General features: G+C 48.0%; 56 protein-coding genes. 18 read left to right on the forward strand and 38 right to left on the reverse strand.

All coding sequences use genetic code 11. The annotated features are described in order from the left end of the window. Window positions 1–209: 209 nt before the first annotated feature. Window positions 210–1,484 (reverse strand): cation:dicarboxylate symporter family transporter, encoded by a 1,275-nt coding sequence (locus tag ACQ5DJ_RS22755; protein WP_429844441.1) that lies wholly within the window; start codon window positions 1,482–1,484, stop codon window positions 210–212. Between the two features lie 262 nt (window positions 1,485–1,746). On the opposite strand from ACQ5DJ_RS22755, the gene ytvI reads away from it, so the two are divergent. Further along, the gene (gene ytvI, locus ACQ5DJ_RS22760) at window positions 1,747–2,778 is read left to right on the forward strand and encodes a sporulation integral membrane protein YtvI (protein WP_429844442.1); all 1,032 of its coding nucleotides are present in this window, start codon (window positions 1,747–1,749) and stop codon (window positions 2,776–2,778) included. A gap of 93 nt (window positions 2,779–2,871) precedes the next feature. After that, window positions 2,872–4,116 (forward strand): pyridoxal-phosphate-dependent aminotransferase family protein, encoded by a 1,245-nt coding sequence (locus ACQ5DJ_RS22765; protein ID WP_429844443.1) that lies wholly within the window; start codon window positions 2,872–2,874, stop codon window positions 4,114–4,116. A gap of 36 nt (window positions 4,117–4,152) precedes the next feature. On the opposite strand, the gene ACQ5DJ_RS22770 is transcribed toward ACQ5DJ_RS22765, so the two are convergent. From ACQ5DJ_RS22770 to ACQ5DJ_RS22830, 13 genes are all read right to left on the reverse strand, one after another. Then, entirely contained in the window at window positions 4,153–5,472 is a 1,320-nt protein-coding gene (locus ACQ5DJ_RS22770) for a (Fe-S)-binding protein (RefSeq protein ID WP_429844444.1), read from the reverse strand. After that, window positions 5,465–6,880, reverse strand: a complete 1,416-nt coding sequence (locus ACQ5DJ_RS22775) for an FAD-binding oxidoreductase (protein ID WP_429844445.1) — start codon at window positions 6,878–6,880, stop codon at window positions 5,465–5,467. The genes ACQ5DJ_RS22770 and ACQ5DJ_RS22775 overlap by 8 nt, the downstream gene beginning before the upstream one ends. A gap of 27 nt (window positions 6,881–6,907) precedes the next feature. Further along, window positions 6,908–7,816: an N-acetylmuramic acid 6-phosphate etherase gene (gene murQ / locus ACQ5DJ_RS22780; protein ID WP_429844446.1), complete on the reverse strand. Its 909-nt coding sequence runs from the start codon at window positions 7,814–7,816 to the stop codon at window positions 6,908–6,910. 44 nt (window positions 7,817–7,860) lie between these two features. Beyond that, complete coding sequence (locus tag ACQ5DJ_RS22785) at window positions 7,861–8,829, reverse strand: ABC transporter ATP-binding protein (RefSeq protein WP_429844447.1); 969 nt, start codon at window positions 8,827–8,829, stop codon at window positions 7,861–7,863. Then, window positions 8,826–9,800: an ABC transporter ATP-binding protein gene (locus ACQ5DJ_RS22790; protein ID WP_429844448.1), complete on the reverse strand. Its 975-nt coding sequence runs from the start codon at window positions 9,798–9,800 to the stop codon at window positions 8,826–8,828. Before ACQ5DJ_RS22790 ends, ACQ5DJ_RS22785 begins: the two co-directional genes overlap by 4 nt. Before the next feature lie 18 nt (window positions 9,801–9,818). Next, window positions 9,819–11,039 carry a serine hydrolase domain-containing protein gene (locus ACQ5DJ_RS22795; protein WP_429844449.1) on the reverse strand — a complete coding sequence of 407 codons (1,221 nt, stop codon included), beginning with the start codon at window positions 11,037–11,039 and terminating at the stop codon, window positions 9,819–9,821. Window positions 11,040–11,064: 25 nt separating this feature from the next. Next, window positions 11,065–11,898 (reverse strand): ABC transporter permease, encoded by an 834-nt coding sequence (locus ACQ5DJ_RS22800; RefSeq protein ID WP_429844450.1) that lies wholly within the window; start codon window positions 11,896–11,898, stop codon window positions 11,065–11,067. 15 nt (window positions 11,899–11,913) lie between these two features. Continuing rightward, window positions 11,914–12,855, reverse strand: coding sequence for an ABC transporter permease (locus ACQ5DJ_RS22805; RefSeq protein ID WP_429844451.1), 942 nt, complete (start codon window positions 12,853–12,855; stop codon window positions 11,914–11,916). A gap of 72 nt (window positions 12,856–12,927) precedes the next feature. Continuing rightward, complete coding sequence (locus ACQ5DJ_RS22810; protein WP_429844452.1) at window positions 12,928–14,463, reverse strand: ABC transporter substrate-binding protein; 1,536 nt, start codon at window positions 14,461–14,463, stop codon at window positions 12,928–12,930. A gap of 27 nt (window positions 14,464–14,490) precedes the next feature. Continuing rightward, complete coding sequence (locus tag ACQ5DJ_RS22815; protein ID WP_429844453.1) at window positions 14,491–15,711, reverse strand: anhydro-N-acetylmuramic acid kinase; 1,221 nt, start codon at window positions 15,709–15,711, stop codon at window positions 14,491–14,493. Window positions 15,712–16,026: 315 nt separating this feature from the next. Further along, window positions 16,027–16,404, reverse strand: coding sequence for a VOC family protein (locus tag ACQ5DJ_RS22820; RefSeq protein ID WP_429844454.1), 378 nt, complete (start codon window positions 16,402–16,404; stop codon window positions 16,027–16,029). A gap of 5 nt (window positions 16,405–16,409) precedes the next feature. Then, window positions 16,410–16,775: an MmcQ/YjbR family DNA-binding protein gene (locus ACQ5DJ_RS22825; RefSeq protein WP_429844455.1), complete on the reverse strand. Its 366-nt coding sequence runs from the start codon at window positions 16,773–16,775 to the stop codon at window positions 16,410–16,412. Between the two features lie 76 nt (window positions 16,776–16,851). Then, on the reverse strand, window positions 16,852–17,688 hold the full coding sequence (locus ACQ5DJ_RS22830; protein WP_429844456.1) for an AraC family transcriptional regulator: 837 nt from the start codon (window positions 17,686–17,688) through the stop codon (window positions 16,852–16,854). Window positions 17,689–17,855: 167 nt separating this feature from the next. On the opposite strand from ACQ5DJ_RS22830, the gene ACQ5DJ_RS22835 reads away from it, so the two are divergent. Then, window positions 17,856–18,629: a YheC/YheD family protein gene (locus tag ACQ5DJ_RS22835; protein ID WP_429844503.1), complete on the forward strand. Its 774-nt coding sequence runs from the start codon at window positions 17,856–17,858 to the stop codon at window positions 18,627–18,629. A 37-nt stretch (window positions 18,630–18,666) separates the two neighbouring features. Here ACQ5DJ_RS22835 and mscL read toward each other — a convergent pair whose 3' ends face one another. Genes mscL through ACQ5DJ_RS22850 form a run of 3 tightly spaced genes read right to left on the reverse strand, consistent with a single transcriptional unit; the run spans window position 18,667 to window position 20,900 of the window. Continuing rightward, window positions 18,667–19,128, reverse strand: a complete 462-nt coding sequence (mscL, locus tag ACQ5DJ_RS22840; RefSeq protein WP_429844457.1) for a large conductance mechanosensitive channel protein MscL — start codon at window positions 19,126–19,128, stop codon at window positions 18,667–18,669. Between the two features lie 13 nt (window positions 19,129–19,141). Beyond that, complete coding sequence (locus ACQ5DJ_RS22845) at window positions 19,142–20,065, reverse strand: nucleoside hydrolase (RefSeq protein ID WP_429844458.1); 924 nt, start codon at window positions 20,063–20,065, stop codon at window positions 19,142–19,144. 4 nt (window positions 20,066–20,069) lie between these two features. After that, the gene (locus tag ACQ5DJ_RS22850) at window positions 20,070–20,900 is read right to left on the reverse strand and encodes a nucleoside hydrolase (RefSeq protein ID WP_429844459.1); all 831 of its coding nucleotides are present in this window, start codon (window positions 20,898–20,900) and stop codon (window positions 20,070–20,072) included. Window positions 20,901–21,133: 233 nt separating this feature from the next. Here ACQ5DJ_RS22850 and ACQ5DJ_RS22855 point away from each other — a divergent pair, with 233 nt between their 5' ends. After that, window positions 21,134–21,460 (forward strand): hypothetical protein, encoded by a 327-nt coding sequence (locus ACQ5DJ_RS22855; protein ID WP_429844460.1) that lies wholly within the window; start codon window positions 21,134–21,136, stop codon window positions 21,458–21,460. Window positions 21,461–21,809: 349 nt separating this feature from the next. On the opposite strand, the gene ACQ5DJ_RS22860 is transcribed toward ACQ5DJ_RS22855, so the two are convergent. From ACQ5DJ_RS22860 to ACQ5DJ_RS22875, 4 genes are read right to left on the reverse strand one after another with little or no spacing between them, the layout of a single operon-like run. After that, window positions 21,810–22,025 (reverse strand): hypothetical protein, encoded by a 216-nt coding sequence (locus ACQ5DJ_RS22860; RefSeq protein WP_429844461.1) that lies wholly within the window; start codon window positions 22,023–22,025, stop codon window positions 21,810–21,812. A 52-nt stretch (window positions 22,026–22,077) separates the two neighbouring features. Next, window positions 22,078–23,289 (reverse strand): ABC transporter permease, encoded by a 1,212-nt coding sequence (locus ACQ5DJ_RS22865; protein ID WP_429844462.1) that lies wholly within the window; start codon window positions 23,287–23,289, stop codon window positions 22,078–22,080. Beyond that, the gene (locus ACQ5DJ_RS22870) at window positions 23,276–24,007 is read right to left on the reverse strand and encodes an ABC transporter ATP-binding protein (RefSeq protein WP_429844463.1); all 732 of its coding nucleotides are present in this window, start codon (window positions 24,005–24,007) and stop codon (window positions 23,276–23,278) included. Before ACQ5DJ_RS22870 ends, ACQ5DJ_RS22865 begins: the two co-directional genes overlap by 14 nt. Window positions 24,008–24,011: 4 nt before the next feature. Further along, window positions 24,012–25,607: an efflux RND transporter periplasmic adaptor subunit gene (locus ACQ5DJ_RS22875; RefSeq protein WP_429844464.1), complete on the reverse strand. Its 1,596-nt coding sequence runs from the start codon at window positions 25,605–25,607 to the stop codon at window positions 24,012–24,014. Between the two features lie 232 nt (window positions 25,608–25,839). On the opposite strand from ACQ5DJ_RS22875, the gene ACQ5DJ_RS22880 reads away from it, so the two are divergent. Next, window positions 25,840–26,814: an ABC transporter substrate-binding protein gene (locus ACQ5DJ_RS22880; protein WP_429844465.1), complete on the forward strand. Its 975-nt coding sequence runs from the start codon at window positions 25,840–25,842 to the stop codon at window positions 26,812–26,814. An 88-nt stretch (window positions 26,815–26,902) separates the two neighbouring features. On the opposite strand, the gene ACQ5DJ_RS22885 is transcribed toward ACQ5DJ_RS22880, so the two are convergent. Both ACQ5DJ_RS22885 and ACQ5DJ_RS22890 read right to left on the reverse strand, forming a co-directional pair. After that, window positions 26,903–28,309: a HAMP domain-containing sensor histidine kinase gene (locus ACQ5DJ_RS22885; protein ID WP_429844466.1), complete on the reverse strand. Its 1,407-nt coding sequence runs from the start codon at window positions 28,307–28,309 to the stop codon at window positions 26,903–26,905. Continuing rightward, window positions 28,302–28,985, reverse strand: a complete 684-nt coding sequence (locus tag ACQ5DJ_RS22890; protein WP_429844467.1) for a response regulator transcription factor — start codon at window positions 28,983–28,985, stop codon at window positions 28,302–28,304. The genes ACQ5DJ_RS22885 and ACQ5DJ_RS22890 overlap by 8 nt, the downstream gene beginning before the upstream one ends. A gap of 137 nt (window positions 28,986–29,122) precedes the next feature. Here ACQ5DJ_RS22890 and bluB point away from each other — a divergent pair, with 137 nt between their 5' ends. Together bluB and ACQ5DJ_RS22900 are read left to right on the forward strand one after the other, a co-directional pair. After that, window positions 29,123–29,776: a 5,6-dimethylbenzimidazole synthase gene (bluB, locus tag ACQ5DJ_RS22895; RefSeq protein ID WP_007727497.1), complete on the forward strand. Its 654-nt coding sequence runs from the start codon at window positions 29,123–29,125 to the stop codon at window positions 29,774–29,776. A gap of 79 nt (window positions 29,777–29,855) precedes the next feature. Then, window positions 29,856–30,437 (forward strand): Crp/Fnr family transcriptional regulator, encoded by a 582-nt coding sequence (locus ACQ5DJ_RS22900; RefSeq protein ID WP_429844468.1) that lies wholly within the window; start codon window positions 29,856–29,858, stop codon window positions 30,435–30,437. Between the two features lie 16 nt (window positions 30,438–30,453). Here the strand turns inward: ACQ5DJ_RS22900 and ACQ5DJ_RS22905 are convergent, their stop codons facing one another. Further along, window positions 30,454–31,167, reverse strand: coding sequence for a DUF4386 domain-containing protein (locus ACQ5DJ_RS22905; protein ID WP_429844469.1), 714 nt, complete (start codon window positions 31,165–31,167; stop codon window positions 30,454–30,456). 287 nt (window positions 31,168–31,454) lie between these two features. Beyond that, window positions 31,455–33,959, reverse strand: coding sequence for an ATP-dependent helicase HrpB (hrpB, locus tag ACQ5DJ_RS22910; protein WP_429844470.1), 2,505 nt, complete (start codon window positions 33,957–33,959; stop codon window positions 31,455–31,457). Between the two features lie 140 nt (window positions 33,960–34,099). Here hrpB and ACQ5DJ_RS22915 point away from each other — a divergent pair, with 140 nt between their 5' ends. Together ACQ5DJ_RS22915 and ACQ5DJ_RS22920 are read left to right on the forward strand one after the other, a co-directional pair. Continuing rightward, a complete protein-coding gene (locus tag ACQ5DJ_RS22915) occupies window positions 34,100–34,930 on the forward strand; it encodes an MBL fold metallo-hydrolase (protein ID WP_429844471.1) in 831 nt (276 codons plus the stop codon). 36 nt (window positions 34,931–34,966) lie between these two features. Continuing rightward, entirely contained in the window at window positions 34,967–35,827 is an 861-nt protein-coding gene (locus tag ACQ5DJ_RS22920) for an S-layer homology domain-containing protein (RefSeq protein WP_429844472.1), read from the forward strand. A 33-nt stretch (window positions 35,828–35,860) separates the two neighbouring features. Here ACQ5DJ_RS22920 and ACQ5DJ_RS22925 read toward each other — a convergent pair whose 3' ends face one another. Next, window positions 35,861–36,571: a DUF421 domain-containing protein gene (locus ACQ5DJ_RS22925; protein WP_429844473.1), complete on the reverse strand. Its 711-nt coding sequence runs from the start codon at window positions 36,569–36,571 to the stop codon at window positions 35,861–35,863. Between the two features lie 154 nt (window positions 36,572–36,725). On the opposite strand from ACQ5DJ_RS22925, the gene ACQ5DJ_RS22930 reads away from it, so the two are divergent. Continuing rightward, entirely contained in the window at window positions 36,726–37,118 is a 393-nt protein-coding gene (locus tag ACQ5DJ_RS22930) for a VOC family protein (RefSeq protein ID WP_429844475.1), read from the forward strand. 41 nt (window positions 37,119–37,159) lie between these two features. Here the strand turns inward: ACQ5DJ_RS22930 and ACQ5DJ_RS22935 are convergent, their stop codons facing one another. Then, complete coding sequence (locus ACQ5DJ_RS22935) at window positions 37,160–38,677, reverse strand: PH domain-containing protein (protein ID WP_429844476.1); 1,518 nt, start codon at window positions 38,675–38,677, stop codon at window positions 37,160–37,162. After that, a complete protein-coding gene (locus ACQ5DJ_RS22940; protein WP_429844477.1) occupies window positions 38,677–39,168 on the reverse strand; it encodes a PH domain-containing protein in 492 nt (163 codons plus the stop codon). Before ACQ5DJ_RS22940 ends, ACQ5DJ_RS22935 begins: the two co-directional genes overlap by 1 nt. A 308-nt stretch (window positions 39,169–39,476) precedes the next feature. Between ACQ5DJ_RS22940 and ahpC the strand changes: the two genes are divergently transcribed. Next, window positions 39,477–40,040, forward strand: coding sequence for an alkyl hydroperoxide reductase subunit C (gene ahpC / locus ACQ5DJ_RS22945; RefSeq protein WP_429844478.1), 564 nt, complete (start codon window positions 39,477–39,479; stop codon window positions 40,038–40,040). 13 nt (window positions 40,041–40,053) lie between these two features. After that, window positions 40,054–41,583 carry an alkyl hydroperoxide reductase subunit F gene (ahpF, locus tag ACQ5DJ_RS22950; RefSeq protein ID WP_048031803.1) on the forward strand — a complete coding sequence of 510 codons (1,530 nt, stop codon included), beginning with the start codon at window positions 40,054–40,056 and terminating at the stop codon, window positions 41,581–41,583. A 48-nt stretch (window positions 41,584–41,631) separates the two neighbouring features. Here the strand turns inward: ahpF and ACQ5DJ_RS22955 are convergent, their stop codons facing one another. The 3 genes from ACQ5DJ_RS22955 to ACQ5DJ_RS22965 form a co-directional block, all read right to left on the reverse strand. Then, the gene (locus ACQ5DJ_RS22955) at window positions 41,632–42,462 is read right to left on the reverse strand and encodes a prohibitin family protein (protein ID WP_429844479.1); all 831 of its coding nucleotides are present in this window, start codon (window positions 42,460–42,462) and stop codon (window positions 41,632–41,634) included. Window positions 42,463–42,547: 85 nt separating this feature from the next. After that, entirely contained in the window at window positions 42,548–42,763 is a 216-nt protein-coding gene (locus ACQ5DJ_RS22960; RefSeq protein ID WP_429844480.1) for a hypothetical protein, read from the reverse strand. Between the two features lie 13 nt (window positions 42,764–42,776). Continuing rightward, window positions 42,777–43,112: a zinc ribbon domain-containing protein gene (locus tag ACQ5DJ_RS22965; protein WP_429844481.1), complete on the reverse strand. Its 336-nt coding sequence runs from the start codon at window positions 43,110–43,112 to the stop codon at window positions 42,777–42,779. A gap of 238 nt (window positions 43,113–43,350) precedes the next feature. On the opposite strand from ACQ5DJ_RS22965, the gene ACQ5DJ_RS22970 reads away from it, so the two are divergent. The 3 genes from ACQ5DJ_RS22970 to ACQ5DJ_RS22980 all read left to right on the forward strand — a co-directional run bounded on the left by ACQ5DJ_RS22970 (window position 43,351) and on the right by ACQ5DJ_RS22980 (window position 45,192). Then, the gene (locus ACQ5DJ_RS22970) at window positions 43,351–43,617 is read left to right on the forward strand and encodes a CD3324 family protein (protein ID WP_429844482.1); all 267 of its coding nucleotides are present in this window, start codon (window positions 43,351–43,353) and stop codon (window positions 43,615–43,617) included. Between the two features lie 83 nt (window positions 43,618–43,700). Beyond that, window positions 43,701–44,450: an MBL fold metallo-hydrolase gene (locus ACQ5DJ_RS22975; protein ID WP_429844483.1), complete on the forward strand. Its 750-nt coding sequence runs from the start codon at window positions 43,701–43,703 to the stop codon at window positions 44,448–44,450. A gap of 4 nt (window positions 44,451–44,454) precedes the next feature. Continuing rightward, window positions 44,455–45,192: a class I SAM-dependent methyltransferase gene (locus ACQ5DJ_RS22980; RefSeq protein WP_429844484.1), complete on the forward strand. Its 738-nt coding sequence runs from the start codon at window positions 44,455–44,457 to the stop codon at window positions 45,190–45,192. Between the two features lie 57 nt (window positions 45,193–45,249). On the opposite strand, the gene ACQ5DJ_RS22985 is transcribed toward ACQ5DJ_RS22980, so the two are convergent. The 3 genes from ACQ5DJ_RS22985 to ACQ5DJ_RS22995 form a co-directional block, all read right to left on the reverse strand. After that, window positions 45,250–47,091 carry an ABC transporter ATP-binding protein gene (locus tag ACQ5DJ_RS22985; RefSeq protein WP_429844485.1) on the reverse strand — a complete coding sequence of 614 codons (1,842 nt, stop codon included), beginning with the start codon at window positions 47,089–47,091 and terminating at the stop codon, window positions 45,250–45,252. Window position 47,092: 1 nt separating this feature from the next. Beyond that, window positions 47,093–48,823 carry an ABC transporter ATP-binding protein gene (locus ACQ5DJ_RS22990; protein WP_429844486.1) on the reverse strand — a complete coding sequence of 577 codons (1,731 nt, stop codon included), beginning with the start codon at window positions 48,821–48,823 and terminating at the stop codon, window positions 47,093–47,095. A 183-nt stretch (window positions 48,824–49,006) separates the two neighbouring features. Beyond that, window positions 49,007–49,423, reverse strand: coding sequence for a VOC family protein (locus ACQ5DJ_RS22995; protein WP_429844487.1), 417 nt, complete (start codon window positions 49,421–49,423; stop codon window positions 49,007–49,009). A gap of 200 nt (window positions 49,424–49,623) precedes the next feature. Between ACQ5DJ_RS22995 and ACQ5DJ_RS23000 the strand changes: the two genes are divergently transcribed. Together ACQ5DJ_RS23000 and ACQ5DJ_RS23005 are read left to right on the forward strand one after the other, a co-directional pair. Continuing rightward, on the forward strand, window positions 49,624–50,883 hold the full coding sequence (locus tag ACQ5DJ_RS23000) for a hypothetical protein (RefSeq protein WP_429844488.1): 1,260 nt from the start codon (window positions 49,624–49,626) through the stop codon (window positions 50,881–50,883). A gap of 51 nt (window positions 50,884–50,934) precedes the next feature. Further along, complete coding sequence (locus tag ACQ5DJ_RS23005; protein WP_429844489.1) at window positions 50,935–51,417, forward strand: GyrI-like domain-containing protein; 483 nt, start codon at window positions 50,935–50,937, stop codon at window positions 51,415–51,417. A 58-nt stretch (window positions 51,418–51,475) separates the two neighbouring features. Here the strand turns inward: ACQ5DJ_RS23005 and ACQ5DJ_RS23010 are convergent, their stop codons facing one another. Both ACQ5DJ_RS23010 and ACQ5DJ_RS23015 read right to left on the reverse strand, forming a co-directional pair. Then, window positions 51,476–52,858, reverse strand: a complete 1,383-nt coding sequence (locus ACQ5DJ_RS23010; protein WP_429844490.1) for a hypothetical protein — start codon at window positions 52,856–52,858, stop codon at window positions 51,476–51,478. Then, on the reverse strand, window positions 52,842–53,384 hold the full coding sequence (locus tag ACQ5DJ_RS23015; protein ID WP_429844491.1) for an RNA polymerase sigma factor: 543 nt from the start codon (window positions 53,382–53,384) through the stop codon (window positions 52,842–52,844). The genes ACQ5DJ_RS23010 and ACQ5DJ_RS23015 overlap by 17 nt, the downstream gene beginning before the upstream one ends. Window positions 53,385–53,603: 219 nt before the next feature. Between ACQ5DJ_RS23015 and ACQ5DJ_RS23020 the strand changes: the two genes are divergently transcribed. Beyond that, complete coding sequence (locus tag ACQ5DJ_RS23020) at window positions 53,604–54,542, forward strand: ABC transporter substrate-binding protein (RefSeq protein ID WP_429844492.1); 939 nt, start codon at window positions 53,604–53,606, stop codon at window positions 54,540–54,542. Window positions 54,543–55,370: 828 nt separating this feature from the next. Here the strand turns inward: ACQ5DJ_RS23020 and ACQ5DJ_RS23025 are convergent. Further along, window positions 55,371–55,967: a hypothetical protein gene (locus tag ACQ5DJ_RS23025; protein ID WP_429844493.1), complete on the reverse strand. Its 597-nt coding sequence runs from the start codon at window positions 55,965–55,967 to the stop codon at window positions 55,371–55,373. Between the two features lie 19 nt (window positions 55,968–55,986). Next, window positions 55,987–56,562, reverse strand: coding sequence for a hypothetical protein (locus ACQ5DJ_RS23030; protein WP_429844494.1), 576 nt, complete (start codon window positions 56,560–56,562; stop codon window positions 55,987–55,989). Window positions 56,563–56,851: the final 289 nt, after the last annotated feature.

Consider the following 56,851-nt stretch of genomic DNA (forward strand, 5'->3'; position numbering starts at 1 on the left):
AATTAAACAAAACACGTTTTATTGAAAAATGTTGACATCCTATTAGCTGGTTTAGTTTAATGTGTCCCCAGCCTAATACTCTATTAATCAATCTAAAAATTTGTTATCTCTGACCATGTAGAAGAAGCCACTCTTAAACACAATGAAAAAAAGCCCCTTGCCAGTTCTTACACTGACAAGAGGCTTCCTCACACTATTTATCGCTTATATTAAGCAGCACTCGGATCGGCTTTTACTGCCTGAACATAATCGTCTGCTTTCTTTTTGTCGAACTGACCTTCCCAACGAGAGATCACGATTGCTGCCAACGCATTACCTACTACGTTAACAACTGTACGAGCCATATCCATCAAACGGTCTACACCGGCGATGAAAGCAAGACCTTCTACTGGGAGACCTACAGAGCCGAGCGTAGCCAACAATACTACGAACGATACTCCCGGTACACCAGCGATCCCTTTGGACGTAACCATCAGTACGAGCATCAGCGTGATCTGTGTGCTGATTGGCATGTGAATACCATACATTTGCGCAATGAACAGAGCAGCCAGTGCTTGGTACAGTGTGGAACCATCCAGGTTGAAGGAGTAGCCTGTCGGAATAACAAAAGACGTGATCGCCTTCGGACAGCCCATCTTCTCCATTTTTTCCATAATTTTAGGCAGTACAGTCTCGGAGCTGGAAGTGGAGTAAGCCAACAACAGCTCGTCCTTCAGTACACGCAGAATGGAAGTGATTTTGACTCCGCTGATACGTGCGATGATTCCCAATACCACCAAAATGAAGAACAGCATGGCAAGGTGAACCAAAATAACCAGTTTGCCCAATGGAATGAGCGATGACAAACCAAACTTGGAAACGGTAACACCAATCAGTGCAAAAACACCAAATGGAGCAAAACGCATGATTGTGTTTACAACCCAGAACATCGCGTCTGCAACCCCATTGAAGAAGTTGAGAACGGGCCTTCCTTTTTCTCCTGCTGCTGCTACACCAAGTCCAAACAGAACGGAGAAGAAAATAATGGCTAACATGTCGCCACGAGCCAGTGCATCAAACACATTGGTTGGCACAATATTGACGAATGTTTCCACCATGCCATGGCTTTGTGTTGTTTCTGCCGTGTCTACATACTTGTGGATATCGGTCTTGGTAAGGACTGTTCGATCCACGCCGACACCCGGTTGAAAGATATTCGCTGCCAAAAGACCAACGATAATCGCAATCGTGGTAACGATTTCAAAATACAGAATCGTCTTACCACCAATTTTGCCCAGCTTCTTCATGTCACCCACGCCTGCTACGCCCACAATAAGCGTGGCAACAACGATCGGAACGACAATCATTTTAATCAATCGGAGAAAAATATCACCGATAGGCTGTAAATAGGTCGCCACTGCTGGGTTGCCGTAAAAAATAGCACCCACCAGGATACCCAGAATGAGACCGATGACAATCTGCATCGCTAATCCAAACCGCTTCATTCTGACACCTCGCTATGAAAGATTAAGATGTGACTCTCAAGTCGATATGCTGATACGCATCAAACTTGAGTGGTATATAGGTGTGCATCATATCATGAGTTTTTGTGTTTTCCCCTTTTTTATATTCTTTTCATTTCTTTATTTTTTCTGATAATTCCCTATTAAATCGCGCTATTATTGGGCTCATTGTGTTCGCTTCTGGAAAAATGATAAAATAAGGGAATCAATTCTCAGCGATTTTTCATTAGAATGGAGCGCAGTCATGACGATTCGGAAAATGATCATCCTGCTACTGGTTCTGGCAGTCGGGTTGTTTCTTTTACCTTACTCCGTTCCCTTTTTGCTAGCACTGTTAACAGCAATTCTGGTTGAGCCGCTCGTCTTGTTTCTTATCAAAAGGCTACGAATGAATCGGATGAGTGCGGTAATCGCATCCTTTTTTCTGTTCCTCATTTCTTTTGGAATCGTGCTGTACTGGATCGGTACGCAGATTGTGATTCAGGGAATTGATTTGGCTCAGCGATTACCGGCTTTTTCACAGCATATTTTTGAGTTGGTCGAGTCCTATTTGATGAGCTGGGAAACTTACTATGAATCGCTACCTGCCGAAACCGTCTCGGAAATCCAGAGTGTCTTCGCTGGTCTTAAGAGCTGGGCGCTTACTTCAGCTTCCACGGTAGCCAAAGGCATTCTCGGTGTGGCAGCCATCGTTCCGGGCTTTTTGATCTCCACGATTATTTACTTGGTTGCCTTGTTTTTGATCAGTCTCGATTTGCCGAAATTGCGTGCGGGCTTCATGAGAATGTTCACGGTGTCTGCTCGTGAAAAGGTTGAGGTGGTTATCTCTCAATTGAACCGTGCCACCATTGGATTTTTACGTGCCCAAATCATCTTGAGCCTGATGACGTTCACGCTGTCCTTTTTGGGATTGCTCATTTTGCAGGTCAAGTATGCAGCCGTCATTTCGCTCATGATTGTTTTCGTCGATATTCTCCCCATCTTGGGAGCAGGCTCGTTCCTCGTCCCATGGGCTATTTATAACTTCTTGATGGGGAACTCTTCTTTGGCAATCGGCCTGATCGTCATCTTCCTCGTGATTACGGTCGTCCGACGCATCATTGAGCCAAAGGTACTCGCATCTAATCTGGGAATTAGTGCGCTTGCCGCTCTTGTCAGCTTGTTCCTCGGATTTCAGGTGATGGGATTTTTCGGGCTGATACTCGGTCCAGCGCTCGTCATCATTTACGAGGCACTGCGAAAAGCTGGTTTCTTGAATTTCAAAATAGATTTTTGATGGGCACAAAAGACAGGTAGTGCTACGGCCGTTTTTTCCGGTGATGGAATCGGAAAAGCGGCCCTTAATATAGAAAGAGCTGGGGGAGAGCTTATGTGTGCATACAAAGAACTGACCACCTCACAACGGACGATCATGACGCCTGGGCCCGTCGAGGCCGAGCCTAGTGTTCTTCGCGTGATGGGTTCACCCATTTTGGGGCAATTCGATCCAGAATTTACGAACATCATGAACGAAACAATGGAAATGCTTCGGAAATTATTTCAGACATCCAATCATTGGGCATTCCCTATTGATGGAACTTCCCGGGCGGGCATTGAGGCCGTTTTGTGTAGCATAATCGAACCAGGCGATCGGGTGCTTGTGCCCATTTATGGACGCTTCGGGCACTTGCTCACAGAGATTGCGGAAAGGTACGGCGCAGATGTGATTACGATGGAAACGCGCTGGGGAAGTGTCTTTGAACCGCAGGACGTCATTGCCGAAATCGAGCGAGTTCAGCCCAAAATCGTAGCAATGGTTCACGGCGAAACATCCACCGGATGCGTTCAGCCTTTAAAAGAAATCGGAGAAGCTTGCCGCCGGATGGATGTCCTATTTGTCGTCGATGCTGTCGCTTCGATCGGCGGGACAGAAGTAAAGGTAGACGATTGGCATATCGACGCATGTATTGGCGGCACGCAAAAATGCTTGTCTGTTCCCTCTGGGATGGCTCCTATCACGTTTAATTCTCGTGTCGAAGCACTTTTGCTCCAACGGAAAAAGATCGAGCGTGGACTCGCTGATCTCTCTGCTCCGACATCTACTCAAACCCGAACAATCCGCAGCAACTATTTTGACTTGAGCCAGCTCATGGATTACTGGGGACCTGCACGGCTGAACCACCATACAGAGGCGACAACGATGCTATACGCCTTGCGCGAGGGAGTGCGCATTGCCCTCACGGAAGGTCTGGAAGCGAGATTTGCCAGACATCGCTTGCACGAACAAGCCTTGGTCGCTGGTGTATTGGCGATGGGATTGCAGCTCTACGGCGATCCGGCTTGCAAGCTCCCCGTCTTAACCTGCATCAAAATTCCTGAGGGACTGGACGGAGAGTCAGTCCGCGCTATGCTGCTCGAGGATTTTCATATTGAAATTGCCAGTTCCTTTGGGCCCCTAAAAGGGACAATCTGGCGGATTGGCACAATGGGCTACAGCTGCCGGAAGAAAAACATTTTGCATGTGCTTGGGGCGTTGGAAGCGGTTCTCATCCGGCATGGTGCCCGTATACACGCAGGGCGCGCCGTGCAAGCCGCATTGGATATCTACGATCAGGAAAAAGCACAGCACCGCTAGCCCCTCTTAAAGGGAAAAAGCCCTTGTCCTCCCCACTCACTCTGGGGTAGACAAGGGCTTTTCTTCCAGCTGTACTCGCGCCAATAAATCGACGATGTGCACGGCCTCCATCTTTCCTTCCAGTCCAGCTTGATGAATGCCTGCTTTCATTTGCAACAGACAGCCCGGATTCGAGGTCACGAGAATGTCTGCTTGGGTAGCCGCTACATAACCCATTTTTTCATCCAAAAGGCTTCCGGCCATCTCAGGCTGCACCAGGTTGTAAATGCCCGCTGAGCCGCAGCAACGATCTCCCTCGCGAAGCTGTACGTATGTGGCTCCCGGAATGGCTTGCAGTAGACTCACTGGCTCTTTGGTCACCTTCATCCCGTTGCGCAGGTGACAGGAGGATTGATAGGTGATCCGTTGCGGCAATGACTGCCATGCTTTTGGTTCGACGAGGAGTGCAAGCACCTCGCTAATATCCTTCACACGTGAAGCGAACCATTGTGCCTTCTCCTGCCATTCGGCATCTTCCGCCAGCAAATGGTCGTATTCCTGTAGCATCGCCCCGCATCCGCCTGCATTGGATACAATGATATCCACGTCAGCTTTGTGAAAAGCAGCCACATTTTTTCGTGCCAGATTGCGAGCCTGTTCACGCTCACCGCTATGTGCATGGAGAGCACCGCAGCACACCTGGTCTGGGGCGATGATTACCTCACAGCCTGCCTCACTCAGAAGCCGCACGGTGTTGCGATTCGTCTCATTGAATAGGACATCCATAATGCAGCCGTGAAACATTCCCACGCGATACTTGCGCTCGCCTACAGCTGGAATAACCGTACCACCGAAAAAGTCCACGATACCTGTAACAGATGCTTCAGGCATGATCGCTTCCATTGCCCGCATTTGCTTAGGCAGGATGGATAACACTCCCAGCTTGCGAACGGCTTTTTGCACACCTGAGCGCTGATAAAAGCGCAAAAGTCCGCCGAGCTGGTACATGCGCTTCTGATGAGGGAACAGGTGGAAAAACGCGAGCCTGCGGACGACTTTGACCCACCATGGATGCTCCTGCACCTCTTCGATCGCTTCTCTCGTCTGCTCGATCAGCTGACCATACGGTACACCTGCTGGACATACTGGCTCACATGCCCGGCAGCCTAGACAGAGATTCATTTGATCGACGAAATCTTTGTCCGGCTCCATGACACCGTCTGCTACGGCTTTCATCAAGGCGATGCGACCTCGTGGAGAAGCTGCCTCATAGCCTGTTTCCCGAAAGGTCGGACAGGCTGGCTGACAGAAGCCGCAGCGCATACAATTGGACAGCTCGTCATAATCGAGTTTATTTACCAAGGCTTCTTTAAGCACGCTGGACCACCACTCTGTTCCGGGACTGTTTGGCAAACATTTTGTCAGGGTTCAGGAGATTGTGAGGATCGAAAGCGTGCTTGATGCCCTTCATGATCTCCATACCTGCGGCCCCTACTTTCCACTCCAAATACGGTGCCTTGACGATTCCTACGCCATGCTCTCCCGTAATCGTTCCCCCCAAATCGATTGCCGCAGCAAAAATTTCCTCGAAGGCATGCTCGACACGCTCGATTTCATCCGTGTTGCGAGCGTCTGTCATACAGGTCGGATGCAAATTGCCGTCTCCTGCATGGCCAAAGGTGCAAATTTGCAGTCCGTAACGCTCCGTAATCTCTTGGATCGCAGCGACCATCGGCGCAATAGAGGCACGAGGAACTGTTGCGTCCTCCAAAATGGTCGTCGGACGCATCCGTGACAATGCGGCGAGCGCACTGCGCCTGGCAGTCATTACCTCATCAGCTTCCTCGACTGTCGTCGCTACCTTGATTTGGACGGCATCATTCTTCTGGCAAATAGCAGCGATCTGCTCCATGTCCCGATCAACAGTCTGCGGCTCTCCGTCCTGACCGATCAGGAGGATCGCCGCCACATCTGTCGGAAGCCCGATCTGTTTGAAATCCTCGACAACACGGACCGTGCCCTGATCAAGAAATTCAAGCGTGCCAGGAATGATACGATTGGCAATGATATCGGAAACAGACCTCGCCGCCTGTGCCATATCTGCGAACATCGCCAGCATAACCCGCTGTGTCCGCGGCTTCGGAATCAGCTTGAGAATAGCCTCGGTAATGATCGCCAATGTGCCCTCGCTACCGACCAATAGCTTGGTCAAATCATAGCCCGCCACATCCTTCATCAGCTTGCCCCCGGTACGGATGACTTCTCCGTTCGGCAACACAGCTTCGAGACCCAGCACGTAATCCTTGGTTGTTCCGTACTTCAACCCGCGCAGTCCACCCGAATTAAGCGCAATATTCCCGCCAATCGTGGAGATGACCATGCTGCCTGGATCTGGTGGGTAAAACAAACCGAGCGCCTCTACCGCCTGATGGATGTCGACCGTTCGTACTCCCGGCTGCACCGTTATCGTCAAATTTTGTTCGTCAATCTCTACGATCTGATTCATCCGGCTCAACACCAAGACAATTCCGCCACCGACTGGTATCGTTCCGCCGCATAGATTAGAGCCGGCTCCACGCGTCACAATCGGGATGTGGTGTCGTACCGCAACTCGCATGACCTGCTGGACTTCGGCTGTGCTCCTCGGCATGACGACCACATCCGGCAATGCTTGCTGCATCGGCGTCGCGTCATACGAATAGGCGACTAATGCTTCCTGTTTGTCGAGACAGTTTTTCTCTCCGACGATGGCACGCAGCTCTTCGCGAATGGATTCTGGCAACATGGAATCTCTCCATCCCTTCCCAAAAACTTAGTCCAACTGCTGAATCGCTTCCCTGATTCTTCCATTGGTAACATTCAACAAACGAGTGGCCTCTTCCCTGCTCGATCCAGTCAGCTTCATGATAATGGCTGTCTTTGCATCACCGTCTGCCTGATCAGCCAGTTGCTCCGCTTCCTCGTAACTCGCTCCGGTCACTTCCATGATGATCCGCTTTACTCGTTCCTTCAGCTTGAGGTTGGTCGCTTGCACGCTGACCATCAGATTTCCGTACACTTTACCCAGACGAATCATCGTCGCTGTCGTCAGCATATTCAGTACCAGCTTTTGGGCTGTTCCTGCCTTGAGCCTCGTCGATCCGGTCAATACTTCCGGTCCTACGACGACATTAATCGCTACATCTACGCCTTCATTAATGTACGAAGGCTTGTTGCAAGAGACAGCAATCGTCTTGGCTTCGATCTTCTGTGCTTCCGCCAAAACACCGAGAACATACGGAGTCCGCCCACTGGCTGCGATCCCTACGACCACATCATTTTTGGTCACGCCGTATTTATGCACATCTTCTTGACCTAATTCAAAAGAATCCTCGGCGCCTTCTACCGCGCGTACCATTGCGGATGGTCCTCCTGCAATCACACCCTGAACGAGCTCAGGCTGGGTACCAAAGGTCGGCGGGCACTCGGACGCATCCAAGATCCCTAAACGTCCACTCGTTCCAGCACCAAAGTAAAACAGTCTTCCGCCCTTTTCCAATGCTTGTGTGATGACATCTACCGCATCGGATACTTGATCGAGGACGCGCTCTACCGCATAAGGAACCTTCTTGTCCTCATCATTCATCATTTGTACGATGCCTCGGGCACTCAATTGATCCAAATCACTGCTGCCCTCGTTTTTTTCTTCAGTCGTCAATGCTTGCAAGTTCTCCAGATTCATGCTCTATCGAACCTCCTTTTCAATCTTACTGCCCCATGCTCACTTCATGACTGATCCAGATGGCAAGTGACAAAATGCCCTCTCGATACCTCGCTAGCCACAGGAGCAACCGTTTTGCAAATATCCATACAGTGGCGACAACGCGGATGGAATGTGCAGCCAGACGGCGGATTCGCTGGACTAGGCAGATCTCCCTCCAAAATGATCCGCTGGGTCGTCAAATGGGGATTCGGTACAGGCACCGCTGATAGCAGTGCTTGTGTATAGGGATGTGTTGGTTTCTCGTACAACGATTGTTTATCCGCTACCTCCACCACTTTTCCGAGATACATAACCGCTACCCGGTCCGAAATATGGCGGACGACGCTCAAATCATGCGAGATAAACAAATACGTCAGATTGAATTCCTTTTGCAAATCTTGCATTAGATTCAAAATTTGCGCCTGAATCGACACGTCCAGTGCAGACACAGGCTCATCAGCCACAATCAGCTTCGGGCGCAAAATCAATGCTCTCGCGATGCCGATCCGCTGGCGCTGACCACCGGAAAACTCATGCGGAAAACGATCCAGCTGCTGCTTGGAGAGGCCGACGATCTGGATCATCTCCTCGACTTGTTTGCGGCGTTCTGCTGAATTGCCGATGCCATGGATGATGAGTGGGTCTTCCAATAGCTGTCCGATTGTTTTTCGCGGGTTCAGCGAGGCAAACGGGTCCTGAAACACGAGTTGCATGTTGCGTCTAGCCAGTCGCAGCTCTGATTCATTAAGCTTGCGGATATCCTGTCCTTCAAAAAAGATTTCTCCATCTGTCGGTTCAATCAGGCGTAGAATGCAGCGTCCTGTCGTGGACTTCCCACAACCTGATTCGCCTACGATGCTGACAGTTTCGCCCGGATAAACAGTCAGGTTGACTCCATCGACGGCACGGACGACTTTCTCCTTGCTAAAGAATCCTTGCTTGCTCGTGAAATGCTTCGTCAATGATTTGACTTCCAGCAGTGGTTGCCTCATTGCACGTCCTCCTCGCGATACAGCCAGCAGCGGCACTTTTGGTTGTCTGCGACAGGTGTCAGCTCTGGATTTTTCTCGCGGCAAATATCCATGACTTGTGAGCAGCGCGGTGCAAAACGACAACCCACAGGCATTTCGCTCAAAAGGGGCACCGAGCCCGGAATCGCATCCAAACGCTCTTGGTTGACATTGACAGAAGGCATCGATTTCAAAAGTCCTCTCGTATACGGATGCTTCGGCTCGTCAAACAGCTGCTTGACGTCGGCTTCCTCTACGATTTGACCTGCATACATGACGATGACACGATGACACATCTCCGCCACGACTCCCAGGTCATGTGTGATAAGCAGGATGGAAGTGCCTTGCTCTTGACGGACTTTTTTCATCAGTTCCAATATTTGCGCCTGAATCGTCACGTCCAAAGCCGTCGTCGGTTCGTCAGCAATCAAGAGCTGGGGCGCACAAGACATCGCCATCGCGATCATCACACGTTGACGCATCCCGCCTGACAATTGGTGCGGATAGTCGGAAATGATTTCATCGGCACGTGGAATCCCGACTTCTTTCAAAAGGTCGATCGTCCGTCGCTTGGCTTCCTGTTTGGACAGTCCGAGATGCCGACGCAAGGGCTCGCTGATCTGTTTGCCGATCGAATGCAATGGGTTGAGCGAAGTCATCGGCTCCTGAAAAATCATCGCGATCTGATTGCCGCGAATCGTCTGCATTTGTTTGTCCGTAAGTGAGAGCAGCTCCTTGTCTTGAAAACGGATGCTCCCGGTCATCTCCACATTCCGTCCCAAGAGCTGCATGATGGACATGCTGGTCACGCTTTTTCCACATCCGGATTCACCGACCACACCGACGGTTTCACCTGGCTCTACAGAGAGACTGACACCCTCGATCACGGTCAGCTTTTTGCCGGCTTGGATAAAAGAAGTTCGCAAATCATCAATCGTAAGCATTGCTGCCATGAGTACTCCCCCTTTTCATCAGGATGTGTGGTCAGGTTTGATTACAGAAAATAATCGGTTATGGTGAGCGGTCCGCCACGCCCCGATCAACGGGTTCGCGACAGGATGCACGCGGTTTGTCAATGTAATCAGCGTCACGTCTCTCGCCGGGTCCGACCAGATCGACGTTCCTGTAAAGCCGGTGTGCCCAAAGGCGCATTCCGAAACAAGATCTCCCCCACTACAGCCTGCGGCAAGCTGTTCTAAGGAGCCGCCTGTCGGGGAATTGATCCACCCCAATCCTCTGCGATGAATCGAATCGTCTGTGAGTGAGCGAGTAGCCAAGGCACACAGCGTCGGATCAAGCTGCACAGAAGCCTTCCCACTTGTCCAAATGTGCATGTAGCGCTCTGTATCAGCCAAGGTGGAAAAAAGTCCGGCATGCCCACTGACACCTTCCAAGCCATAGTGCGCGTTGCAATCGTGAACCGTGCCATTAATAACTCCTTCTCGCCAACCGTATCCGGTCAAAGCTTGCTGCCATTCCAGCGCCAAAGGATGTCTGGCTTCTGCCAGCTCCAACAAAAAAGTCACTGCCATCTCTTGTTCAAAGGCATTGCCCTTCTCCGTATCAGCGATGTCCATTCCTTGCAAACGTGTTTGTTCCAACGGCAAGTAGCTCGTATGAAACATTCGGCTCGGTTCAAAAATCAGTCGCTTCGCCAGCGCGTCCAGTTCCTCGTCCCAGATGCGCTCCAGTAAAAAGCCCAACAGCATGAATCCCGGATCGCTGTACACAACGCTTCGTCCCGGGGCGTCCAGCATCGACTCGTTTGCGATGAGCCTCAAATAGTCCTCCCGATTTTTCCCCAGCAAAAAGTACGGACGCCATGCAGGAAGTCCCGATGTATGTGTGAGCAGGTGAATGATTTTGATCTGTCCTTTGCGTTCCTGATCGTTGGCGCTCACCAATTCTGGCAGGTAGGTCGTCACGGAGTCAGTCAACGAGAGCTTGCCTTCCTGCACACTGATGAGAATGAGCGGTAAGGTCACCATTACCTTGGTCAAGGAGGCCATATCGTACAACGTTTGACTATGAACCGGCCTACCATCGTGTCCATAGCTTGTTTTTCCCGTGCAGACTGTCAAAGCTGTCGCGCCTTTTCGCAGCACGCTGACAGCGCCTCCCGGAAAAATCCCCTGCTGAATCCCTTGTGTCAGACTGGACTCCATTCGTTCTCTAATCTGTTGCACGTTCATTCGTTCTCACCTCTGCCTATCGTTCCTATTTCCCACGATGATGCGGGTCGAGAATATCGCGCACGGCATCCCCAAACATGTTGCAAGCAAGAATCGTCACCGTCATGGCCATACATGGCCAGATGATCATGCCCGGAGCCAACTCCATGTAGCGGCGCGCCTCTGAAATCATCCCTCCCCATGACGGGTCTGGCGGCTGAATCCCCAAGCCCAAAAAGCTGAGGGCCGATTCGGTCAGGATCGCACCTGAAATCGCCAGAGAGGATTGAACCAGTAGTGGTGCCGTTACATTCGGAAAAATTTCCTGAAACAAGATACGCGGTGTACTCGCACCGATGGCACGAGCGCTTTCTACGTACTCCAGATTTTTAATAGAGAGTACCGCTCCCCTCACTGTCCGGGTGAAGATCGGAATGTTCACGATTCCAATGGCCATGATCGTGTTGAAGGTTCCCGGCCCTAATGCGGCGACAATCGCCAGCGCCAACAAAATTTCCGGAAAAGCAAACAGAACGTCCATACAACGCATGATAAAACCGTCAATCCAGCGCCCGAAATAGCCAGCGATCAAGCCAAACAGCGTACCAAAAACGACGCTGACAAGAACGGCAGAAAGTCCGACCACCAGCGATACGCGCGCACCGTAGATGATGCGGCTCAAAAGATCACGACCAAACTGGTCCGTACCTAGCAAAAACTCACCCGAGCTGCCTTCCATCCGATGATCCTGAAACATTTGTGTCGGGTCATGCGGAGCCAACACCGGAGCCAGCACTGCCGTCAAACAGAGCAACGCCAGCAAAATGGAGCAGAAGACGGCTGTCTTATTCGCCAAAAAACGCTTTCGAAATGTGCTCATGTCGCATTCCCCTTGTCAATACTTGATACGCGGATCAATCCAGGTATAGATCAGGTCGATGAGCAGATTGACCAGGACAAACACCAGAGCGACGAACAAAACGCCTCCCTGTACAACCGGATAATCCCGCTGATAAATTCCCTCCAGAATGTACTGGCCCAAACCAGGAATCGAGAATAGCTGCTCGACGATCACAGACCCGCCCAGCAGGTAACCGATCTGCATACCTGCGATCGTGACAATCGGAATCGAAGAGTTGCGGAACGCATGACCCATGACGATTGTCCACTTACTGTTACCCTTGGCCCGTGCTGTCCGAATAAAATCTTTGTCCATGGTTTCCAAAAATGCAGAACGAGTCATCCGCATCACACCAGCAGCCACTACAATCCCCATGGTTATCGCAGGCAAAATGAATACTTTGAACGCCTCAATCGGATCTTCCCAGAAGTTCACCACATCAATGGGCGGGAACCAGTTGAAATAAAGAGAAAAGCCGAGCAAGAGCAGTGTCCCGATGGCAAAGTTCGGGACAGAAATACCTAGCAGCGTAAATACACGAACCACGATGTCTGTTTTGGAATGAGCGCGAATCGCCGAGAGAATCCCGAACGGAATCGCGAGGACCCACCCAATCAGAACGCCAAATACGGTCAGTTGCATGGTGATGGCAAAACGCTTGAGAATTTGGGGCAAAATCTCTTCTCCGGTGTGGACCGATACACCAAAATTCCCTTGCAGGATTCCTGTGATCCAATGCAGGTACTGGTTAATCAACGGCTGATCCAGCCCCATGCTTTTATTCAACGCCGCAATTGCTTCCGGTGTGGCATTCGTTCCTAGCATGATGGAAGCTGGATCGCCCGGCACCAGATGCAGGATCGTGAAGATCAATACGGATATGCCAAACAGGATGGGAATCAGGCTGGCGACACGTTTGATTAGATAAGATCCCACGAGTTTCCCTCCATATTTAGAAACTTGGCTCCGCCTAACCTCTGGCGGAGCCTTCATCACACGTATGCTACATTACTTGATCGAAGTTTTGATCAGCGAGTATACTTCGCCCGCTGCGGACGGCGTGAAATCGATGTTGTCACGTACCGCGTAGTAGTTTTTCGGAGATGCCAGGAACAGGTTTGGTGCATCTGCTACCAGCATGGTTTGTGCTTCGTCATACAGCTTTTTGCGCTCTCCTTGATCTACTGTCGTCAGTGCTTTTTGCACCAGTTCATCGTAGGCAGGATTGGAGTAGTTCCACACGTTAGCAGAACCAGTTGTCGAGAAGAAGAAGCGCATGGAACGGTCAGCATCTACACCAGAAGTGTTGCGGCCTACCATCAAGTTCATGTCCTTGGATTTCCACGTTTCGATGTAGTTCCCCCACTCAAGCTGGTTGATCTTCGCATTGATGCCAATTGCTTTGAGCTGTTGTTGAATCACTTGTGCCGTTTCCACCATGTCTGGGTAAGTTGCTGCTGTTTCGATTTGGGTCTCGAAACCGTTTGGATAGCCCGCTTCCGCCAGCAATTGCTTCGCTTTTTCTACATCTGTTTTGTAGGTCGGATAAGTAGCAGGGTCCAAAGCCGAGTTAGTCAAAGCAGGAGCGATCGGACCAGTTAGAGCCGCTTCCCCTTTCCAAACAGTCTGGATAATTTGGTTACGGTCAACAACATAGCTGATCGCTTCGCGCACTTTTGGATTGTCAAAAGGCTTTTTGTTTACGTTAATGCCCAGGTAGCTGTACTCCAGGGATTGGTAGTTCTTGATCTGTACGCCTGGCTTGCCTACCAAGAGCTTCGCGGAATCAGCAGACACCATGCTAATGTCGACTTTACCGGAGCGAATCGCAGCAAGACGCTCAGCCTCGTCCTTCATGATTTGGAACTTGATAGACTCTACCTTTGGCAGTTCTTTATTGAAGTAATCCGCATTTTTCTTCAGCAGGACATATTGTCCCGACTCACTTTTTTCCATTTTGAATGGACCAGTACCGATTGCTTCCTTAGTCAGGTCAGTGGAGCCTGTTGGCACGATGGAAGCATAGGCACTTGCCGTATTTGCAACGAAGGAGGCATCCGCATTTTTCAGCTTGAAGACAACTGTCGTTGGATCTTTCACTTCAATTGCTTCTACGCTGGAAAAATACGATTTCGCGATCGAACCCGTGTCTGGATTCATGATTCGCTCAAAGCTGAATTTTACGTCCTCTGCCGTCATGTCTTTGCCATTATGGAATTTGACGCCTTTTTGAAGGAACATGGTGATAGTTTTTCCGTCTGGTGCAATCTCCCATTTCTCTGCCAAGTTCGGTACGATGTTCATGTTCTCGTCCAGCTTGGTCAGGCTATCGTAAATGAGCGCATACACACGCACACTGGATGCCGCTGGAACCTTGTGCGGGTCATACCCCACTGGCTCTTGCTCGGCTGCCACGATCAGTTCTGTTTTTGCTTGTCCTTCCGCTGACTTGCCTTGCTCTGCGGGTGCTGTTCCTCCACCTGAACAAGCGGAAAGCATGAGAGACAATGATAGGAAAAACCCTGCCAATACTCGTTTTTTCACGATGATACCCCCTCTGTTGATCTCATGTTAGAAGCATATATTTCCTAACGGTACGGCCCTCTTCGCCCCAGTTACGGATGGCACATTGGATGGTCGTCCCATTAGTGTCTCATGACCCAAAATGGCAAAAGCGACAGCTTCCTTCGCATCGTCAGGCATCCCAAACTGCTGCGCCGTCATCACGGTCATTCCTGTCGGCAATTGACGCTGCAGCATGGCGAGAAGCGTCTGGTTATGAGCGCCTCCCCCTGAGACGATCACTTCCTCCACATTGGTTGTTGGTAATACGAATTGCACATAGGCGTTCGCAATGGTCGTGGCAGTCAATGCGGTCACCGTTGCTAACAGATCCGTTTGACTAATGCCGAGTTGATCCGCATCATGGAACAGCTCTTGGGCAAAAGCTTTGCCGTATACTTCGCGGCCTGTGCTCTTCGGTGGCTTAATCTGGTAATACGGGTCCTGCAGCCATTTTTCCAGTAGCACCGATGAGACGGTGCCACCTGCGGCCAGCTTGCCACCCTCGTCATACCTCATCTGTCCGTTGGTCATGAGCTGAACGATTTGATCCATGATCATATTGCCAGGGCCTGTGTCAAAAGCGACGACTTGCTCGAGCGCTGCGCTTGCAGGAAGTACTGTGACATTGGCGATTCCACCGATGTTTTGCAGCAGTCTGCCTTTTTGCGGATGGCGGAACAAAATATAGTCTGCATACGGTACAAGCGGTGCTCCTTCTCCATCAGCAGCCAAGTCTCGAGCGCGGAAGTTCCCCACTACCGGAATACCCGTACGTTCTGCCAGTGTGGACAGCTCGCCGATTTGCAAGGATGCCCTGACCTCTGTCATTCCTAATGGTCCAGGAAATGGCGTGCGCCCAGCAATATGCCAAATGGTTTGTCCGTGCATACAGACTGCGTCTACTTCGGCTGTCGTGACACCAGCTTTCTGCATCAATTGCTGTACCGCATAGGCATACCATTCAGATAAGCCGTAATGAACCGCAGTCAACTGATCCACTCTCGCTGTCTCTACACTGCACAGATTCATGACCCACTCACGCAAGTCATCGGAGTAAGGCAGATAAAAAAAATCGCGGAGAGTCACCTTTTCGATCTCGCCCTGTTCATCTGTGCGGATCGCTACCAGTGCGGCATCAATGCCATCCAGCGAAGTGCCTGACATGAGGCCGATGAGTACATGCTCATTTTTCGCACGATAATCGAGCAATTTTGCAGGTTGATCCATGTCAAAAGCCCCCATTTGAGAATCGAGAATCGTTGAAAAATTCGATCCTGTTATCGCTTTCATTATATGTAGCAAAATTACACAAGTCAATCGATTATTAGTAAATTTTATTTCTTGAAATAACTACCATGCACAAGTCTCCCCCCGTTCAACCTGTCACAGTACTAACCCGTTCTATGGAGAAAAACCAGCGATGTGATGGGTATGTTTTCCTATTAAAAAGTTTTATAAATCAGCCAATGATTCCGTCCCATAAGAAAACAAGCCGAACCTTTTTCACATAGGCTCGGCTTGTCTTCTTATGTAAAGATCGTATTACGCAAACAAACTGATCAGGTTCCCATCCGGGTCTTTCACAATCGCATACCGCTGGCCCCAGAACGCATCCCACGGTTCACGGTGACTCTCGTAGCCATGTGAAACGATTTTTGTATACAACGCATCAAGTGCCGCAGCATCCTCACACAAAAAAGCCAGCTCAATCCGATGCCCGACAGGTGCTTCCCATCCTCCATACACACCCTTGGCAACTTCCATTGTATCAAAGGCCAGACGAACACCGTCCTGCGCTACCTCCACATGCGGCTCTTCATTTGCTCCCGCAGGAATATCAAAACCTAGTACCCGATAGAAATCCAACGCTTTTTTCATATCCTGTACAACAATCCCTACCATATCAAGCTTGATTCCCATATCACTCACTCCTGTTCGCTCTTGATTTCTTGTTGGACGCGCTTGGGCAGTTTTTGGAGCACCGTTTCGTACGCATGCTCGATCATCCTTTCCCATAAGCCTTCGGGAATGTCAGCGTCCAAGTAGACAGAATTCCAATGGGATTTATTCATGTGATAGCCGGCTACGATTCCTTCGTAGGTCTCGCGCAATTCCTCCGCACGCATCGGATCGCATTTCAAGGTGAGGATGCGAACACCTTTGGAGTCGCCTCCGATCATGGCAAATATTTTGCCTCCAACATGGTAGCGATCGCATTCCCAATCCATCTGATAGTCATGGGTGGCACCGGGCTGCTTGCGGCAGTATGTATCTAATGTTTGTTCATTCACATGAATTCACCATCCTTTCTTTAGGGTAACGCGTCTCGCAAAAAGAAGATTGTAAAAAACGGACAACTTTTCGCGATTATCGATTCACACGATCTGGCGAGACAATTTTACTTGGAGCTATACCGTAAAATGTGTGAAAGCTCTTGATCAAATGCGACTGATCGTAATAGCCACATCGGAGAGCTGCATCTGTAAACGAAGTGCGTGTTCCCTTAGCCAGCATTTGCAGCAGCCCTTGAAATTGAATGATTCGACCCAGTTCCTTCGGGCTCATACCCAACTGTTGTTGAAACGTCCTGCGCAAGGTTCTCTCACTGTAATTCACTTTTTCGGCAAGCGCGGCCATGGAAAGATTTCCTCTGTATTCATATAAGTAGTTCATGCTTGTCAATAGCAACTGGTCTGACGGATCATCCTTCCACAATCGTTTGATAAGCTCCTGCTCCAACCATGCGATCCGCTCTGCCGTATCGGAAGCCTCGAGCAAGCCCTCTATCACCTCATCCGCCTCTTTACCCCAGATGTCTTCCAGATTGGGATGATGTCCGTTGATCATGGCGACGGGATAGCGCCAAAAGCGAGCTGCTCCCTCAGCGTAAAACCGAATGCCGATCAAAGATTGTGGTTCGGTTACTAGCATGTCTTCATACGTCCGCATCAGTCCCGTTAGAAATGCCCCCTTCTTTACAGAAGTAGCTCCGAGATTGAAAATGATATCGACGCATCCATCCGGAATGACTCGGCTCGTACGTGCGATACCCTCACCGTTGTACTCTGAGGCCCAGTAGCAGGCGATATAGTTCGCCAGGCTTTTGCTGGGCATATATTCTCGGTAACGGTACTCATTTTGGACGTTCGCTCGTTGCAGGGTCGGAGGTTGTACTGGGCGATATTGCCGCATGATTTTCGCCATCCTTGTCCAATGGATTAGAACATATATTCCCCCACAATTTTCTAAATCCTTCTCACTCCTCGGCATTTTTTGAAAAACGCCAGTCTCATCGGGAGCCAACAAAAACGGCTGTGAATGTAGTTGCATATGTTAGGACGAATGGATTTTTCGAAAGTGAGGTGCATGGTGTGATCTCTTCTTCCAAGTGGAAACTTCATCAGTTCTTTTCAAAAAGTCCGCACATCCGCCCTTACCTCCCGCCTACTTCCTTGTATCAGCCTGCACATTTGGACTCGTTTGTAGCGAAGTATTCAACCGTCTATATCAAACCAACGCGAACCCATATGGGAAAAGGCATTATCCGTGTCTGGAAAACGGACGACGGGGGCTACCAGTTCGTCAAAGAACGTGGAGAGCCGATGCACGCTATGACCTTGGCAGACTTGAAGCAGCAGCTCGCCAGCCTGTGCACAGAAAAAAATTACGTCATACAAAAAGGGCTGGATTTAGCTGAAATCGACGGCCGCCCCTTTGATATTCGCATCATGATGATGCGCAATGGATTAGGCAAATGGCAGTATGCTGGCATGCTAGCCAAGGTAGCCGGTTCCGACAGTATTATTACCAATGTCGCTCGCGGCGGCGGATATGCCGTCACAGTCCCCCATGCCTTGAAAAAATCTGGAGCAGTCGCGCCAGCCAAATTGAAAAGTGTCGTCTCTGATTTGATCCAAATCAGTCACCGCGTATGTGCCCACTTTAATAAATATCGGCACAGTGCGCAAATCGGCGTCGATTTTGCTATTGATAAAGCTGGAAACCTCTCCATTATTGAGGTCAATTACGACTTTCCATCCCACGGGCTGTTTGCCAAGCTCAAAGACAAGACCTATTACCATACGATAAAAAGACTTCACTCTCAGTATAAAAACCGCGTGAAACGAAAACAGAGGAAGGCATAAATCGCCCTCCTCTGTTCGTCTTATTTGTATATTCGTCTTATTCGTGCGCCAATGTTCCTTTTGTCTCGAGCATGGAGGTGCAGTTCGGGCAACGTGTAGCCTTGATCGGAATAGCCGAGATGCAATGCGGGCACTCTTTCGTTGTCTCAGGTGCTTTCTCTACTTCTTGCTTGCGTTTGAAACGGTTGAGCTGCTTGATGACGATAAAAATAGAAAAGGCAATGATGACAAAATCAATCACGGAATTGAGGAACAACCCGTAATTCAGTGTCGCAGCTTTTGCTGCTTTTGCTTCCGTAATCGTATTATAAGGAACTCCACTCAAATTGATGAACAAACCGGAGAAATCCACCTTGCCTAGAAGCAACCCGATCATGGGAGTAATGATGTCATTGACAAGCGAGGTCACAATCTTCCCGAAAGCCCCACCGATAACGACACCGACAGCGAGATCCATCACATTTCCTTTTAACGCAAACTCTTTAAACTCTTTTAACACAATGACTTCCTCCTTAAATTCCTAATAAAAAATGGCTGACAAAGCGCTCATGGTCAACCTCCAAGCACACGTCCACATTCGGCTGCTGCGCTGGATGTTCCCGTCTGTCCCCAATCGTACGGGCATCACTTGCTCCCCCGGACGTATCTACCGCAACGTGCATCGGGACTGCCTTCACAAACGTCGGATCAATGACCACACCTACCGCCAATGGATCATGCAGACCGCAGCCGCGCAAATTGCCCACTGTGGCGTAGGCATTCATGTACACCTCGCACATATCCGCGAAGACATGATGCAAGCGTGTATCCTTCGCTCTCCATTCCTGCAAGTGCTCGCGGGTGAGCAGCGTTTGCATGGTCACATCTAGGCCTACCAGCGTCACTGGAATACCGGACTGGAAGACATACGCTGCCGCTTCCGGATCGGCGCAAATATTCGCCTCCGCTACAGGCGTGCGATTCCCCGGCACTGTTACAGCTCCTCCCATCACGACCACTCGTTTGACAAGGGATACGATTTCTGGTGCAGCCATAATCGCTTGCGCCAGATTGGTCATGCTCCCGACGGTCACGAGTGTCAATTCGTGAGGATGTTCCTTTATCGCAGAGATGAGAAATTGTGTGGCACACTGTGGCTGAGCCGTTGTCGATGGCTCAGGAAGGACAACATTGCCTAGCCCGTTTTCACCGTGGAACAGCCTTGCTTTTCCTGCGAGGTCGCGAACAATCGGCTTCGATGCCCCCTGATAGACAGGAATCGCAGAGGCACCCAGCAGCTCTAGCACCTGTAAGGTATTGCGTGTTGCTTCTTCCACCGTAATATTGCCAAAAGTCGTGGTAATCCCACACACTTCAAGAGCAGGCGAGTGAACGGCATAAGCAATCGCCAGCGCATCATCAATCCCGGTATCTACATCCAAAATGATTTTTTCCATGCGCTTATACCCCTCCCTGATCCAAAACGGTTTGCAGCCAGTGCTCTGCCTCTACCATCTCAACCTCAATACATACGGCCGTATCGGTTCCTATACTTGGTTTCGCCCGTAGATCGGCTAGAATGGCACCGCGTGACAATTCGCTTTTGCATTCGACTGAGAGCTTCATCTGCTCCGTCCGCACCTTTTCAGGCGAGAGAGCCGCGAGCATCGCTACCCATGCATGGAGCACACGAGCAGAAATGGTGAACTGCATGTCTGACATCGTCGTTCTATCGATCAGGCCCGCTGCTTGTGCGAGACTTCCCAGTGTATGTACTTGCTCTTCCGTCAAACGAAACGAGCTAGTTGTATCTATTGGAACAAGCACCAACGGCAAGCGGGCTGCCAAAACGAGCGCAGCTGCTTCTGGATCACCATGCATGTTTGTTTCCGCAATGGCCGTAACATCTCCTGGTACGCGTATGGCTCCACCCTGCACCACGATTCGCGTAAATTTACGCGCCAACAATGGATCACGCGCGACAGCCAAAGCTAGCGTCGTCAAACGGTCAAACGTCACGAGCGTCAAGTCACTTTCCTCATCCTGCGTGTTCTCTGCAAGGAGCCGTACACCTTCCGAGGTGGTCGGCTCTATCGTTCCCGAGAAAAGCGGTTGCTTGGCACCTGTAACGATTGGAATATCATAGCCTGGCTGCGCAAAATCAATCAGCTTGCTGGCCAAGCTTGACTGTGTGTCTCTGCAAATGATTCCTGCCACTTGAACATCAGGCGACCGCAAAGCATACAGCAAGGCCAGCCCTTGTCCAAATCCACCGCAAAACTCGATGATCAACCGGTGTTTTTTGCCACAATCTCATCTCCCGCTTCTCGCTATTGCCATTTGTCAAAACCGCTTTTCCTATGCTATCCAAATCAGCAGCAACCGTCAAATATCCAAATGCTCATCTCTACCTTCTCTTCTCTTGCATCGAACTGATAACTATTTTACACTTATTCATAACTTCGACAAAAATCGCCATCACGCAAGACTAATGCGCCAAGCCATGCAAAAGGAGTATAACGGTCATGCTTTCGTTGAACCACTCAACCATGGATGCTATTTCTCTCGTGAAAAACCAACTGATCCAAGCGATTGTGCAGCACCAAACGAAGCCTTATCTGCCTGTTTGGGGAGAACTGTTTACGGCGTTGCGGGAAATCCAAAAGGCAGGCCAGCATTCACAGAAAAATATTCACGTCTATTCCATTGAGCCGACAGGCGATCTCTGGTATTTGTACCGAGAGAATGTTTTTTCTGTCGATCTGCCTGGGATGGGCATCACGATTTCTCTCACCCAGGAGCAATTAATTGATGCCTTGCTGAAAGGAAGCTTTCAACCTACCTATCGATAACAGAGCCGTTATGAGAAACGGCTTTTTTTCATGCATTTTGAACAAAAAAAAGCCCCAAGATCAAATCTTGGGAGAGAGCAGTACGTTGTATTCACGTGAATAAGCTCATTCTATATCCAACTACCCACTCATGCCAGCTGTATATTCAGGTAATTGTACCTATTTTTGTACAATAGCAAAAAAAAGAGGCGGCCCTTCTGCACAGATTGGGTGCCGCCATCCCGAACTTCCCCAAGTTCGTTCATATTGGAATTGTACTATGAAACAGTCCTATCGAAAAGTGTCAGGTTTTGTTTTCCTGTGAATTATTGCAAATCCCTGACGCCTGCTCGGGCGATCAGGGATCATTCTATTTGCTATCGTTGTTGAGCACATCAGCAGCTCTTGGTCCAAAAATGATATACAAATAGACATATTGGCTGACGCTAACTCGAGGAAAGACGAACGCAACACTGGTCTTGCCCTCTGGTTGTCTGACAAAATAACGCAATTTGCTTGTTTTGATCCTTTTCACAATGCGTGTCGCTTCTCGCCATGGTACGGAAAATTGAACGCTTTTTTCCATCAGCACCAACACCTCTCACGGCTAGTATGCCCGGATTGGTAAAATTACACACTCACTCATACCGCAGTGCGTCAATTGGCTTGAGCTGTGCTGCTTTTCTCGCCGGATACACACCAAAAATGACACCGACCAATGTAGAGGTCAAAAACGCATACATGATCGGCGACAGACTAATTGAGGTCGCCATCTGACCGAGCTTGCTAACCAGTAACGCAGCCCCTACCCCTAAGGCAATACCAATCACCCCGCCAATCAGGCTAAGCGTAACCGCTTCGATCAAAAACTGGCGGAGAATATCTCCCCGCTTGGCTCCAATCGCCTTGCGAATCCCGATCTCCCGTGTTCGCTCCGTGACAGAAACAAGCATAATGTTCATTACGCCGATCCCGCCAACAATCAGCGAGATAGCGGCAATGCCAGATAGCAGCGCGGTCATCGAGCTGGATACTGACTGTGCCGTACTTAAAATATCTGACTGAGACGTAATGCGGAAATCATCGGCAACTTGTGGCCGTAGTTTGTGATTGGCACGAAGGGCTTGCTGAATATCTTGTTGCGCCTTCTCCATCAAGTCCGACGATGCTGCCGAGACATAGATCGAGCCCACGTTTTTGCCTCCAGTCAACCTGTTCATCGCAGTGGTAATCGGAATGATGATCCGATCGTCGTTGTTTGTCATGCCTGAGCTTCCCTGGCTCTGCAATACGCCGATGATCGTAAACGGAATCCGGTTGATCTGAACAGTTTGCCCTACTGGATTCGCTCCTTTAAACAGGTTGCTGACCACCTCTGTCCCCACGACAGCCACGTTGTATTGCATCTTCACTTCAAAGTTGCTAAAGAAACGCCCTTGTCCTACTTCTACATTCCTCACCTGAGGGAAATCGGCTGACGTCCCCTCGAGGGTACTGGAATAGTTATTGCTTCCCCAGACAATCTGCCCCCGCGCATTGACGCTGGGAGCCACACCCGAAATGGACTCTTTTTGCATCAGGGTTTCTACATCTGCCATCGTCAGCGTATTCAGAGAGCCAGCCCCAAGGCTTACCCTGCCTTGTGTCGCCTGTCCAGGTGTGACAATCAGCAGGTTGCTCCCTAAACCATTGATTTGCGATGCAACAGACGTGGAAGTCCCTTCCCCGATCGCCACCATCGCGATAACAGCTGCCACACCGATGATGATTCCCAGCATCGTGAGAACGGAGCGCAAACCATTTGCCCTGATGCTGCGAAATGAAATGCGTACACATTCAATAAAGCTCATCTGCTCTCCCCTCCATCGACACCCTCCTGCGATCCTCCACCACTTCATCCGCGATGATTTGCCCATCACGAAACCGGACGATCCTCTTGGCATACTCCGCAATATCAGGTTCATGTGTCACCAAAATAACCGTTTTGCCCTCATCGTTCAGCTTTTGAAAAATACCCATGATCTCTTCACTCGTCTTCGTGTCCAGCGCCCCTGTCGGCTCATCTGCCAGCAGGATGACGGGATCATTGACGAGAGCTCGCGCGATCGACACGCGTTGCTGCTGTCCACCTGACAGCTCATTGGGCTTGTTGTTCAATCGCTCTGCCAGCCCGACACTCGTTAATGCCCGGATAGCTTTTTCTCTTCGTTCCCGTGCAGACGTGCCTCCATATAATAGAGGAAGCTCTACATTTTCAACTGCGGTTGTACGTGGCAACAGATTAAAATTTTGAAAAACAAAGCCGATTTTCTGATTGCGGATAACCGCTAATTCATCGTCATGTGCTTGTGATACAGGATAGCCGTCTAAAAAAAATTCTCCCGAGGTAGGCTTATCCAGACAGCCAATCACATTCATCATGGAAGACTTGCCTGAACCGGAGGGGCCCATGATTGCCACGAAGTCCCCTTCCTCAATCGACAAGCTGACACCCCTGAGTGCATAAATCTCCTGATCTCCGATGACGTACTGTTTTCTCAGCTCTTCTATTTGAATGACCGGTTTCATCTGCTTACCGTCCCCTTATCTGGACGCCCATTCCGCCGAATCCCGGCATACCGCCGCCGCCCATTCGATTTCCATTTTGACTCGTTCCAGCTGAGGTCTGTGTATTTACGAGGATGACGACGCGCTCTCCTTCGGTAAGACCCTCCGTCACCTCTACCTGATCGGCAGTGAAGTACCCCATTTTGATCGGAACAAATCGATACGGCATATTCGCTCTGCCCTCTTTGCCTCCACTGCGGTTATTCGCTTGCTTCGCCTCAGCCTGATTTCCTTCCGCTCCTTCACCAGCTTGTTGTGCAGCAGCCTCTCTTAGCACATACACGCCATCCTTGCCATTTTGCGTTTGCAGCGCTTGCGCAGGTACCACAAGCACATTTTTATGGGTTCCTCGTTCGATCGCGACGTTCATCGTCATCCCGATCTTCAATTTGTTATCTTGGTTTGCCACAGACAAAAGCACATCATAAGTGGTGACTCCAGCGTCGGTTTTCGCTTCTGGATAGATCAGCTTTACTTTTCCACGGAACGTCTCATCCGCATAAGAACTCGTCGTAAACGTCACAGGCAAGCCTTCCTGAACTTTTCCGATGTCACTCTGGCTAATCTGGGCCAATACCTCTAAATCTCCGCTATTCGAATTATCCATGATAATGAAATCATTGCCGGGTATTTCTCCTACATTGCCATTCATTTGGACGATCACACCGTCCATTGGTGCTTTCAAGGTGACTGCTCTCAGTGCTTTTTGTGCTTGTTGCAGCCCCGCTTTTGCCTGTTCCACCGCTGCTTTGGCCGATAATACTGTGGCGGCATCGGGGCCTTCATTCGCTTCCTGCAACGCTTCTTGCGCTGTTTGATACGCAGCCAAAGCCTGCTCTACCTTTACACTGGCCTGCCCTGTCGTCTGTCCGGCTGTTAATACCGCCGAGTTGTAATCGCGTTGGGCTTGGTCCAACGCGGACCGGGCACTGTCGAATTCACTCTTGGCAATCGCACCTGCCGCAAACAAGGCCTGCTGAGAAGTGTACGTCTTCTGGGCACTCTCTAAGTTGGCTTTTGCCTTCTCTACGTCATTCGCCGCTTTTTTTCCATCAATGTTTTGCTTTGCCAGCTCCCATTCGTTCTTGGTCTGATTGACGGCAGCTTGCAAAGAAGTGATTTCAGCGGCACTCTTGCGCTTTTGTGCCTCCTCTAGCTTGGCTTGCGCCGATAAAAGATTGGCTTCCGCATTGGTCACCTGGATTCTCGCTACGGAATCGTCCATCGTCGCCAGAACTTGCCCTGCCTTCACAGCATCACCAACGCCGACCTCAATGGTAGAAATCGCATCCTTAGCTTCTTCTGCATCAGAAAACGAGAGAGACGAGCGCTTGGAAGCCTGGACAGTGCCTGACGCCTGCACGACTTCTGAGATGTCTCCCCTTTTTACCGTCTCTACTTGAAAAGCGGCCTGCGCCGATTGTGGGGTAAATAACGACTGGTAGCCGAATATACCACCTGAAACGCCCACGGCCCCGACAACCAAAACTCCAACCATCCACCTTTTCTTGTTGCTTCCTACTTTCGAAAACAACTCTCTCTTTTTCTCCTTGTGAGTCACGCTCAGTCCTCCTACCGTCTACTTGATTGAAGACTTGTCTTTTTGATTGCGACCACTATACGGAACGAATACGTCAGGGGAAAGTCAGATAGCTTCATACTGGACTCAACAAAAGAGAACGATTCTCAGTAAGTATTGACGATCGAATAAAGTCACCCTATAATTAGCTCGAATCCAATTGATAATGATAATCAATATTGATTTCAACATTTTTCATTAGGAGGTTACTTCCATGTATCGTGCATTCCGTTTGAGGCTATTTTTTCTCCTCCTTCTTTTAGCAGTTGTTTTACATATTTCAGGATGTGGCTCTACTGCTTCGCCAAAGGAACAAAGCGCCAACGAACAGACAGAAAGTCAGTCCCTGCTCACTCGAACCTATAAAGATGCTTATTCGGACGTGGAGATCCCAGCCAGCCCACAAAAAATTGCCGTTCTGCTCGACTATTTCTCTGATCCGTTATTAACACTTGGAATAAAGCCTTACGCAGCCACTACTTCCTTAGTGAATGATCAGTTTTTACCCTATATCGCCAAAGAGATGGAAGGTGTCATTCCCATTGGCAGCTCAGAGTCGTTGAACATGGAGCGCCTTCTTGAGTCTGAACCCGACCTGATTATCGCTTTTGGACCTTCCCATGAAAAAGTTGCCGATCAACTGCGCAAAATTGCTCCTACGATATTCATAAGTAGTGAACTGCAAGGAGACTGGCGTCAAATGCTGCTAGAGTTCGGTAAAATCGTAGGAAAAGAGGAGCTGGCACAACAAGAACTGAAGAAATATTTGGACAAGGTAGAAGCTGCCAAAATAGAATTGGACAAGCGTGCGGGTAATGAAGTATTTGTCGTCATGCGTGTCATGCCAAAGGAGCTTCGAGTATATGGGGTCGACGATACTCGTATCGGGAGAATCATTCATCAGGAACTAGATCTACAAGGGGTGAAACTGGAAGGTAACAAGCCGATGATACCGATTTCTTTTGAAGAGCTGCCAGCCTTGAATCCAGACCATATCTTTTTGATGGAGAATGTAGAAAAAGAAGCAAAAAATAAATTGGCTGAAATGAAAAGCTCAGCGGTATGGAAAGGACTCTCCGCCGTTCAAAAAAATCAGGTTTATATCGTGGAACAACAACTGTGGAATCGTGGAGTTACTCCGATGGGGGCTAATCACATCATTGATCAGGTCTTGGAATTTGTAAAATAACGTATCGCGGTGGGGCTTGTTCATTGTCCATAATGTATAAAAAAAATGCGACCGGGCCTAACCTAGTCGCTTTTTGTCCATACGTATGTTATTTACGCAAAATCAAGGTGAATGTACTGCCCGACAAGGTACTTTCTGTCAGGGTCAACCTACCGCCTAACGCTTGGGCAATCATTCTGCTAAAAGAAAGACCAAGCCCCAGCCCACGAACGATATGCTTCTTGTCCTCGCCTCGGTAGAATCGCTCGAAAATCAAAGACTGTTCTTCTATCGGTATCCCACGTCCATTGTCCTTCACGTCAATGCGGATTTCTTCTGCTGTTGCCGATAAGGACACGGAAATCCGCCCCTCTGATTCCATTGCCTGCGCAGCATTATTTAATAGATTGTACATGACCTGCTGCACACGTAACGGGTCGGTCTGCACCACGATTGGTTCAGGCGGTTTTTCGATGTGCAAAATAAGCTTTTCTTCTTCCTGTGCAATCTTCCATTGGTGCGTGATTTCCAGGATGAGCTCTTGCATGTTTTGCGGTTGTGGGCGGATGCGAATGTCACCGACAGCAAAAGAGTTAAAATCGAGCAAATCCTCTACCATCTTCTGCAGACGCGTCGTTTCTTTTGTACAAATATCTAAAAACTCCTTGGCCTCTTCTCCACTCACGACATCATCCTTCACCGCTTGCAACAGGCCACTGATGGAGGTCACGGGAGTCTTCAGCTCATGGGTCACGCCTGCTAACAGCTCCGTACGCATCATTTCAAGCTGTTGCAGCCGATCTGCCATTTCTTTAAAAGAATGGATCAGCTCATATACCTCTTGTTCGCGCTTGTTTTTATCCAAATGAATCTCATAATTCCCCAGTACGATTTGCTTAGCGGCGTCGGCCACATCTTTAATGGGCTGAGATAACTTTTTTGTCAGTAAATAAATAATGAGCCACCCAAGCAATCCAAGACTAACTAGCATGATCGTCAGCAACTGGAATTCGGTCGTGCTTCGCATCACATGCTGTTGTGGGATGAATAGCATGACCCAGCCTACGACTCGGTCATTAACCTCAATGCTTTCCTTTACGAAAAGCACGTCGCTGCCCCGCTCCAGTTGAATCTGTGACATGCTGTCATCCGCTTCTACCAAATTAGGAGCAATGCGCTTCAGTTCCCCAGAAAAAGGCCCTGGAACGCCAAACACAGGTCGCTTCTGTTCATCTAAAATGACCAAGATTGGTTTGTAATTGACTCCGAGTGACTGCTGACGACTGTCCACAATCCGAAACAGAAAAGGAGCCATCTTCACATTGCCATCTGCATCGACGACCCGGTCCGATACTTCTGCTGCCATCAGCTTCATAAAATCAAGGCGTTTTTGGGTCTCACTGTACGAAATCCAGTAGCTGGACGCAACCCCGATCACGAAAAGGCCGATACACAATGTGATCAAATAACGGGTCGTCCAATAACGAAATAAGGAGGTTCGCCTTTTCTCACTCATATACACATAGCTTGTATCCCAAGCCCCGGTATGTTCGAATTTCCCCTTCGGATGTCGGCCAATTCTCCAAGGATCGTCTGATGCGTTTGATCGCTAGGTCTACTGCGCGATCACTTCCTTCGTAGTCCATCCCCCACACTTGTTCAATTAATTGTTCTCTGGTGAACGTCTGATTTTTGTACTGTGCCAAAAAGAGAAACAGATACAAGTCCTTTGGAGTGAAGGCCAGCTCAATGCCGTGTAGCATGACTGAATACGCCTTGAAGTCGACATTCAGACTGCCAAACTTCTTTACATTACTTCCTTCTATCAATTGTTTCGAACGACGTAATACTGCATGTACGCGAGCGACCACTTCGTCAGCAATAAAGGGCTTGGTGATATAATCATCGGCGCCTTTGTTCAAGCCCGCCAGCTTGTTATCGATTTGTCCCAACGCTGTCAGCATGATGACCGGACACGAGCTTTTCGCCCGAATATATTCGAGAATACTCCATCCGCTTCGTCCAGGTAGCATCACATCCAGCAAGACGAGCGCAGGATTGAGTGAATCAAACTTCCGCTCTGCTTCCTCGCCGTTAAATGCTTGTTCGACCTGAAAATTATTTTTTTCCAAGTACGCCTTCAATACCCGAGAGATGGGTAACTCGTCTTCCACGATTAAGATGTTTTGCATGCTCGTACTCTCTCCCCTCTGCTCGGACTACTCTCCCCTTTAGCGTAGGACATGAATATGTCAAGCAGATGTCTGGAAGGAAGCATACTTTATAAGTAAAATAAAGAGACCTGAATGCAAATAGGGAGGTTTTTCTCATGAAACGCTTAACCGCGGAAGAAAAAAACGGTTTGTATAAAGCCATCAGTAATCGTCGCGATATTCGTAGCTTTCGTCAAGACCCTGTCGCCCCAGAAAAGCTCGCCATGATCTTGGCTGCTGCCCACCATGCTCCTTCTGTCGGATTCATGCAGCCTTGGAATTTTGTCCTGGTAGAAGACGACGCAACCAAACAAGCTCTCGCAGAATGTGCGGATAAAGAACGCCGGGCGCTAGCCATCCACTACGAAGGTACGGGACGAGAGTCGACCTTTTTAGAGTTGAAAATTCAAGGGATCAAGGAAGCGCCTGTCACCATCTGTGTCACTTGTGATCCTACACGTGGCGGAGACCATGTACTCGGACGCAATTCCATCCCGGAAACAGATATTATGTCTGTCAGCTGTGCGATCCAAAACATGTGGCTGGCAGCCTACGCAGAAGATTTGGCGATGGGCTGGGTCAGTTTTTATAAGAAGGCAGACGTGCGTCGTATCCTGAACATACCGCCGCATATCGATCCTGTCGCATTGCTGTCGATCGGCTACACGGATCATTATCCGGAACGTCCACTCTTGGAGTTGCACCAATGGAGACAACGCGAGGACCTACAACAGTTGATTTATCGGGAGCAGTGGGGGAGCAAGGCGTAAGCCGCGACGAAAGACTAAAAAGAAAAAAGGTTCCCGTTTCGAGCATGGGAGCCTTTTTCTTTCAGGAAAGGAACACGAAATGAAAGAAATTCTATTGAAATACCTAACTAGATTTACAACCCTTTCTGAAAAAGAACAACAGGCAATCGTTGAAGAAATCGTTACGGAGGAATATAAAAAAGGAACGATACTGCTTCGACAAGGAGATGTTCCCACGAAATGTTATTTTGTATTGAAGGGATGTGTCAGACAGTATTCAATAGATGAGACGGGGAAAGAAGTTACCTCCCAATTCTACACAGAAGAACAAACCATTGTGAACCTGGGGCAGCGTAAGCTAGATCAGTCATCTGCATATTTTTTAGCTTGTCTCGAAGACTGTACATTGGTTGTCGGCAATCTTGATACGGTAAGCGACATGTTCAACAAATTCGCACAATTGGAAACCATGTCACGCAAGATGTTAGAAGAAAACCTTGGCGAGATACAAGATGAGTTCGCTTCCTTCATCGCTTCCACACCCGAAGAACGTTACAAAACCGTTTTGCAAAAACGCCCTCACTTAATTGATCGTGTGCCCCAGCATCAATTGGCGAGCTATCTTGGCATGACGCCAGAGTCGTTAAGTCGAATCAAAAAGAGGGTCTCTATCGATAAATAGCAGCGAGTCGTCATCTTTACCTGGGTAATTTCCCGCCCTTGAACAGTAACCAGATCCCAAAGCCCAGCTCTCCTGCGATCATGGGTATTTGAAAGATGGCGGTCAGAATTGAAATGATCTCGATATTTTGCCAATCAAACAAGTTGCTTACGTTGATGAAAATATAACCGATGGAGGCCAGCACCAATAACAAGCCAATGACTTTCGGGATACTTTCTGATTGAAATACCATATACCCGATCATCATCAGATGCCCACCAAAAATAAGTAAGCCAATCGACCAAATGGATTGAAATGCCTCCAAGTAAAGCATCATTTGTCCTGGAACCTGCTCGATTGGCAAGTAGGAATTCGGAGCAGCACTTTTCGCGAGGAGCAAAACAATGAGCAGGTTCAGTATGGCCATTCCCAAAACAGCCGTATACATTAGACGGAACCACGCAGCGAGTAAGGACAAGTATTTATTCGTAGGCTTCAAAAAGAGATAGAGCCCCCAGGCGACGAGTATGTCCGTGATCAGGATCATGAGCCATCCCAAAATTTCCGCTTGGAAAAGCACAGTGGATGTCCGGATATTGTGGAAGGTTGCGTTGGGATCTCCTTCTACGACAAGATTTCCATGAACAAAACCGAAAGAAAAAAAGGAAGCAAACACCATGATGAGAAGTGAAACACCCGCAATCAGAGCCGATTTTCTCTGAATCGATGGCTGATTGATTGAGATCGCCATAAGACCCCTCCTGTTTTGCATTGTTTCATTTTATTGTAGGAGGATGGTTAGAGACGGTCATTGACTTAAATCAATTCTGCATTTTTTCAAAAAAAAACCGCCTGATCAACAGGCAGCATAATAAAGGTAGAGGGGGTAGTACGTGATTCACGGTATCTTCCTGACGTGCCCGAACACGAAGAAGGTTTCACAATTGACGTGACTCACGAACATGGAACTAGCAAAATGGGAAATTTCACCTGATGCCGAGCCCTTCCTCTATGCCCGAATATACCTAGCTAATCGATTTACAAGCGTGGACGCGTCCGATTTGTCGGTATGGCCGCTAGCGGATCATCTGGCCAATAATGCTTGGGATAACGTCCCTTTAAATCTTTTTTCACTTCAAAATACGCATTTGCCCAAAAGCTCGCCAAATCCCGTGTCACTTGTACCGGACGATGAGCTGGTGAAAGCAGATGCAATGTCAGTGGTACTCTGCCTCTGCCTATTCTCGGAGAGTCTTGCCAACCAAACAACTCCTGTAGCCGGACCGAAAGCACCGGTGCCGCTGTATCACTGTAATCGACAGGAATTTTGGAACCGCTGGGGACGATCACATGAGTCGGAGCGTACTCGTCTAGTTGTCTGCGCTGCTCCCATGACAGCATACTCTCCAGCAACGTCGTCACTGACAGCGACTGCAAGTCCTCCTTTCTTTTGAAACCATACACATGGGGAGCGAGCCATTCCTCCAAGGAAGCAAGCAGTGCCTCATCTTCCACATTCGGCCAGTCTTCCTCCAGACGATGCATAAACAACAAACGCTCCCGATGCTGTCTCGCCTGCCGATTCCACGGCAAAATCTCCAAGCCTTCTCCCTTTATTCCGTCCAAAAATGCTGTTAACACCTCATCTGGCGAAGCCTCCGCAGGTATATCCGCCAACAGGATTGCCCCCAACCGTTTTTGCTTACGGCTGCGAACTGCGCCTGCTGATTGCTCCCACCATACGTTCATTCGTTCGGTAATCTGCATCGCACAATCATTCAACAGCTCGCTTTCGTCCAAGCTAGCCGCCAGTAATATCCGACTATCTGTACCTTGGTCATCGAGTTCCGCTGCCACTATATACGGCGAAGCAGTCAGTGGTTGCTGCACGGAAAAAGCCGCCCCCCGCCCATTGCGAAGCAAATAACGTCCATCCACCCTTCGCTGAGCAATCCGATCCGGGTACGCAAACGCCAGCAGTCTTCCCGTCGCTTCTGCACGAGTGGAAGTGTCACTAGGCTTGTTGTTTATCCATACCCGTTTGAAGTACGCCGCCTCCTTCCAAAGTCTTTTGCATGCTCCTACATCAATCGAAAGCTCCACTGCCCCACTCTGTTTGTTTGCTACCTGACGAAGTAGTTCAACACGCGTACGCATATCCGCATCTGCTGAAGCTTGGCGCCCCCGCACAATATCGCGTTCTTCCAAGAGGACAGCCAGCTCGCAAGCCAGTTCACCTTGCCCCAGTTCATTCGCTTTCTGAATCATGTGGCCCACTCTCGGATGCACACCCATCCCAGCCAGCACTCGTCCATGTGGTGTGATCTGCTTCCGCTCATCTAATGCCCCCAGCTGAAGCAGCAGCTCTTGAGCCTGTGCCATCGCTGCCTTCGGCGGGGGATTCAGCCAATCCAGCTCGTCCGCCGACCCAACTCCCCACAGAGCCAGCTCCAAAGCGAGCACAGCCAGATCCGCTTCCATGATTTCAGGTGCCTGCTGTGAAATGAGCATACGATCTTCTTGCTCTGTCCACATTCGAAAGCAGACCCCTGGAGCAAGTCGTCCAGCCCTTCCTCGACGTTGGTCGGCAGACGCCCTCGATACCTTTGCTGTCTCCAGTCTCGTCATCCCTGTTCGTGGAGAAAAGCGCGGGACCCGTTTTAGTCCACTATCAATCACGATGCGTACACCCTCGACAGTCAAGCTCGTCTCGGCAATCGTGGTAGCGAGGACAATTTTGCGCTCCCCTGTTTTCCCGGGCTGGATCGCCTTATCTTGTTCCTCCTGCGACAAATTTCCGTAAAGAGGCGCAATCCGTAAGTTCGTGCCCACACCGCTTTGTTCAAGCAACTCTTGCACCCGTTGAATTTCTTTGGCTCCCGGTAAAAAGACGAGCACATCTCCCTCTTCATGTCTCAACGCTTGGGAGATCATCTGCACAACCGCTTCTTCCAGGCGCCCCTCCATCCGGGAAGTCAAAAAGTGCGTCTCCACCGGAAACATCCTGCCTTTACTACTGACAACAGGAGCATTCCCCAGCAAGGCTGACACAGGCTCGGCATCAAGCGTAGCGGACATCACGAGAATTCGCAGGTCTTCCCGAAACAAGCTTTGTGCCTGAAGACTAAGGGCCAGCCCTAAGTCTGCGTGCAAATTCCGTTCGTGGAACTCGTCGAAAATAACAAGACCGACATCAGATAGCTCCGGATCATCCTGTAGCATTCTCGTCAAAATTCCTTCTGTAATCACTTCAATCCGTGTATCTGGACCTACTCTTGATTCACGCTTGATCCTGTATCCGACCGTTTGTCCAACTTCTTCCCCCAGCAAGGCAGCCATGTAGGTAGCAGCTTGACGTGCGGCCAGTCGGCGTGGGACCAGCATGACAATACGTCGATTTTGTAACCAAGCTTCTTCACACAAGGCCAGTGGTACCCGCGTCGTCTTCCCCGCACCTGGAGCAGCGACCAACACTGCGTTTGTCTCTTTGCGCAGTGTGTTTACCAGCTCTGGCAATACTTCATTTATCGGCAATGCATTCATGTTTTCACCTCATACGAGCAATCATCCTTACCATCATACACGATACAGCAGTGTAGGTTGAGCACCTTGATTTGACGAACAAAATGACTGAATACTCATTCAATAGTATAATGATTCCATCACTATGGGAGGTGTGCGGTATGATTCACATTCATTATCATGAAGACGTGGCATGTCTGGAAGGGATTGTTCGCGTAGGAGATTGGGAATCAGGGATTTATGTTTATGTGACGGATGGCATGCTAGTTGATACTGGCCCGAAAGTACTCGAGCAAGCTCTCGTTCACAGGTTTCAGGAAGCCTCGTTTGATTCAGTCGTACTGACGCACAGCCATGAAGACCATGTCGGTACCGCCTCGTGGATTGCCCAGCATAAACAGGTCCCTCTTTTCATTCACGAAAAAGGAATGGACATTTGCTCCCAAAAAGCACACTACCCTTTCTATCGTAAGCTTACTTGGGGGATTCGCGATCCGTTTGTGGCCCAACCTTTGGATGACATCCATCACTCTCGCTCCATCGAATGGAAAGTTCTTAATACCCCCGGCCATGCCCAAGACCATGTAGCCCTATTGGACGAAAGGACTGGTCGCTTGTTCTGTGGCGATCTTTTTATGGGTGTGAAAACGAAGGTCATATTACGAGAAGAATCGATCCCCACCTTGATGAATTCCCTTCGTACGGTTCTCGCTTGTGACTTCAAGTCGATCTTTTGCGCTCATTCCGGCTATCATCCTGACGGGAAAACACGCTTGCAACAAAAGCTAGAGCATTTGGAGAATCTGTCTGGGGAAATCCTGTATTTGCATAGCCAAGGGCTTTCTCCCCATGAAATAAACAAGCACCTGTTTCCTTCTAAACCGCCAATCATCGCGGCTTCGTCTGGCGAGTTTGACTCGCTGCATATCGTCACATCTGTTCTTGCCGAACACCTTCCTTTTCCAGCGTCGGATAGTATACTAGAAGGATAATCCTTACAATTTCATTAAAAAAAGAGAGGAGAACATATGAAAGTCATCACGGTGTTACTTGCACTCATTTTGGGATTATCTAGTGTTTATCCTGCGGTTTCTCATGCTGCACCGAAGTTTAATGATGTCGATCCGAAGAAATATGGCTGGGCCATGAATTCGATTTCCTTCATGGTAGATAAGGGAGTCGTGAGTGGTTATCCTGACGGTCGCTTCCAGCCTGACAGATTGGTCGATAAAGCAGAAATGACTGTCATGATCTATCGCCTGTTTGATCAATACAGACCGTACAAGACTAACCAAAAGACAGATTATGGCGACTATCGCATCGAACGATTTGCCGACGTGCCTAAAAATCACTGGGCGTACACGGAGATTAGCTCGATCGTCACAAGAGACTGGTGGAACGCTGTCCGCTATTCGTCCCATGGCTATTTTTATTTCCCAGACACGAAACTAAATCGAATTGGTGCAGCAAACGTCCTGCCCGTCTTTATGTTAGAAAACCAAGACATTCCAGCGGCAGAGGTCTTACAAATCCTTTCTGGCATGCGGGATATTCCCATCGTATTGAGTCAGTATTCGCTTGACCCAAACTCGCCTGAAGACTTTTTTCAGGAGGATGGTCGGTACAACGAAGATGGGAGAGACCAAACGAACATCCTATATCCGCTTCTCTTTGGCCAAGATGGCGATGAAATATTGTTTACGGATGACTACAGTGGAATCCTAGGAACAAACCTCGCCCTTTTGCAAAAAACAGGGATCATGACTGCATGGAACGGCCAATTTGAGGCGAGAGAAATGCTGACTCGCGCGGAAGCTGTCACTATTTTGCACAGATTTTATAACTATTTGAAGCAAACGGGGACACTCCGTCAATACTCGAGCAAGTGAAAAACCTCCATCTCGGAGGTTTTTTGCGAATCCTTATTCTTTGTCGATCGGATTGGTGATACCATCCTTGTACGGATCGAAGTAAATTTGTCCATTGGAGCTAATCACCGCGTAATTCACTTCCGCGACACTCAAGCCTTTTTTGCCCACCTGCGAGAGTAGCCACTCGATGGTCAGACTATGTTGGCGTAAATTGCTCTGGATGATTTGGCCATCCATGATTAATTCAATCGGGAATGCCTGCCTATTCCCCGTTTTCAGCTTTAAGTCTCCACGAGTGACAGGTAGAAACTGCGGTTTTCGCAGGATCGATACCTCCCCGTTCAACTCCAGCACAGCATATTGAACTTCTTCGATATTAAAAATGTTTCTCTCCCTCAGCTCTTGATTCAGCGTATCCAAAGACAGCTTCAGCTTGCGCATGTTATCTTCAAGAATTCTTCCATCCTGGATGATCACCGTCGGCTGGCCCGAAAACCATTTTCGCATCTTTCGGCTTTTCAGAGAGAGGAGCATGAGCGAATAGGCGATACCGCTAAAAGTGAGTAACGCCACGATCATATGCGATATTTTGATGATGTTGTTAAAGGCTAGGTTTGCTGTCAGCGCCCCCAAAGTGATCGCAGCGACAAAGTCATGATACGTCATTTGCGCGATTGTCTGCTTGCCCAGCAACCGTGTAATGATCATCATGATCGCAAAAGCCAGCGCTGCTCTCGCAACTACTTCCAGAATTGACTCCATGTTCCACCCCAAAGATGACAAAATTTCCACTATATCCAAATTATAGCCATGTTTTTCAACGGAAAACCCATCCTGACTGTTTAAGCATACAGACTTTTCCTACAAATTCTTCTACAATAGAAATAATCATACCTGTCGAAAGGAACGAATGGATATGGCAATCAAAAAACTGGAACATGTGGGTTTGATGGTAAAAGATTTGGAGGCCTCCATTGCCTTTTACACCGAGGTGATTGGGATGGAGCTAAAAGGAAAGCTCGCTCATTCCAACGGAGTCATTACCCTCGCTTTTCTTGGATTTCCGGGGAGTACAGAGACAGAGCTGGAGCTCATTCACGGATATAGCGATTCACTGCCGGTAGAGGGCAAGGTCCACCATCTGGCGTTTGCTGTGGACAGCCTCGAAGCTGAAATCGACCGCTTGATGCAACTACGTGTATCTTTTATCGATCAGGAAATAACTACACTACCGAACGGTTCGCGTTATATGTTCTTCAAAGGTCCTGATGGGGAATGGCTGGAGCTGTTTGAAAGCACAAGAACGTAGAGGGAAAAGATTCGTCTTTTCCTTCTACGCTCTCTCTTCTTCTATTCTACTTTGATCTCTTTTCTACGTCCCATATACCACTGATAAAACCCTTCTGCCAACTCAATCGGCACATCTGTTACTCCTTTATGACTCACTGGTTTGGCGCGATTGACCGTTTTGATTGAAGCGAGACCTAACTGTTTTTGAAGAAGGTCTCTCTTGACGTTGACCTCAATAATCTTTTCTCGTTTGGAGACAAATAACGTTGTGGTTAAGCTACCTGTTTGGAACTGGATGAAGTGTTCATTCAAGGTGTATCGCGTGTTGTAGAATTCAATGACCTCATAGACCAGAACGAACAGTGTCAAAACAATGGATATGATCCACCATGCTTGCTCCCATCCCCAAATATTCGGCTTGAAGTAGGAAAGCGTACCTGTTCCTATAAGCCAAATCCAGCAGGATCTGACCAAGCGAACCCATAACGATTTGATTGGGAGACTCGTCATTTCTTCCGTAATTTCATACGCAGGCAATATTTCTGAGATCATCTCATACGCACGTGTTACCGGTAAAAATGGATAGAGTGAGCTGACATCCTGTTTATCTTTGTCCGAATCACTATCCCCGCCGACAACCGTCAGCTTGACTTCGGCGAGACCCAGCATGCGCTTTAACAAGGATTGCTTGATTTTAATCGCCTGCACTCTTTCTTTTGCGATCGAAAAAGCTGTTTCTTCGATGACTCCTTTGGCAATGTAAATTCGCTCACGATCCGACGAAATCTCGTATTTTCCGTAACGAATATAGGTCGTGACCATGCCAAACACGATGGATAGGACGAGAAGTCCAACGGCTGTCAGTGTGATCAATGTCCACGAGCTCGTTATAAGCGAATAAATACTTACTACCTGCTCCTCCACGTCGATATATTCGGTTAGCTTGAAATACGCCCATACCAGTAACGTAATCATCCCGAGGAAGCTGAAAGAAGTGAAGGAAGCCTTGATAATCTCTTTTTTCGTTGGCGTAAAGTGAATGGCTCGCTCAGGAGTGGGATACGGCGTACCGATTTCCTCCGAAGAGGTCGCGCCTCCTTCTTTCCCTTCCGCTTCAGGCTCTTTCTCTACTCGCACTGCCTGTTTCGTGTAAGCCTCCAGTCGATCCGCTTCGTTCAGAGAAATCACGGCGAACTCCACGGTAGAATCATCGCCAACCATCCCTGTCTCAAACCGAATGGAAGTCACCTTGAAAATCCGGTGCAGCAGCGTCGTATGTCGATTGACGTTTTGGATTTTGGCAAAGGGGATCGTTTGCTTTTTCTTCGTAAAAATTCCTTCGTAAAGATGGAAGGAAGCATCATCCAGCCTATACTTGTACGAAACCCATTTCAAAACCAGATAGATCAGCATCCCTACTACATAGATGTAAAACACAATTCGCCCGTACGTAATGAATGCGTTCGTCGAGTCACGATTGAACACAAACAGAATCAACGCAGGAAAAAACAGATGCTTTACTTGGGTGATGAGATCAAAAAGGATGTTTAGTAGATGGTATCGTTTTGCTTCCATCACTACTCCACTTCCTTTAATTTGGCGTAGTGAGCAATCTGTTCTCTTAATTGAGAAGCGACATCCCCAGGCAGTCCTGGGATTTCGTGCGAGGAACCCATTGTTTTTATCGAGATAGTGTACAGCCTATACTTTCGTAAAATCGGTCCTTGTTTCGTAGAGACTGCTTGGATTTTCGTCATAGGGACAAGGAAATGTCTCTCTGTGATCACCCCGAATTTCAATTGCAGGAAATCTTCGTCGATATCATATCGCCAGCTTTTATATAAAAAATACGGCTCGACAAAAGACCAAATCATCGCGATCACACCGATCACGAACAATCCGTGCAGACTCCATCCGATCCAATCCTTCCAAGCAAAACGATCATCTAGATAATAAAGGACGGCCAAAATAACCAACCCGATCACTGCCGTAATCCCCTCAGTAATCAGTTGTACCTTGAACGCATCCTTGGACAAGCTTTTTTGCGGTGCCCTTATTGGAGATGGCATATCATCACTCCTGTATGTTTATTACGCTGTCAATTCGCTCTTTCATTCATACGTAAAACAATCCGCCCGGTTTCTACGAACGAATCGTCAATTTTTCATGCATCAAACGAATACTCTTATGCCGTTCGAATCATACTAAATACTGGAGAAAACGCCTTATAAAAATTATCACATTATAATCATTATAAAAAACTTGACTTACTGAATCATTTATTAAATAATAATCATTGTAAATTATATTCAAGCATGCCTCGTAACGCATGTCCTGAATATGTACAATACAAAAAACATATAAAGGAGCTAACACTATGTCACTCATCGGAACTGAAGTATTGCCTTTTAAAGCACAAGCATTCCAAAAAGGTAAATTCCTCGAAGTAACTGAAGCAAACTTCAAAGGTCAATGGAGCGTAGTTTGCTTCTACCCAGCAGACTTTACATTCGTTTGCCCTACTGAACTTGAAGATCTGCAAAACCAATATGCAACTTTGAAAGAACTCGGTGTTGAAGTATACTCCGTTTCTACAGATACTCACTTTACTCATAAAGCATGGCACGGAAGCTCTGAAGCAATCGGTAAAGTAGAATACATCATGATCGGCGATCCTTCCCATGTTATCTCCCGCAACTTCGATGTATTGATCGAAGCTGAAGGTCTGGCAGATCGCGGTACATTCATCATCGACCCAGACGGTGTTGTTCAAGCTGTTGAGATTACTGCAGGTGGCATTGGCCGTGATGCAAGTGCTCTGATCAACAAAATCAAAGCAGCACAATATGTTCGCAACAATCCAGGTGAAGTTTGCCCAGCAAAATGGCAAGAAGGTGGCAAAACACTGAAACCAAGCCTTGATCTCGTAGGCAAAATTTAAGGTGTGATAGATAATGGCCCTTGACCAAGAAATCAAAGCGCAACTAGAACAATATCTCGAGCTCTTGGAAGGCGATATTGTACTCAAAGTCAGTGCAGGCACCGATGAGGCATCTTCTGAGATGCTTGCACTGATTGATGAGTTAGCCAGCATGTCTTTGAAGATCAGTGTGGAGAAAGCAGAATTAACGCGCACACCTAGCTTTAGCGTAAATCGTGTCGGTGAAGATACTGGCGTCGTTTTTGCTGGTACTCCACTGGGTCACGAATTTACTTCCTTGGTATTGGCTCTCTTGCAAGTTAGCGGAAGAGCTCCAAAGGTCGAGCAAAGTGTCATTGACCAAATCAAAGACCTTCGTGGTGAATATAAGTTCGAATCTTACATCAGCTTGAGTTGCCACAATTGTCCAGATGTTGTCCAAGCTCTGAACTTGATGAGTATCTTCAATCCTGGTATTACTCATACAATGATTGACGGTGCCGTATTCAAGGACGAGGTAGAGAGCAAGAACGTGATGGCTGTGCCAAGCGTTTTCCTCAATGGTGAATTTTTCGAAAGCGGCCGTATGACTGTGGAAGAAATTCTTGCCAAGCTGGGTTCTGCTCCAGACGCATCCGAGTTTGACAATAAAGACCCTTATGATGTGCTTGTTGTGGGCGGTGGCCCAGCAGGTGCTAGTGCGGCGATCTATGCAGCACGCAAAGGGATTCGTACTGGTCTCGTTGCTGAACGCCTTGGCGGTCAAGTTAATGACACATTGGGCATTGAGAACTTCATCAGTGTGAAATACATTGAAGGTCCTCAGCTCGCAGCCAACTTGGAGAAGCAAGTAAAAGAGTATGGCATTGATGTCATGAAGCTGCAACGTGCCAAGCGTTTAGAGAAGAAGGATCTGATCGAAATTGAACTTGAAAACGGCGCTGTTCTGAAGAGTAAGACAGTCATCTTGTCGACAGGTGCTCGTTGGCGGAATCTGGGTGTACCAGGTGAAGCAGAGTTCAAGAACAAGGGTGTAGCGTATTGCCCTCACTGCGATGGTCCTTTGTTCATAGGCAAAGATGTCGCAGTTGTTGGTGGCGGTAATTCAGGTGTGGAAGCAGCGATTGATCTCGCAGGTATTGTGAAGCATGTAACCGTTCTGGAATTCTCGCCAGAACTGAAAGCTGACGCGGTATTGCAAGATCGTCTCTACAGTCTGCCGAATGTCACTGTACTCAAAAACGTTCAAACCAAAGAAATTACGGGTACGGATAAAGTAAACGGTATTTCTTACATCGAACGTGAGACAGGTGAAACCAAGCACATTGAATTGCAAGGTGTGTTTGTACAGATCGGTCTGGTACCGAATACAGATTGGTTGGGCGACACGATTGAGCGCACTCGCTTTGGTGAGATCGTGGTAGACAGCCATGGTTCTACAAACATCCCTGGTGTTTTTGCTGCCGGTGATTGCACGAACAGTGCTTATAAACAGATCATCATTTCGATGGGATCTGGTGCTACTGCGGCTTTGGGAGCTTTTGATTATCTCATCCGCAACTAAGAACAAAGCCACTCCTCTTCAAGGGAGTGGCTTTGTTTATTTATTCGGTTATGGGGTACCAACGTTGATAAACGGAGTAGCTCCACCCGTTACGTTCGGCAGCTTTCCATCCCATTTGCGGATCGCTTCGAGTTGTGCCTCAATCTGTCTGAGCTGAATCAGCTCTGGCGTAACCTCTTGCTTTTGCAGACGCAGTGCTTGTGCCTGTGCTTCTGCTCTCGTGATTTCCTGCTCTTTCTCGATCTTGATCCGCTCCAGGTCCAGCTTCGATTTCAGCGCTTGTTGCTCAGCAACCTGCTTCGATTCAATGGCGCGGTTGAATTCATCACTGAAAGTAAACTCGCGAATATTGATTTCGTCGAGGATGATGTTATAGTTTGCCAGCTTTTTATGCAGGACCTCTTTTACCTTTTGGCTGACCTCGGAACGTTTGGATACCAGTTCCTCTGCTGTGTATTGAGCGGTCACCGCTTTAAATGATTCGGCAATGGCAGGATCAACAATTCGACTATTGTACTCCAATCCCACTTGCTGATACAGCTTATTGACATTTTCTGCATCCAAATGATGGTTAACGGCAATCGTTGTGGATACGGTTTGCAGGTCACGTGAAGCAGAAGTCTGACTCATTTCTGATTTTTGCACCCGAACTTCCATCGGCACCACGGTTTGGATGAACGGAATTTTAAAATGCATGCCCTCTTGCAGCACTTTTGGCTGTACCGCTCCCAGTTGCAGCACAACTCCACTATGCCCTGCTGAAATAATCGTAAAAGACTGCGTACCAAGTAAAACCAACAAGACCAGTATCACAATCGTTGCGATTAGCTTTCCTCCAGCTTGAAAGGGACTCATTTTTACAACATTTTTGTCGCTCATACTCGTCCTCCCCTATCTATACATGCTCATTCATTTATACGAGGGAGTGGGCTGTAAGTTTCAAGAAATTTATGAAAAATACATGTCATGAACGCTCTGCTTTCGATGCTTCTAAAAGAACGTGTGCCATTCGCTCTGCCTCGATTTTGCATAGCTCAAATTCGACTTCACCAGATACATGCGAAATCAATTGGATGACTTCCTCACATCCGTGATCGCATATTAAAAACTGTCCCCACCGCACTTCCGAACGTGGTACCTTGCTGGCGGAAAAGCCGCTTTGAAAACCACCAAGACTCATTTTTTCTCATCCCCTATCCAAAAAACAAATCTACAATATTCATCGATGACGAAGAATTTTGTTTATACATTTCACTATAACCGCAATTCACGCAACTGATGACATCATATACCTGATACTGAACATTCAACATGCGCGATAAGCCACCGCCTGTAGCTGACATCTGTGTCACAGTTGTACGCGTGCAGCCGCATTTTATACATCCTCTGCGTCCCCTGTTGCGGTCTGACGAACCCCTCTCTTGCCTTGTACAGCTGCACTGGTTGTTTTGATCCAGATTTTCGTTGCATATTCCGCATGCTCTCAACATCTTACCACCTCCACTCATTCGTTTATCCACCCCCATCATACCCTTTATTTGGAAAAGGGGGCAAAGAAGATTATTGAAGGAACTCCCCTTTCTCACTACTATAGAGACAAGAAGGGAGATGATTCATGTGCTAGACCCTTATGTACGAAGAGCCGAATGCGGCTCTGAGCAAAGAGTTCCCCCTTTCTCTTGGTTCAGAGCCTTCCCCCTATTGAGTTGAGGATCTCTTTGCTCATCTATATACGCACATCACGCTATATAGACAGGAGCAAAGCACATGAAATACAAAAATGCACAAGACCTATTGCCAGACGATCTGCTGCGGCAAATTCAGCATTATGTTCAAGGAAGTTACTTGTACATCCCGATCCACCACGAAAACAAAAGACAATGGGGCACCTCTACAGACACAAAGCAATGGCTAAGCGAGCGTAATCAAGCGATTTTGCAGGCATTTCACGAAGGAGCTTCTGTCAAAATGCTCGCCCGGAAACATTACTTGACCGAACACAGTATTCGTCGCATTATTCGTGGACATAAATGAGACAGAGAAAAGGTCGACCGTGTGTCTGTTTCCCAATTGCGTTACACTCCTTTTTAAGATCAGTTAGCCAGGAGGGAGAATGTATGAACCAGATTCACTTTCTCGACATTTCGTTTATGTACAATGGATCTGCACAGGTCATTACCCCGGTGCTGCTGCAGGATCAGCATGAATTGATCCTTGTGGACTGTGGTTATCCCGATTTTTTGCCACTGCTTCAGGAGGCTGCACACAAGAAGCAGCTAACGCTCGACGACCTTACGAAGGTCATTTTGACGCATCACGATATGGATCACATTGGTTCTTTGTCAGCGTTAAAACGAGCCTATCCGCACCTCGAAATCATCGCCTATGAATCCGAAGCACCATACATCGCTGGACAAAAAACATCTTTGCGATTAGAGCAAGCGCAAGCAACACTGGACCATCTGTTGTCGGGTGAACAGCAGCACGCTAAGGAATTTATTCGCTTTTTGCAGTCCATCGAGCCTACTGCGGTTAATCGCACCGTAACGGATCACGAACGTCTGCCTTGGTGTGGCGGGATCGAGATCATTCACACACCTGGACATATGCCGGGACATATTTCGTTGTATTTGATCGCAAGCAAAACGCTGATTGCCGGAGATGCGGTTGTGATCGAAAACGGTAGACTCGAAATCGCCAATCCGTCCTATACGCTGGATATGCAGGAAGCGGTTCGCTCTGTCCACCACTTACTCGAATATGACATCGAGCAGTTGATTTGCTATCACGGTGGATCGTTTCAAGGGGACGTCAAGCAAGCGCTGCGGGAGCTAATCCAAGCCTACGACCCGCCCCAGGAGGTATGAACGGATGAAACAGAACAAATACGATGAGCAAGGTTTTTTCACCAAATACAGTCAAATGGCTCGTTCGGTTGAGGGACTGAACGCCGCGGGAGAATGGCATGCGTTTCGGGAGCTACTGCCTTCCCTTCGCGAGAAAAAGGTGCTCGATTTAGGCTGTGGATTCGGCTGGCACTGCCGATATGCAAGTGAGCAACAGGCCCGCTCTGTTGTGGGTGTGGACCTTTCCGAAAAAATGCTGGCACGTGCTAGAGAGACTACAACTGATCCCGCCATCGAGTATTTGCGTCTTCCGATTGAAGACATTGATTTTGCTCCAGAGGAATTCGACGTCGTCATCAGCTCCTTGGCCATCCATTATGTCGAGCACTTTGACTTGCTTTGCCAACGTGTTTATCATTGTCTTGCTCCTGGAGGTTCCTTCGTGTTCTCCGTGGAGCATCCCGTCTTCACTGCTCAGGCTGAACAGGACTGGCATTACGGACCCGGGGGCGAACGCTTGCACTGGCCAGTGGACAACTATCAGCAGGAAGGCATCCGGCAAACCACCTTTCTGGATCATGAAGTCGTCAAGTACCACCGAACGTTTTCGAGCTATATGAACGATCTCCTTGCTGCCGGATTTCACCTAACAAAAGTCGCTGAACCTGGTCCTCCTGAAGAAATGCTGGATATACCCGGGATGCGAGACGAACTCCGTCGGCCGATCTTCTTGTTGATCGCCGCCAGCAAACAAGCAACCTAACCGATAAAAAAGCACCCCGTCCTCCACGTCATTTCCGTTTTTAGACGGGGTGCTCTGTTATTCCCCAGCAGCCTCCAGATTTTTAAACTGATTGTAAAACAATTGATAATAGGTTCCTTTCTGCTCAATAAGTTCATCGTGACTGCCTTTTTCCACGATCTCTCCCCGATCCACAACCATAATCGTGTCGGCATCCCGAATCGTACCCAGCCTATGCGCAATCACAAAGCTCGTACGTCCCTCCATAATGGTGAGGAGCGCATCTTGGATATTCAGCTCTGTTCGTGTGTCGATGCTGCTTGTTGCCTCGTCAAGTATGAGTAGTGACGGCTTGGCAAGTATAACGCGGGCAATCGCCAAAAGCTGGCGTTGTCCCTGACTCAGGTTGCCCCCATTTTCCGTCAGCATCGTATCATAACGCATCGGCAGCCGATTGATGAACACGTCCGCATTCGCCATTTTCGCAGCGGCTACTACCTCCGTATCTGTCGCATCCGGCTTGCCGTACATAATATTTTCCTTGATGGTACCCGAAAACAAGTACGTATCCTGCAAAACAAAGCCAAAGCTGCGCCGCAAGCTGTCCCGCGAATACTCCCGAATGTCTTTTCCATCCAAATATATCGTTCCTGAGGTTACATCGTAAAACCGCGTGAGCAAATTTACGATGGTGGTCTTGCCTGCACCCGTCGGTCCAACTAACGCGATGGTGCTGCCTGCCTGTGCTTCGAAGCTTATATTTTTCAAAATCGGTTGATCTGGACGATAACCAAAGCTGACCTGATCAAAAACGACGTGACCCTTGGGCTGCGCAAGCACAGTGGCACCTGGAGAATCCAATGGTTCCTCTTGTTCATCCAATACCTCAAACACCCGCTCCGCTCCAGCAACACCGGATTGAAGCACATTGAAAATGTTCGCGAGGTCGTTCAGCGGACGGACAAACTGTCGGGAATAACTGAGAAAGCTCGCAATCACCCCTACTGTGATCAATCCTTTTACAGCGAGAACGCCTCCGATAATCGCTACCATGGCGAAGCCGAGATTGTTAATCACGTTCATGATCGGCATGAGAAACCCCGTCCATACCTGTGCCTTCATCCCGATTTTGCAGAGCCGGTCATTGATCGTCGTAAAGTCCTCAATGGCCTTTTGCTCATAATTGAAGGCCTGCACCACCTGAATGCCTGAAATCGTCTCTTCAATGTGCCCGTTTAGCTTGCCCAGCTCCATCTGCTGATTTTTGAATAGTACACTCGTTCGTTTGGCAATCGTGCGTGTGAGCAGGAACACGAGTGGCACCGTGATCAGGCATGCGAGTGTCAGGATCGGTGATAAGACGAGCATCATCACCAGCGAACCAAGTATCACGATCGCTCCTGACATCAACTGCGTTGTGGATTGAGAGATCGAGTTGCTGACGTTGTCGATATCATTCGTGAGTCTGCTCATTAACTCCCCGTGCGTACGCTCATCGAAATAAGCAATCGGCAGCTTTTGCAGCTTGTCAAAAAGGGCTTGCCTCAGATTCGTGACGATCCGTTGCGAGATGCCTGCCATCAACCAGCTTTGCAAAAAGGTCAGTGCCCCATCTAAGATGTAGGAGCCGAGCAAGGCAAGGATGATGATAGACAAAAAGCTAAGAGCTTCCTCGCCACCTGTCATCGCATCAATCGACTTTCCGATCAAATAAGGGGCAGACAGCATGAGTAATGCATCGACAAAAACAATGACAAATACAATCGGCAGCAGCTTTTTTTCTTTGCCAAAAGCTTGCCAGAGCCTTTTTAGCGTAGCCGAAAAATTCTTGGGCTTGCTAACTGGACCTCTGGCAGCAGCATGGCCAAAGCCTCGTCCAGGTCTCGGTGAAAAGACAGGTTGTTGCTTCTGTTGACTCACCTTACTTCACCTCCCTGCCGATTTGTGACTGAAAGATTTCCTGATAGACATGGCAAGAGGTCATCAATTCGTCATGCGTACCAATACCAGCGACTTCTCCATTGTCGAGTACGATGATTTTATCCGCATCCATGACGGACGTAATCCGTTGTGCGATCAAAATGCAGGTGAGACCAGCCGCATAGGTTCGAAGCGCATCCTTAATCTTCCCTTCTGTCGCCACATCTACCGCGCTTGTACTGTCATCGAGAATGAGGATTTCCGGCTTTTTCACCAAGGCTCTAGCTATGGAAATACGCTGCTTCTGCCCTCCAGAGAAGTTGACTCCTCCCTGCCCTACGCGTGTCTCATAGCCTTCAGGAGTGGCGGAGATGAACTCGTGAGCCTGTGCCATGCGTGCCGCTTGCTCGACCTCCTCGTGGGTCGCCTCTGCCTTGCCCCAACGGATGTTTTCCATCACCGTGCCTGTAAATAGCATGGTTTTTTGCGGCACAATCGCCATTTTTTCACGTAATCGCTTGGGCTCGATGTCTCGTACATCTATGCCATCTACCCGAATCGTACCTTCCGTTACATCATAAAACCGTGGAATCAAGCCAACCAAACTGCTTTTTCCAGCGCCTGTCGACCCGATAATCCCGACGGACTCCCCAGCCAGACAAGTAAACGAAATCTGCTTGAGTACCGACTGTCCGCTCCCACCGTCATACGAGAAGCTGACCTGCTCGAAGTCGATGCGTCCCTTTTTGCCTGGAAGCCCATGAGGTTGTTCCTCTTTCCAGCTCATTAGATTTTCTTCAGCAAATACTTCTCCGATGCGTCCCGCTGATGCTTTGGCCCGCACAAACATGTTAAATACCAAGGAAATCATCATGAGTGAAAACAGAATTTGCGTCATGTAGTTCGTAAACGCGATGATATGACCAACTTCGATGCTTCCTTGTTCTACCCCAAGCCCCCCAAGCCAGAGGACCGCGACAATTCCGAGGTTCATTGTCAGCATGATCGCTGGACTGAAGATAGACATTACCCGCGTAGCCGATACCGATTTGGATTGCAGCTCTTCGTTTGCCCGTGTAAACTTGCCACGCTCAAAATCAAAGCGATTGAATGCCTTAACGACTCGTACGCCAGATAAATACTCACGCATCGCACCGTTCACCCGGTCAAGTGCTTGTTGTACCTTCAAAAAAAACGGAAAACCAATTTTCATATTCAAGAAAATAAACAATCCCACAATGGGTACAACAATTGCGAGAATCACAGCCAAATCCATGTTCAATTGGGTTGCCATAAACAACCCGCCGATGCACATCAACGGCGCTTTGACGAATATTCGCATCATGCCGTTCACCAACATCTGTACTTGATTGACGTCATTGGTCAGACGTGTCACGAGCGAGGCTCTGTCGAACTTGTTCAAGTTTTCAAAGGATAAGGATTGTACTTTTGAAAACAAATCCGCGCGCAGTTGCGCACCAAAGTTTTGTGAGACGTATGTGGCCAGCACATTTCGGATCGATGCCGCAACAGCCCCCAAGGCCGTTACGAGCAGCATCAGCCCGCCTGTTTTGAGCACGTAGTCCATATCCCGGTTTGCTACACCCGTATCGATAATGTGCGATAGGATCGTCGGCTGCAAAAGATCACACACCGCCTCCACAGCTAAGAAAATCATGGAAATCCCGGCGACTACGCCGTATTTTTTTATGTAAGTTGTGTAGAAGCGCATCCGTTCACCCCATCTGTGTTCTTACGTACAAGATAACGCTTAGCTAGCGAAATGTCACGAGTGATTGTCAAAAGGAAAGTGTGGGGCTTACCATACGATGTGCCAGTATTGACAAAAAGGGCAAAAAGCTGGAATCCCTCTTCGATCCCATGCTTTTTGCCCTCAGTTCTTTTACTCCGTCTTTTATTCCTGTGGAACAGCGCCTTGATCCATATGCAAGAACTCCCACAAATGTCCGTCCAAATCTTGAAAGCTCCAGCTGTACATGAAGCCGTGGTCAACCGGGTCCTTCGATGGAGTTGCTCCCGCATCTAATGCTTTGCTTACGATCTCATCGACTTGCGCTCTACTGTCCGCAGACAACGCGACAATGACCTCGGTACTTCTGTTTGCATCCGTCAGCTCTTTTTTCGTAAACGTTTGGAAAAACTCTTCGACCAGCAGCATGGCAAAAATGTTTTCGCCGATCACCAGGCATGCTGCATTTTGATCCGTAAATTGCGGGTTAAACTCATATCCGATTGCTGTAAAGAAGTCGATCGACTTGTTGAGGTCTTTCACTGGTAAATTGACGAAAATTTGATTGGATTGCAAAGCCATGTGTGATTCCTCCTCGGGTTTGTTTTTCCTTGATGTCTCTATCCTAGCATTTCCGATTGCCCGAGGCTTCTTCTCGATTGCTATTTTGCCACGAAGGTATGTGGCTTCCCTATTGTAAGATCAACACATGCGTGACATTCACCTTTCGAGAAACGTCTACCTTCTACATACAAAAATGGAAAGAGAAAGTGACTCTACCTATGAAAAAGACCAAATACGTCAACATTCTGTTTGCTCTAAGCCTCACTCTATCAATCATTCCTTCTGTCGCACATTCCGAAAATGCCATCCGTTCAGACAGACCGGAAACGACAATCGGCCAATACGTTCCGACAGAAAAAGAGATTCAAGTACCACCTGGTTTGACCGAACCATTTTTTATACCATTTGCAGTATCGAGCCCTGACGATCCCGATTACAAAAAGTTCAAGCTTGAGTGGTACCCTTATTTTGCCCTTGTCTCTCCTACTGGGAAAGTAATCGATAGACAGGAAACGTTAGCGTACCCCGGATACATCAGTCCGTTGCAAGACGGATACGGTTTTTTTCATATTATTACGTTCTTCGGGCACAGCTCGTTTATTATTTTCGATCAACAAGGCAACACACAGGAATTAGGCACCTACAACAATTATTTTACGCAAATAGACGGAGAGTGGTTTTTGTATTCTCCCACAAGCTATACCTCTTATCTGTATAATGCTCGTACGAAAACATCCAAGCAGATCACGGATGAGGAACTATTCACGATCCCAAGTGAGTATACGGGAAAAATAACTTTCGATATTCATCACTATCCTTTTGTCAAACGTGACGTAAAGGATGGCATGCTTTTATCCTACAAATTTGGTTTAAAAGATATGAATGGCAAAATACACGCGAAGCCTTTCTTTGATGAGTACATGGGGTACAGCGAAGGATTGCACCGCGTGAAAATCAATGGCATGACCCACTTTGTAACGCACGAAGGAAAAGTCGTGTTGAAGCCTTCTCGAAATTACAAGGTGGAATCCAACTTCCATTCCGGTGTGTTTATCGTGTCAGGCAAAAAGGACAATGACGAATTTTACTTATTGATGAATAAAAAAGGGACATTCGCTTCGAAAAAGTATGCGTTTTTGAAAGAGACGAGTGACGGACAGTTTATTGCCGTGTCGAAAACAAAGGAAGGGTATTTCTTCCAGAAAATTAATGCGATGGACAAATCGACCACGACTCTTCCTTACAAGCTGGATAAACCAGAGCAGCTCAAGCAATTGAAACAGACTGGCAAGCTCTTTCATACAGACACACAGATCGTTGCAGACGTGACGAATAAGCAGCCATTCCCATTTCCGCACAAGCTGCTCACACCCCCGCGCATGGAAACCCTCTCCATTCAATACACGGTAGGCGGCAAGAAATATATCGGTACGTTTACTCATGATGGGACGAAGATATATGCCAGAGAGCTGAAATAGCTGCTGGATTAGCTCTGTTCCCTATTCTCCTACACGAAAGGACGTTGTTTCATGAAGCCAACTATTCTCTCCCGCGAGGAAACACACGTAATTGGTATCACTTTTACGGCGAATGTGACAGAAGACTTAGGCAAAAAGCTCTCCGCTACTACGACTGAAGCTTTGCGAGCTAGAAAAAACGAGATTCAAAATCAGGTTGGTGAGGGCGAATACCTAATCCAAATCTATCCTGACAAAGATGACTTCGATGCAGCGATAGATCCCTTTACCACCATAATTGGCGTCGCAATTTCCAGCCTCGCAGATATTCCTGAAGGGATGGTCAGTCACACGATTCCTGCGGGGACGTTTGCAAAAGTAACCCACAAGGGACCTGAGACAAACTTAGGCGAGACGTATGGTTTTCTTTACGGGTCTTGGCTCTGCGAATCGGGATATGATTATGCCGGATTTGATTTTGAGTATTGGGACGAGCGCTACAAGCCAGACCAGGAAGACAATGAAATTGATATTTACGTTCCTCTATTCAAATAAGAGATATAGCGAAAAACCAGGGAATCCGCTCCCTGGTTTTTCTGTAGTTACGATGTTATTATCTACGCACCCACTCCCCTGTCAGCGCATCCACCATATAAAGCGGGGTATCGTGATAATAAATATGATAGACGAGACGCGGCTCTATTTTCCCTGTAGCTGGATTCTCTATCAGCTTGTAAACCAATCGCAGCGGACGATGGGTGACGTATACGCTAGTCGCGTCTTCCCGTGGCATTGCCATGCTTTTGTCAGGAAGCGGTTTAGATTCCTCGGCATACGGAGGAATGATTCCGATCACCTGTTTCCTGTCCACATCAAAAAGAACCGTATACCCCCCCATAATCTGTACTCCCTGATGGGACTTGAAGAATTGATAGGTTTCGATGTTACCTTTTCTACTGGCAGGACCCAGTAGCAGTTCTTTGGTGTCTAACGGAAGGTATTTCTGAAACTGCTTAGCTGCTTCTTGAACGTTTTCCAGCTTCGGATGAGGGAGCTTCTCCTCTTTCTCATGGATATTTCCATACCGATAGTCAAGAATATCCCCTGTTTCTGTCACCACGGTCAGTTCCATTTTCTGTTTGGTTCGCGTCTCTACTTTGTACGTATGTACGCCCGACCCTTGATGAACCACGAAGGAAAACGGAGGCTCGAATCCCCACTCCCGAAAAAGTCTATCTGCCTCTTCGATGTCCGGAGCTACCAGCTTTATGCCTCCCGGTTTCACAGGAATTGGCGGCATTTCTACAAGACTGTAATCGGGATGATAGCGTTCTGTGGGGAAAATTTCTCCTGTGATCGCATCGATATCACCTGAAAAGGGAAACTCGTATTGCAACCGCCCTTCCCCCTCTACATAGAGGAGCCGGGCACTTTGCCCAAAAATTTGCTCAGCCTGTTTCATTGGCATTGCCTTTTTGGGATCAGGAAAGACCATGCGTGTCGTATCGTTTGTCTGTATCTCTTTTATCTGATGCCTGCCCACCTTGTCTATCGTAAATATGTATTGGTCTTCAAGAACCGGAATGTTGTTAACCGTCTTGTTCATCACGACATGACCTGTTTCTGTATTGGACAGCATGCCGTTGACCGCATATTGACTCGCATCTCGACCTGCCAATTCTTGCAGCAGCTTCTTCGCCTGCTCGTATACAGGATGGGTGGGTAGCTGCGGACTACTTGTTGTTGTCACCTGAGGGTCCACGAGTTCGTTTTGCCCCATCCCAGCCATGATATACAGCCCAAATCCAGAAGCGATCACGACTGCTGTCATCCCCGCTTTCAACGGATTCATGAACAGCCGTCTCCTCTTGCCGACCCGACTTGTTTCTTGTTCCAGCACAGTACGTAAACTCTCTACAAACTCCTTACGTGGGGGTGTACTTTTTTTCAGAGTCGCTAACCGTTCCAGCATATCTCTTTCATTTTGCCAATCCACTGTACAACTCCCCCTTCTTCGTATGCGACAGTTTGCCATGCAACAGCTTCAGTGCCCGGTGCATCGTCGTTTTCACGTTTGCTTCAGAACAACCCAGTATTTCGGCTGTCTCTTTGACGCTGTACTCTTTAATGCCACGCAGAATGACAATCATGCGGTAATGCGGTGGCAGTCCCTTGATTGCAACGATCAATTTCTGCTCGTCCTCCCGGCTTTCCGCTTCTTGAGCAGGATTTCCCTCTGAGGCTGGCATCACGACAGACAGCCAGTCCCCTGACAACAGCTTTTGCCACTTGCGTTTTCGATAGTAATTCATCGCTGTATGCTTCGCGATCGCAAACAGCCATGTCTTCATGTCAGATCGCTCTTCAAATCGTTCGAGTGAGCGAATCACTCGCAAAAAAACCTCCTGCGTCAAATCCTCTGCATCATTCTGACTGCCGGCAAAGTACAGCAAAAATTGATACACATCATGATAATGCCGCTCATAGATGGCCATGACCTGATGTTTCATTTCTTCATACAAAGAAGCTCCTCCATTCTCTTGCTGTCGGCTGATCGACTACTTTCCTATAGCGTAAATTTTCTCGTATACCCATTAGTGTCTTGAACAGGAAAAAGGTTACAGCATAATGTTTGAAAATGTTCAGGAATGCAACAGCGACGGATGGATCGGGTAGCCTATAATTTACATGAGTCCTGCTACTTTCCTGATAACACAAGAAGTAAGAACGGAGTGACCTGTATGTATAAACGGCTATTAGCGATCCCGATTGCCGCTTTGCTCCTCGTCCTGTCAGCCTGCGGCAACGGTGGACAAACGGGCGATGCAGCGGCATCGAAACCAACCAGATCGATCAATTACTTAGGCAACACTTATACAATTCCGGCCAGAACCAAAGATATTGTTTTCGTAGGCTTCCCTGCTTCGTATGAGGATTCTTTCTTGCTGGGAATCCCGCCCGTCGCAGCAACCATGGATAAAAACGGAAAGTTCCCTGCGGAATATCAAGCCATGATCAGAAATGCCAAACATCTCCGTTATAATGTTGCAGATAACCTAGGTGAGCTGGTTGCCCTCGAACCAGACGTCATCATGACAACCGACAAGACCTCCAAGGAAGACTTGGCCAAATTGCAAACCGCTGCATCTGTCATTCCCGTCTCTACGAACGGAGCTCATTGGCAAGAAAACTTGCGACTGCTCGCTGATGTTCGTGGAAAAGATGCCAATTTGGATACTTTTGTAGGTAAAGTGAAGCTAAACGCACAGGAGCTCCGCGACAAGCTCGCCGCACTTCCAGAAAAGAAAGTGCTGACGCTGTGGTTCCAAGAAGGCTCCTTCTACGTCTATCCGAAGGATGAACGGTACAATTTCCTGTTATATACGGACTTGGCTCTGCCTGTCCCAGATGTCGTCGCGAATGTGCAGGAGCGTACCGCGCTCTCTATGGATGCTTTGGCAAAAGAAGATCCCAACTATTTGTTTGTGATGGTCAACAAAGAAGACCAGCCCGCTTTCAAGCAGTTGCAAGAGCAGCCTGCATGGAAAAATCTAAGCGCAGTCAAAGCGGATCAAATGTACATGAATGCAGTTGAACCAGGATTGGCTGGTGGCACTGCCTACAGCAACCAATCGATTTTAAATGCGATTCGAAAACAGATGCTAAAGATGAGTGAATAAAAAGATGGGCTTTGCTCATACTATACTCATCGAGCTCGGTGTTGTGTTTTCAATCAGGCTTAGTCCTTTACGGAGGCGATGTGCCATGGATGATTTACACGATCACCTAGTGAGTAAGGAAAACCGCACACTGCTTTAAGCTTCTAACTTCATACTGGAGGTAGATGCGTCGCACGTGATGATCGGTAACACCTCAAAACTAACGAGCTCGATATATGCCGTCTCCTTTATGGAGGCGGTTTTATTTCTTTTAAAATCCGTTTGTCGGGCGGTAGTGGTGGGGAGGAAACAGGAGAAAACGCTCAGCTTCTTGTCCCACCCGCTGAGGGATTCACTGCCCGTCTCCATGAAAAAAAGCGAAACCCGCGTCCAAAGTGGTCCATTCAAGAGGTGTCTCAGAGGTGGACGCTAAAAGCTTGTTTCGCTTTTTTTCATTACACCTCGGTCGGTGTACCAAAGATCTTCGCTTATTTCTCCTGTTTCCTCTACGAGCTTTCCGTGTTATCCGATTTATTAAATCCTTAAAAGAACGAAGAATCACATCTGTTACGACAGAGAAGAATATTTCCAGACGTAGCGACTTGTGGAGTCCTACCGAGCGGAGAAGGGATTCGCGGGCAAAAGAAACGCAACGTGCCCGTGTTACGAAGCGACTACCACTTTTGCGTTTCCCCGCGAATCCCTTCGGAGCGGGCAGTCTTAGCCCCCAGCAGGACGGAGCCTGGAGCCTAGACTGGAAATATTCTTCTCTTCACCGCAGCCACATTTTAGGATGATATATTTATTGAGATTAGAAAAGGCACTTCATAGGAAGCGCCTAAGATAAAATTACTTCATTGATTCTATTACTTCTAACAAATCTGCCTCATTGATGGAAGGAAGCTCATCCGCCTCCGTTATATTTTCAAATTCAGCGTCTGACTGATTTGATCTTAAGCCTTTCGAACTGGTCATTTTAAATAATTGATTAGGTGTGTTTGGAATATAAGTATATTTCTTCAATTCATCATCATATTCACCGCTCAAAAATAACAGATATTCACCTTTCTCTAACTCGTGATAGTCCGCGTCAACCACGTTAGCAAGCTCTTTATTGTCACCTAAATCTAGACCGATAAGACGATAAAGTTCGATACTTTCACCTTCCGTTATCTTGGCGTCAGAAAGGTTGCTATATAGTTTATCCACTTGTACTTCGTAGACATTATAAACAACAGTACCCACTTTTTCTTGCCTAAACTCAGATGGTACTTTTCCTTTTATGATTACATTAGCTTTTTTGACTATTTCTTCAGTAGAGCTAAATGTTCTAGAAAGAGCAACGCTATGAGAGTTTGAAGGGTTTAATTCTTTATACATCAGCGCAGAACCAACACCTACAATTACTGCTATCACAGACACAATAGCAATCAATTTTTTCAACATTCACACATCCTTTCCATAATTAGTTGTTGTCGTAGAGACCTCTAAGCTCTTTTTTGTCATACTTTGTAGGACCATGGATATCCCAGTCAAATACATCTTTGTTATCCATTATGGAATCTACACTTGTATCTTCAGGATGGGCAAGACCAAGTGTATGGCCGAATTCATGAGTCATCGTTTTTATCGTATCATCCATATCAAGATCGTCACACATAGACTTTACTATTATTATGTTGGCTGAAGCATATGGAGAGCGATTCATCCTGCCGTTTTCATCATAGGGTATTCCAAGTCCATATGTACCAAGCCTATAAAGCTCCTTTTCGGTTCTTGAATCTGGATGTTCTACAGAAATATAACCAGTTTCATTAGTATCTGCTGGAGAAAGGTTGATATTACTGATTGCGTTCCACTCGTCAGCAGCAGACCAAAGTAAATCCGAGTATTTTTCGTTTAAGTTGATATCTTCATATGTAACGTCATAGATGTCCCATTCTCCCCCTAGATAGTCAGCAAATGCACTTGTTGTAAAGAATGAAATCGAAGCAACGACAGTGAATAAACCAGCAGCAACTTTTGTCCTTTTACGTGACATAAAATATCCTCCTGATTAAGAAAATTTAACGCCAAATCCATACTATAGAATAAAACGATAATTGTAAATATTTGTAATTATATACTTTTAGAATCAGTATGAAAAATTACTTTCCGTGTTAGACGGGTTTTAAAAGCCTTAAAAGATGGAAGAATGCAATCTGCAACGACAGAGAAGAATATTTCCAGACGTAGCGACTTGTGGAGTCCTACCGAGCGGAGAAGGGATGAGCGGGCAGTCTTAGCCCACAGCAGGACGGAGCCTGGAGCCTAGACTGGAAATATTCTTC

The sequence above is a fragment of the Brevibacillus sp. FIR094 genome (genome assembly GCF_050477165.1).
GTDB lineage: Bacteria > Bacillota > Bacilli > Brevibacillales > Brevibacillaceae > Brevibacillus.

What these genes read in the sequence shown, in the direction of transcription:
- bluB (WP_007727497.1), top strand. Translation starts at nt 29,123, where the DNA reads ATGAAACGCTTAACCGCGGAAGAAAAAAACGGTTTGTATAAAGCCATC.
- ACQ5DJ_RS22995 (WP_429844487.1), bottom strand. Translation starts at nt 49,423, where the DNA reads ATGGCTTTGCAATCCAATCAAATTTTCGTCAATTTACCAGTGAAAGAC.
- ACQ5DJ_RS22955 (WP_429844479.1), bottom strand. Translation starts at nt 42,462, where the DNA reads ATGAGCGACAAAAATGTTGTAAAAATGAGTCCCTTTCAAGCTGGAGGA.
- ACQ5DJ_RS22870 (WP_429844463.1), bottom strand. Translation starts at nt 24,007, where the DNA reads ATGAAACCGGTCATTCAAATAGAAGAGCTGAGAAAACAGTACGTCATC.
- ACQ5DJ_RS22905 (WP_429844469.1), bottom strand. Translation starts at nt 31,167, where the DNA reads ATGGCGATCTCAATCAATCAGCCATCGATTCAGAGAAAATCGGCTCTG.
- murQ (WP_429844446.1), bottom strand. Translation starts at nt 7,816, where the DNA reads ATGAATCTGGAGAACTTGCAAGCATTGACGACTGAAGAAAAAAACGAG.
- ACQ5DJ_RS22980 (WP_429844484.1), top strand. Translation starts at nt 44,455, where the DNA reads ATGAAACAGAACAAATACGATGAGCAAGGTTTTTTCACCAAATACAGT.
- ACQ5DJ_RS23020 (WP_429844492.1), top strand. Translation starts at nt 53,604, where the DNA reads ATGTATAAACGGCTATTAGCGATCCCGATTGCCGCTTTGCTCCTCGTC.
- ACQ5DJ_RS22855 (WP_429844460.1), top strand. Translation starts at nt 21,134, where the DNA reads ATGCTTTCGTTGAACCACTCAACCATGGATGCTATTTCTCTCGTGAAA.
- ACQ5DJ_RS22775 (WP_429844445.1), bottom strand. Translation starts at nt 6,880, where the DNA reads ATGTTGCCAGAATCCATTCGCGAAGAGCTGCGTGCCATCGTCGGAGAG.
- ACQ5DJ_RS22820 (WP_429844454.1), bottom strand. Translation starts at nt 16,404, where the DNA reads ATGGGAATCAAGCTTGATATGGTAGGGATTGTTGTACAGGATATGAAA.
- ACQ5DJ_RS22790 (WP_429844448.1), bottom strand. Translation starts at nt 9,800, where the DNA reads ATGGCAGCAATGCTTACGATTGATGATTTGCGAACTTCTTTTATCCAA.
- ACQ5DJ_RS23025 (WP_429844493.1), bottom strand. Translation starts at nt 55,967, where the DNA reads ATGTTGAAAAAATTGATTGCTATTGTGTCTGTGATAGCAGTAATTGTA.
- ACQ5DJ_RS22785 (WP_429844447.1), bottom strand. Translation starts at nt 8,829, where the DNA reads ATGAGGCAACCACTGCTGGAAGTCAAATCATTGACGAAGCATTTCACG.
- ACQ5DJ_RS22960 (WP_429844480.1), bottom strand. Translation starts at nt 42,763, where the DNA reads ATGAGTCTTGGTGGTTTTCAAAGCGGCTTTTCCGCCAGCAAGGTACCA.
- ACQ5DJ_RS22965 (WP_429844481.1), bottom strand. Translation starts at nt 43,112, where the DNA reads ATGATGGGGGTGGATAAACGAATGAGTGGAGGTGGTAAGATGTTGAGA.
- ACQ5DJ_RS22880 (WP_429844465.1), top strand. Translation starts at nt 25,840, where the DNA reads ATGTATCGTGCATTCCGTTTGAGGCTATTTTTTCTCCTCCTTCTTTTA.
- ACQ5DJ_RS22940 (WP_429844477.1), bottom strand. Translation starts at nt 39,168, where the DNA reads ATGCCATCTCCAATAAGGGCACCGCAAAAAAGCTTGTCCAAGGATGCG.
- ACQ5DJ_RS22930 (WP_429844475.1), top strand. Translation starts at nt 36,726, where the DNA reads ATGGCAATCAAAAAACTGGAACATGTGGGTTTGATGGTAAAAGATTTG.
- ACQ5DJ_RS22975 (WP_429844483.1), top strand. Translation starts at nt 43,701, where the DNA reads ATGAACCAGATTCACTTTCTCGACATTTCGTTTATGTACAATGGATCT.
- ACQ5DJ_RS22925 (WP_429844473.1), bottom strand. Translation starts at nt 36,571, where the DNA reads ATGGAGTCAATTCTGGAAGTAGTTGCGAGAGCAGCGCTGGCTTTTGCG.
- ACQ5DJ_RS22845 (WP_429844458.1), bottom strand. Translation starts at nt 20,065, where the DNA reads ATGGAAAAAATCATTTTGGATGTAGATACCGGGATTGATGATGCGCTG.
- ACQ5DJ_RS23000 (WP_429844488.1), top strand. Translation starts at nt 49,624, where the DNA reads ATGAAAAAGACCAAATACGTCAACATTCTGTTTGCTCTAAGCCTCACT.
- ACQ5DJ_RS22990 (WP_429844486.1), bottom strand. Translation starts at nt 48,823, where the DNA reads ATGCGCTTCTACACAACTTACATAAAAAAATACGGCGTAGTCGCCGGG.
- ACQ5DJ_RS22765 (WP_429844443.1), top strand. Translation starts at nt 2,872, where the DNA reads ATGTGTGCATACAAAGAACTGACCACCTCACAACGGACGATCATGACG.
- ACQ5DJ_RS22970 (WP_429844482.1), top strand. Translation starts at nt 43,351, where the DNA reads ATGAAATACAAAAATGCACAAGACCTATTGCCAGACGATCTGCTGCGG.
- ahpC (WP_429844478.1), top strand. Translation starts at nt 39,477, where the DNA reads ATGTCACTCATCGGAACTGAAGTATTGCCTTTTAAAGCACAAGCATTC.
- ACQ5DJ_RS22890 (WP_429844467.1), bottom strand. Translation starts at nt 28,985, where the DNA reads ATGCAAAACATCTTAATCGTGGAAGACGAGTTACCCATCTCTCGGGTA.
- hrpB (WP_429844470.1), bottom strand. Translation starts at nt 33,959, where the DNA reads ATGAATGCATTGCCGATAAATGAAGTATTGCCAGAGCTGGTAAACACA.
- ACQ5DJ_RS22830 (WP_429844456.1), bottom strand. Translation starts at nt 17,688, where the DNA reads ATGGCGAAAATCATGCGGCAATATCGCCCAGTACAACCTCCGACCCTG.
- ACQ5DJ_RS22920 (WP_429844472.1), top strand. Translation starts at nt 34,967, where the DNA reads ATGAAAGTCATCACGGTGTTACTTGCACTCATTTTGGGATTATCTAGT.
- ahpF (WP_048031803.1), top strand. Translation starts at nt 40,054, where the DNA reads ATGGCCCTTGACCAAGAAATCAAAGCGCAACTAGAACAATATCTCGAG.
- ACQ5DJ_RS22795 (WP_429844449.1), bottom strand. Translation starts at nt 11,039, where the DNA reads ATGAACGTGCAACAGATTAGAGAACGAATGGAGTCCAGTCTGACACAA.
- ACQ5DJ_RS23030 (WP_429844494.1), bottom strand. Translation starts at nt 56,562, where the DNA reads ATGTCACGTAAAAGGACAAAAGTTGCTGCTGGTTTATTCACTGTCGTT.
- ACQ5DJ_RS23005 (WP_429844489.1), top strand. Translation starts at nt 50,935, where the DNA reads ATGAAGCCAACTATTCTCTCCCGCGAGGAAACACACGTAATTGGTATC.
- ACQ5DJ_RS22900 (WP_429844468.1), top strand. Translation starts at nt 29,856, where the DNA reads ATGAAAGAAATTCTATTGAAATACCTAACTAGATTTACAACCCTTTCT.
- ACQ5DJ_RS22800 (WP_429844450.1), bottom strand. Translation starts at nt 11,898, where the DNA reads ATGAGCACATTTCGAAAGCGTTTTTTGGCGAATAAGACAGCCGTCTTC.
- ACQ5DJ_RS22885 (WP_429844466.1), bottom strand. Translation starts at nt 28,309, where the DNA reads ATGAGTGAGAAAAGGCGAACCTCCTTATTTCGTTATTGGACGACCCGT.
- ytvI (WP_429844442.1), top strand. Translation starts at nt 1,747, where the DNA reads ATGACGATTCGGAAAATGATCATCCTGCTACTGGTTCTGGCAGTCGGG.
- ACQ5DJ_RS22815 (WP_429844453.1), bottom strand. Translation starts at nt 15,711, where the DNA reads ATGGATCAACCTGCAAAATTGCTCGATTATCGTGCGAAAAATGAGCAT.
- ACQ5DJ_RS22860 (WP_429844461.1), bottom strand. Translation starts at nt 22,025, where the DNA reads ATGGAAAAAAGCGTTCAATTTTCCGTACCATGGCGAGAAGCGACACGC.
- ACQ5DJ_RS22865 (WP_429844462.1), bottom strand. Translation starts at nt 23,289, where the DNA reads ATGAGCTTTATTGAATGTGTACGCATTTCATTTCGCAGCATCAGGGCA.
- ACQ5DJ_RS22915 (WP_429844471.1), top strand. Translation starts at nt 34,100, where the DNA reads ATGATTCACATTCATTATCATGAAGACGTGGCATGTCTGGAAGGGATT.
- ACQ5DJ_RS22755 (WP_429844441.1), bottom strand. Translation starts at nt 1,484, where the DNA reads ATGAAGCGGTTTGGATTAGCGATGCAGATTGTCATCGGTCTCATTCTG.